Origin of the sequence: Staphylococcus sp. HMSC072H03, from assembly GCF_001809305.1 — a bacterium.
Classification (GTDB): Bacteria; Bacillota; Bacilli; order Staphylococcales; family Staphylococcaceae; genus Staphylococcus; species Staphylococcus hominis.
The window spans coordinates 1-57,671 of the sequence record NZ_KV796914.1 but is presented as its reverse complement, the minus strand read 5'-3'; the positions used below and the strand labels follow the sequence as shown (position 1 = coordinate 57,671).

At 31.2% G+C, this 57,671-nt stretch carries 48 protein-coding genes and 4 pseudogenes (1 of these 52 running past the window's edge); 36 read left to right on the top strand and 16 right to left on the bottom strand.

Annotated elements, in window-relative coordinates; genetic code table 11:
• From HMPREF2578_RS09090 to HMPREF2578_RS09070, 5 genes are all read right to left on the bottom strand, one after another.
• Nucleotides 1-422 carry the 5' portion of a C39 family peptidase gene (locus HMPREF2578_RS09090; protein ID WP_017174981.1) on the bottom strand. 190 nt of this gene lie to the left of the window's left edge, so the window shows 422 of its 612 coding nt (coding positions 1-422); its start codon is at nucleotides 420-422; the stop codon falls past the left edge of the window.
• A gap of 539 nt (nucleotides 423-961) precedes the next feature.
• Nucleotides 962-1,627, bottom strand: coding sequence for an iron-sulfur cluster repair di-iron protein ScdA (scdA, locus tag HMPREF2578_RS09085; RefSeq protein WP_019834815.1), 666 nt, complete (start codon nucleotides 1,625-1,627; stop codon nucleotides 962-964).
• 225 nt (nucleotides 1,628-1,852) lie between these two features.
• Nucleotides 1,853-3,049 carry a putative multidrug effflux MFS transporter TcaB gene (locus HMPREF2578_RS09080; protein WP_002488760.1) on the bottom strand — a complete coding sequence of 399 codons (1,197 nt, stop codon included), beginning with the start codon at nucleotides 3,047-3,049 and terminating at the stop codon, nucleotides 1,853-1,855.
• A 140-nt stretch (nucleotides 3,050-3,189) separates the two neighbouring features.
• The gene (locus HMPREF2578_RS09075) at nucleotides 3,190-3,912 is read right to left on the bottom strand and encodes a hypothetical protein (RefSeq protein ID WP_002488783.1); all 723 of its coding nucleotides are present in this window, start codon (nucleotides 3,910-3,912) and stop codon (nucleotides 3,190-3,192) included.
• A 15-nt stretch (nucleotides 3,913-3,927) separates the two neighbouring features.
• A complete protein-coding gene (locus tag HMPREF2578_RS09070; RefSeq protein ID WP_019834816.1) occupies nucleotides 3,928-5,073 on the bottom strand; it encodes a glycerate kinase in 1,146 nt (381 codons plus the stop codon).
• Between the two features lie 150 nt (nucleotides 5,074-5,223).
• Here HMPREF2578_RS09070 and HMPREF2578_RS09065 point away from each other — a divergent pair, with 150 nt between their 5' ends.
• From HMPREF2578_RS09065 to HMPREF2578_RS09055, 3 genes are all read left to right on the top strand, one after another.
• A complete protein-coding gene (locus HMPREF2578_RS09065; protein WP_019834817.1) occupies nucleotides 5,224-6,720 on the top strand; it encodes a hypothetical protein in 1,497 nt (498 codons plus the stop codon).
• A 2-nt stretch (nucleotides 6,721-6,722) separates the two neighbouring features.
• Complete coding sequence (locus tag HMPREF2578_RS09060) at nucleotides 6,723-7,103, top strand: GtrA family protein (RefSeq protein ID WP_019834818.1); 381 nt, start codon at nucleotides 6,723-6,725, stop codon at nucleotides 7,101-7,103.
• Between the two features lie 181 nt (nucleotides 7,104-7,284).
• Nucleotides 7,285-8,160, top strand: a complete 876-nt coding sequence (locus HMPREF2578_RS09055) for a cation diffusion facilitator family transporter (protein ID WP_017174976.1) — start codon at nucleotides 7,285-7,287, stop codon at nucleotides 8,158-8,160.
• 40 nt (nucleotides 8,161-8,200) lie between these two features.
• On the opposite strand, the gene HMPREF2578_RS09050 is transcribed toward HMPREF2578_RS09055, so the two are convergent.
• Nucleotides 8,201-8,644: an aggregation-promoting factor C-terminal-like domain-containing protein gene (locus tag HMPREF2578_RS09050; protein ID WP_017174975.1), complete on the bottom strand. Its 444-nt coding sequence runs from the start codon at nucleotides 8,642-8,644 to the stop codon at nucleotides 8,201-8,203.
• A 348-nt stretch (nucleotides 8,645-8,992) separates the two neighbouring features.
• On the opposite strand from HMPREF2578_RS09050, the gene HMPREF2578_RS09045 reads away from it, so the two are divergent.
• Entirely contained in the window at nucleotides 8,993-9,679 is a 687-nt protein-coding gene (locus tag HMPREF2578_RS09045; protein ID WP_017174974.1) for a 2,3-diphosphoglycerate-dependent phosphoglycerate mutase, read from the top strand.
• A 133-nt stretch (nucleotides 9,680-9,812) separates the two neighbouring features.
• Here the strand turns inward: HMPREF2578_RS09045 and HMPREF2578_RS11070 are convergent, their stop codons facing one another.
• A complete protein-coding gene (locus HMPREF2578_RS11070; protein WP_017174973.1) occupies nucleotides 9,813-9,911 on the bottom strand; it encodes a putative metal homeostasis protein in 99 nt (32 codons plus the stop codon).
• Nucleotides 9,912-10,006: 95 nt separating this feature from the next.
• Here HMPREF2578_RS11070 and HMPREF2578_RS09040 point away from each other — a divergent pair, with 95 nt between their 5' ends.
• The 4 genes from HMPREF2578_RS09040 to HMPREF2578_RS09025 all read left to right on the top strand — a co-directional run bounded on the left by HMPREF2578_RS09040 (nucleotide 10,007) and on the right by HMPREF2578_RS09025 (nucleotide 13,793).
• A complete protein-coding gene (locus HMPREF2578_RS09040) occupies nucleotides 10,007-11,446 on the top strand; it encodes an MDR family MFS transporter (protein WP_017174972.1) in 1,440 nt (479 codons plus the stop codon).
• Nucleotides 11,447-11,564: 118 nt separating this feature from the next.
• The gene (locus HMPREF2578_RS09035) at nucleotides 11,565-12,365 is read left to right on the top strand and encodes a transporter substrate-binding domain-containing protein (RefSeq protein WP_002448333.1); all 801 of its coding nucleotides are present in this window, start codon (nucleotides 11,565-11,567) and stop codon (nucleotides 12,363-12,365) included.
• A complete protein-coding gene (locus tag HMPREF2578_RS09030; RefSeq protein ID WP_002448600.1) occupies nucleotides 12,346-13,065 on the top strand; it encodes an amino acid ABC transporter permease in 720 nt (239 codons plus the stop codon). The genes HMPREF2578_RS09035 and HMPREF2578_RS09030 overlap by 20 nt, the downstream gene beginning before the upstream one ends.
• Nucleotides 13,062-13,793 (top strand): amino acid ABC transporter ATP-binding protein, encoded by a 732-nt coding sequence (locus HMPREF2578_RS09025; RefSeq protein ID WP_017174970.1) that lies wholly within the window; start codon nucleotides 13,062-13,064, stop codon nucleotides 13,791-13,793. Before HMPREF2578_RS09030 ends, HMPREF2578_RS09025 begins: the two co-directional genes overlap by 4 nt.
• A 102-nt stretch (nucleotides 13,794-13,895) precedes the next feature.
• Here the strand turns inward: HMPREF2578_RS09025 and HMPREF2578_RS09020 are convergent, their stop codons facing one another.
• Both HMPREF2578_RS09020 and HMPREF2578_RS09015 read right to left on the bottom strand, forming a co-directional pair.
• On the bottom strand, nucleotides 13,896-14,318 hold the full coding sequence (locus HMPREF2578_RS09020; protein WP_017174969.1) for a MaoC/PaaZ C-terminal domain-containing protein: 423 nt from the start codon (nucleotides 14,316-14,318) through the stop codon (nucleotides 13,896-13,898).
• 40 nt (nucleotides 14,319-14,358) lie between these two features.
• Nucleotides 14,359-15,606: an aminoacyltransferase gene (locus tag HMPREF2578_RS09015; RefSeq protein WP_070508401.1), complete on the bottom strand. Its 1,248-nt coding sequence runs from the start codon at nucleotides 15,604-15,606 to the stop codon at nucleotides 14,359-14,361.
• Between the two features lie 267 nt (nucleotides 15,607-15,873).
• Here HMPREF2578_RS09015 and HMPREF2578_RS09010 point away from each other — a divergent pair, with 267 nt between their 5' ends.
• The 18 genes and pseudogenes from HMPREF2578_RS09010 (at nucleotide 15,874) to HMPREF2578_RS08925 (ending at nucleotide 34,459) form a co-directional block, all read left to right on the top strand.
• A complete protein-coding gene (locus HMPREF2578_RS09010; RefSeq protein WP_017174967.1) occupies nucleotides 15,874-16,233 on the top strand; it encodes a DUF4467 domain-containing protein in 360 nt (119 codons plus the stop codon).
• Nucleotides 16,234-16,257: 24 nt separating this feature from the next.
• The gene (locus tag HMPREF2578_RS09005) at nucleotides 16,258-16,854 is read left to right on the top strand and encodes a thioredoxin domain-containing protein (protein ID WP_049382396.1); all 597 of its coding nucleotides are present in this window, start codon (nucleotides 16,258-16,260) and stop codon (nucleotides 16,852-16,854) included.
• 299 nt (nucleotides 16,855-17,153) lie between these two features.
• Nucleotides 17,154-17,669, top strand: coding sequence for a YceI family protein (locus HMPREF2578_RS09000; RefSeq protein ID WP_019834820.1), 516 nt, complete (start codon nucleotides 17,154-17,156; stop codon nucleotides 17,667-17,669).
• 111 nt (nucleotides 17,670-17,780) lie between these two features.
• Nucleotides 17,781-18,251 (top strand): SRPBCC family protein, encoded by a 471-nt coding sequence (locus HMPREF2578_RS08995; protein ID WP_070508400.1) that lies wholly within the window; start codon nucleotides 17,781-17,783, stop codon nucleotides 18,249-18,251.
• Between the two features lie 71 nt (nucleotides 18,252-18,322).
• On the top strand, nucleotides 18,323-18,505 hold the full coding sequence (locus tag HMPREF2578_RS08990; RefSeq protein ID WP_002448340.1) for a hypothetical protein: 183 nt from the start codon (nucleotides 18,323-18,325) through the stop codon (nucleotides 18,503-18,505).
• A 124-nt stretch (nucleotides 18,506-18,629) separates the two neighbouring features.
• The gene (locus HMPREF2578_RS08985) at nucleotides 18,630-19,448 is read left to right on the top strand and encodes a formate/nitrite transporter family protein (protein WP_002448547.1); all 819 of its coding nucleotides are present in this window, start codon (nucleotides 18,630-18,632) and stop codon (nucleotides 19,446-19,448) included.
• Between the two features lie 124 nt (nucleotides 19,449-19,572).
• On the top strand, nucleotides 19,573-20,286 hold the full coding sequence (locus tag HMPREF2578_RS08980) for a sirohydrochlorin chelatase (protein ID WP_070508399.1): 714 nt from the start codon (nucleotides 19,573-19,575) through the stop codon (nucleotides 20,284-20,286).
• Between the two features lie 210 nt (nucleotides 20,287-20,496).
• A complete protein-coding gene (gene nirB / locus HMPREF2578_RS08975) occupies nucleotides 20,497-22,902 on the top strand; it encodes a nitrite reductase large subunit NirB (RefSeq protein WP_070491918.1) in 2,406 nt (801 codons plus the stop codon).
• Between the two features lie 2 nt (nucleotides 22,903-22,904).
• Entirely contained in the window at nucleotides 22,905-23,219 is a 315-nt protein-coding gene (gene nirD / locus HMPREF2578_RS08970; RefSeq protein WP_049382393.1) for a nitrite reductase small subunit NirD, read from the top strand.
• A complete protein-coding gene (gene cobA / locus HMPREF2578_RS08965) occupies nucleotides 23,210-24,160 on the top strand; it encodes a uroporphyrinogen-III C-methyltransferase (protein WP_048762163.1) in 951 nt (316 codons plus the stop codon). The genes nirD and cobA overlap by 10 nt, the downstream gene beginning before the upstream one ends.
• Before the next feature lie 206 nt (nucleotides 24,161-24,366).
• Nucleotides 24,367-28,050: a nitrate reductase subunit alpha gene (locus tag HMPREF2578_RS08960; RefSeq protein ID WP_017174959.1), complete on the top strand. Its 3,684-nt coding sequence runs from the start codon at nucleotides 24,367-24,369 to the stop codon at nucleotides 28,048-28,050.
• Nucleotides 28,040-29,599, top strand: a complete 1,560-nt coding sequence (gene narH, locus HMPREF2578_RS08955; RefSeq protein ID WP_002488804.1) for a nitrate reductase subunit beta — start codon at nucleotides 28,040-28,042, stop codon at nucleotides 29,597-29,599. The genes HMPREF2578_RS08960 and narH overlap by 11 nt, the downstream gene beginning before the upstream one ends.
• Nucleotides 29,592-30,167: a nitrate reductase molybdenum cofactor assembly chaperone gene (narJ, locus tag HMPREF2578_RS08950; RefSeq protein ID WP_002448445.1), complete on the top strand. Its 576-nt coding sequence runs from the start codon at nucleotides 29,592-29,594 to the stop codon at nucleotides 30,165-30,167. Before narH ends, narJ begins: the two co-directional genes overlap by 8 nt.
• Complete coding sequence (narI, locus tag HMPREF2578_RS08945) at nucleotides 30,160-30,849, top strand: respiratory nitrate reductase subunit gamma (protein WP_017174958.1); 690 nt, start codon at nucleotides 30,160-30,162, stop codon at nucleotides 30,847-30,849. Before narJ ends, narI begins: the two co-directional genes overlap by 8 nt.
• Before the next feature lie 20 nt (nucleotides 30,850-30,869).
• Nucleotides 30,870-31,322, top strand: coding sequence for a nitrate respiration regulation accessory nitrate sensor NreA (nreA, locus tag HMPREF2578_RS08940; protein ID WP_017174957.1), 453 nt, complete (start codon nucleotides 30,870-30,872; stop codon nucleotides 31,320-31,322).
• 33 nt (nucleotides 31,323-31,355) lie between these two features.
• Nucleotides 31,356-32,366, top strand: coding sequence for a nitrate respiration regulation sensor histidine kinase NreB (gene nreB / locus HMPREF2578_RS08935; RefSeq protein ID WP_202596555.1), 1,011 nt, complete (start codon nucleotides 31,356-31,358; stop codon nucleotides 32,364-32,366).
• Nucleotides 32,367-32,391: 25 nt separating this feature from the next.
• Nucleotides 32,392-33,045 (top strand): annotated as a pseudogene (gene nreC, locus HMPREF2578_RS08930) (nitrate respiration regulation response regulator NreC).
• Nucleotides 33,046-33,301: 256 nt separating this feature from the next.
• Complete coding sequence (locus HMPREF2578_RS08925) at nucleotides 33,302-34,459, top strand: nitrate/nitrite transporter (protein WP_017174955.1); 1,158 nt, start codon at nucleotides 33,302-33,304, stop codon at nucleotides 34,457-34,459.
• 259 nt (nucleotides 34,460-34,718) lie between these two features.
• Here HMPREF2578_RS08925 and HMPREF2578_RS08920 read toward each other — a convergent pair whose 3' ends face one another.
• Nucleotides 34,719-35,135, bottom strand: coding sequence for an Hsp20 family protein (locus tag HMPREF2578_RS08920; protein WP_002488807.1), 417 nt, complete (start codon nucleotides 35,133-35,135; stop codon nucleotides 34,719-34,721).
• A gap of 233 nt (nucleotides 35,136-35,368) precedes the next feature.
• Nucleotides 35,369-35,812, bottom strand: a complete 444-nt coding sequence (locus HMPREF2578_RS08915; protein ID WP_002448339.1) for a MarR family winged helix-turn-helix transcriptional regulator — start codon at nucleotides 35,810-35,812, stop codon at nucleotides 35,369-35,371.
• Nucleotides 35,813-36,093: 281 nt separating this feature from the next.
• Between HMPREF2578_RS08915 and HMPREF2578_RS08910 the strand changes: the two genes are divergently transcribed.
• Together HMPREF2578_RS08910 and HMPREF2578_RS08905 are read left to right on the top strand one after the other, a co-directional pair.
• Entirely contained in the window at nucleotides 36,094-36,453 is a 360-nt protein-coding gene (locus HMPREF2578_RS08910) for a DUF3139 domain-containing protein (protein WP_049414187.1), read from the top strand.
• Nucleotides 36,454-36,819: 366 nt separating this feature from the next.
• Complete coding sequence (locus tag HMPREF2578_RS08905) at nucleotides 36,820-38,097, top strand: cation:dicarboxylate symporter family transporter (RefSeq protein ID WP_017174953.1); 1,278 nt, start codon at nucleotides 36,820-36,822, stop codon at nucleotides 38,095-38,097.
• Nucleotides 38,098-38,224: 127 nt separating this feature from the next.
• Here HMPREF2578_RS08905 and HMPREF2578_RS08900 read toward each other — a convergent pair whose 3' ends face one another.
• The 3 genes from HMPREF2578_RS08900 to rsp all read right to left on the bottom strand — a co-directional run bounded on the left by HMPREF2578_RS08900 (nucleotide 38,225) and on the right by rsp (nucleotide 41,326).
• Complete coding sequence (locus tag HMPREF2578_RS08900) at nucleotides 38,225-38,578, bottom strand: DUF4889 domain-containing protein (protein ID WP_070508398.1); 354 nt, start codon at nucleotides 38,576-38,578, stop codon at nucleotides 38,225-38,227.
• A gap of 175 nt (nucleotides 38,579-38,753) precedes the next feature.
• The gene (locus HMPREF2578_RS08895) at nucleotides 38,754-39,176 is read right to left on the bottom strand and encodes a pyridoxamine 5'-phosphate oxidase family protein (protein WP_017174951.1); all 423 of its coding nucleotides are present in this window, start codon (nucleotides 39,174-39,176) and stop codon (nucleotides 38,754-38,756) included.
• Between the two features lie 44 nt (nucleotides 39,177-39,220).
• A complete protein-coding gene (gene rsp, locus HMPREF2578_RS08890) occupies nucleotides 39,221-41,326 on the bottom strand; it encodes an AraC family transcriptional regulator Rsp (RefSeq protein ID WP_070508397.1) in 2,106 nt (701 codons plus the stop codon).
• A gap of 1,057 nt (nucleotides 41,327-42,383) precedes the next feature.
• Between rsp and HMPREF2578_RS08885 the strand changes: the two genes are divergently transcribed.
• Complete coding sequence (locus HMPREF2578_RS08885) at nucleotides 42,384-43,826, top strand: sucrose-specific PTS transporter subunit IIBC (RefSeq protein ID WP_017174949.1); 1,443 nt, start codon at nucleotides 42,384-42,386, stop codon at nucleotides 43,824-43,826.
• Nucleotides 43,827-43,867: 41 nt separating this feature from the next.
• On the opposite strand, the gene HMPREF2578_RS08880 is transcribed toward HMPREF2578_RS08885, so the two are convergent.
• Nucleotides 43,868-44,809, bottom strand: coding sequence for a magnesium transporter CorA family protein (locus HMPREF2578_RS08880; protein ID WP_017174948.1), 942 nt, complete (start codon nucleotides 44,807-44,809; stop codon nucleotides 43,868-43,870).
• A 24-nt stretch (nucleotides 44,810-44,833) separates the two neighbouring features.
• On the bottom strand, nucleotides 44,834-45,457 hold the full coding sequence (locus HMPREF2578_RS08875; protein ID WP_070508396.1) for a TetR/AcrR family transcriptional regulator: 624 nt from the start codon (nucleotides 45,455-45,457) through the stop codon (nucleotides 44,834-44,836).
• Between the two features lie 164 nt (nucleotides 45,458-45,621).
• Between HMPREF2578_RS08875 and HMPREF2578_RS08870 the strand changes: the two are divergent.
• From HMPREF2578_RS08870 to ebh, 7 genes and pseudogenes are all read left to right on the top strand, one after another.
• Nucleotides 45,622-45,969: pseudogene (locus HMPREF2578_RS08870) on the top strand (YhgE/Pip domain-containing protein); the annotation flags it as partial.
• A gap of 109 nt (nucleotides 45,970-46,078) precedes the next feature.
• Nucleotides 46,079-46,237, top strand: a pseudogene (locus tag HMPREF2578_RS11385) (MATE family efflux transporter); the annotation flags it as partial.
• A 154-nt stretch (nucleotides 46,238-46,391) separates the two neighbouring features.
• The gene (locus HMPREF2578_RS08865) at nucleotides 46,392-47,639 is read left to right on the top strand and encodes a copper resistance CopC/CopD family protein (protein WP_070508395.1); all 1,248 of its coding nucleotides are present in this window, start codon (nucleotides 46,392-46,394) and stop codon (nucleotides 47,637-47,639) included.
• A gap of 16 nt (nucleotides 47,640-47,655) precedes the next feature.
• Entirely contained in the window at nucleotides 47,656-48,267 is a 612-nt protein-coding gene (locus HMPREF2578_RS08860) for a YcnI family protein (RefSeq protein ID WP_048762147.1), read from the top strand.
• Between the two features lie 128 nt (nucleotides 48,268-48,395).
• A complete protein-coding gene (locus HMPREF2578_RS08855) occupies nucleotides 48,396-48,812 on the top strand; it encodes a DUF2871 domain-containing protein (protein ID WP_048762145.1) in 417 nt (138 codons plus the stop codon).
• 88 nt (nucleotides 48,813-48,900) lie between these two features.
• Nucleotides 48,901-49,302, top strand: a complete 402-nt coding sequence (locus HMPREF2578_RS08850) for a GNAT family N-acetyltransferase (protein ID WP_070508394.1) — start codon at nucleotides 48,901-48,903, stop codon at nucleotides 49,300-49,302.
• Nucleotides 49,303-49,703: 401 nt separating this feature from the next.
• Nucleotides 49,704-57,671, top strand: a pseudogene (ebh, locus tag HMPREF2578_RS08845) (hyperosmolarity resistance protein Ebh); the annotation flags it as partial.

The window sequence follows — 57,671 nt, the reverse complement described above, 5'->3', positions numbered from 1 at the left end:
TGAATGTTAGACACAAGCTGACGCGTGTGGTTATCAAATTTAAACGTTTTACGTGAAGGTTTTTGACCTAAGCTTGTATGATACATAAGAATCGGTTGTCCTTGATCAATCACAGTTTCTAATTCTTCTAAATTCGTACCAGTGCCATCTACGATACGTGAATCAAATGTTTGTAAATATGGAACATAAGCAGAAGGGAAAATCGTTTGGTGATGACCAAACTTAACAAGTAAATGATGACCAACATAGCCTTTATAGGGATTATTTGGATGCGTAGGCCAATGTTTCATAATATCAGTAGCTTTAATATTATGATGATTATATTGTAATAACATAGCTGCAGAAACGCCTTCACAACCCATAATCATAGGGATTGGAAAAAGTTGACTTTTAGGCGTAACTGATAATAATTTTTTATTCATTAACGTTCTCCTTTATGTCAGTAAAACATTGTTTTAAAGTAAATTTATTATATACCTTGATTAGAGTAGCGTATAATCATTTGAATTCTTTGTATTAACAAAATGTGGGTCAACATATTTAAGACAATAAGAAGAATGTTGATATAGTAATTGATGTTAAAAATTCAAACCCAAAAGTGATTAAAGATATCATGCTTAAAATGTATCTTATTCATATACTAATTTTTAATATGCAACAGAAAGATTGAACAGTTAATATAAAATAAAATTGGGAGTTATGCATTTAAAAATGAATATATGCAAACTCCCAAGTATTATTTTATTTTGCGGCATGAACAATATCATTTATGTTATGTTTATTGCGTCAAAAATTTTTATTGCACATTATACCGATAGATAACATTAAAGGACCTGCTTTCTTTTGATTCTGTAGATATGGGTTTAGTCCTTAAGATGTCATAGCTTCTTATTTAATCTGATTGTGTTAAAAAAGTAAGTCAATCTTATTTTTCTAGGATGCATGTTATCATTAATACAAATTAAAATTTATTAAATAATACGTGATTTTCAAGATGTACATGTTCATGTGTTTCACGTTCTAAATGTTCAAGACGTGTGTAGACTAAACGCCAAGTATTACATGCTTCACTAGGTGGCTGATACTGATTTGTTAAATCGCTCATTTCTTCTAATAGATGTCCAGTTTGAGTATGATCTTCAACTAAACTTTCAATAACTTGATGCGCATTCTTAACTTGTTCACCACGTGCAATTTTAATGAGTAATGGAAAATCATGATTATCTTCCTTATCCATATGTTCAAGCATACCATCACGATACTGGCGATATAACTCTTGTAATTGAAGTAAATATGGATGGTTTGGTCCATGAACTTTTGCAATTTTAGTGACATAAGGTGAAAGGTTTTTAAATTCTTCACGCATTGTTTCATGGTAACGTGATTGAATATATTGAATTAAGGAAGGGACATCTAAATATTTAACGTTGATATTTCCTGTTGAATGTACAGGTAAATGATTAATTTCTTCTATAATTGTATCGACATTTACTTTTTTATTTTTTACTGCATTTTTAATTGAGATATTTCCACCACAACAAAAATCTATTCCGTATTTTCTGAAAACATCCGAACTTAATGGAAAATCAGTAACGACATTAGCAACAATTGAATCTTTAGTGACCATAAATAAATCCTCCTTATTTAACTATAGTTTATTATAGTAAATAATAATCATTTTCAATTAGAGAAGAATAAGTTGTCATGTATTTGTTGAAAAGTCATTACAAATTTGTGAATGTTAAAAAATACTTGAGATATAATAATTGTCTCAAATATTTTTTAACATATTAGCAGTCGATGTTTATATTAAAAATGGATGCTAGATTACGTTTATTAATATAAGAATATATTAGATACGTTGATATTTTTTAAAATATAAAAATTGAAGTAAAACTATGAGAATTGCTGTGATAACAATTACTGTGAGATAAGGCATTACATTATACTGTCCTTTAAGACCAACTAAAGGAGACACTAGACCACCAAGGATAAATTGGAATAAACCTAGTAAACTAGAAGCATTTCCACTTCCACCAGTACGTTCTTCCATAGCCATTGAAAATCCTAAGGGGCCGATTGAAGTGACAGGACAAACATTTAAAAAGAAAGCGACTAATAAGAGCCACAATGGACCTTGTAATATCAAAGTAAATACAACGAGAAGTACACCAATAAGTTGAATGAAAGTCAAATAAATTAAGATTTTAAAACGATGTATACGTTCAACAAGCAAAGCAACGATTTGACTCACAACAATTAAACCAATGCCATTGATTGCAATCATTACGCTAAATTGTTGAGGCGTCATATGGTATATTTTCTGAGTGATAAACGGAGAAGCAGATGAAAAACTAAATAACATAACATAAGTTAATCCTTGTAAAAACATTGGAATAATAAATCTTGGTCGTTTAAGCAAACGTCCAAAGTCAGAAAATATATGTTTGAAATTGGCAGTAACATGCTCAGAATGATGTGTGGTCGGCATATTGAAAGTAACGCCACATAACATGATTATGCTAATAGCTGTTAAAATAACAAAGATAATTCTCCATGAGCCAAGAGAAAGCGATAAACCTCCAAGTAATGGCATTAAAATAGTTACTATACCATTTACAACCATAAGAGAAGCAAGAAATTTAGCTAGAGTATTTCCTTGGTAATAATCTCCTGCGAAAGCTTTAGCGATAACAATAATACCTCCGGCAGTTAATCCTTGTACCAAACGTATCAATAAAAATAGTGGAAATGTTGTAATAAATATCGCACCACATGAAGCTAAAACGAATACACTAAGAATTATTAGTGCAATTTTTTTTCGACCGAATACATCTGATAAAGGTCCGAATATAAACTGTCCAAGTGCTAGGCCAATCATTGCAAAGGATAGGGTAAGTTGTATGCTTGACGTTGATGTATTAAATTGTTGCTGAACTGCTGGTAAAGCGGGTAAATACATATCTATAATCATTGGACCAAATGCTGTCATTGTTCCTAGAACAATGAGTAATAGCATCGGCAATTTAGTATGTGTTGAGTTATGCATAATTGTACTCCTTGAAAAGATTTGCAATGTACATTATATAGGTTTTTGAGAAAATATGTAATTTCAAATATAAAAAGCTCTAAAAAGATTGATTTAATCAATCTTTTTAGAGCTGAAATTTGTCACAATACATAAGAATATTAATTATTATTACCAAGAATACTGTTTAGTTTTTTCTTGATATCATCTACTTTATTATTGACATCATCTAATAGCGCATTCACTTTGTTTTCATTTGCGTTGTTTTGTTGTGCATTATTTGCTTCTTTTAACTTATTAACTTGGTCTTGATAAAATTGAGTTAATTTAGAGTCTTCTTTAGTAATCTCATTATTTTTTAATTTATCAATTTGAGATTGTATTTGTCTAAGACGTGATTCAGTGTCTATTTTATCTTTAATATCATTTTTTGCATCTTCAACTTGTTTCTTGATATTATCGCTTTGATTTTGAACTTCTTGTTGATAATTTTTAGATACATCATTTGTTGCATTATACGTATGTTGTTTATTGTCCGATTCCTTTTTATGATCAATATAAGATTTAGTCGCAAAAATGCCAATAATTAAAAGAAGAATTGCAATAATAGCGATTAACCAACGTTTTGATTTTTTATTTTTTTCATTCTCTTCTTCTAGTAATTGTTCACGTCTAAAGTCACGATCGTTATAGTAACGGTTAGCATTTTCATCATAATCGCCCTGATTTTGATGATGATACTCTTGACGAGGTTCATTTCTTCTGTAATTTTCTTCACTTTGACGTCTCTGTTGACGTTGTTGATACTCGCGACTTTTTTGATTACGTTGTTGATATTGATCATCGTATTGATATGAATCTTTGTATTTTTCAGTACGTTTCATAGATTTCACCTCTTTTTAATCATTTAACTTAATTAATCGAGCAATATTTTCAGCAGTTTGTGTTAAGAATCGTTCTCCATTTTCTAATAAATAGGGGAGTTCTGATGGCGTTTCTATAATGCTAAACACAGTATCAATTCCATGTTGATATACGGCTTGATAATTTTTTCCTAAACTACCGCATATACCAATAACAGGTAAGTCGAATTGTTTGGCTGCTTTTGCCACTCCGATAGGTGTTTTACCATAAATCGTTTGTACATCTATTTTTCCTTCTCCTGTAATAACTAAATCGGCATCTTTAATGCTTTGAAGAAATTGCGTTTCTTTTAAGACAATATCGATGCCATTAGATAATGACGCATTGAAGAAAGTGAGAATACCAGCTCCTAATCCACCGGCAGCTCCAGCACCAGGTATATCTTTAACACTGATATGATATGCTTTCTCTATCATATCATGATAATTTGCGAGTGCGGAATCCAACTTTGGTATCATCTTTTCAGTTGCTCCCTTTTGTGGTCCGTAAATATATGTTGCACCATTAGAACCTAATAAAGGATTTGTAACATCACATGCCACTTCAAAGGTAACGTCGTTTAATCTATAATCTAATTTTGACGCATCTATATGAGTTAAATGAGCAAGAGCGCCACCACCAAGTTCAATTTCTTCATTATCAGAGTTTAGAAATTTTACGCCAAGAGCGGTCAGCATACCACTACCACCATCATTTGTTGCACTCCCCCCTATGCCTAATATAATTTTAGTCACATTATGGTTTAGAGCATCTTTAATTAATTCGCCAACGCCAAATGTTGTAGTAATTAAAGGATTACGTTCATCTGTACGAATTAAATCTAATCCTGAAGCTGCTGCCATTTCAATAATAGCCACATGATTATCTCTCGAACGAGCATAAGATGCAGTCACTTCTCTAAAAAGTGGATCATGTACTTTAATGCTATGAATTGTCGCATCTAATGCTTCTATTAAAGCTTCGGTTGTACCTTCGCCACCATCTGCCATAGGGATAACCTCTGTTTTAAGCGCATCACCGAATATATTTTTAAAACCCTGTTCTATAGCTAATCCAGCTTGTTTAGCAGACATACTCTCTTTAAATGAATCTGGCGCAATAACCATTTTGTTTATGTTCAACGAGATCACTTCTGATTAAAATTATAAATAAAAAACTAAATTAAAATGATTTAATGTTTAAAATATAAAAAAAGTATATAATGGTATTTAATTAAATAGAATTGATTAAACACTATAATGTAACATTATTGTAGTGGAGGAGTAGTGTAAATGTCTAACTTTAAACAACACGAATTTTACATCTGGGTCATAGGGTTATTATTATTTTACGGTTACTTAGGTTTAATTATTCCTTTACATGGAATCGATTGGTTTTTTGGAAGTCATCAAGGCATAAGTACCTTTTATCATCATTTTGATAATTTGAATGGACGTTATATTAGTAATTTAATTGAACTTGTAGCAGTGCGTTCGGTAATATTACGTATGATTATGTATTCAATAATATCAGTAAGCATTATTTTATTAATACTCAAATTGATACGCCAAACATTTTCAATCCGTCATCTCATGCTTGCAACTATGTTATTGCTTATTATACCTAATTCAGTTTTTTCAGAGAGTTATGGAAGCTTTGGCTACTTTTTTAGTTATGCTTTTGGAATGATATGTGTTCTCTATAATTTGTATTTTATAAGTCAAATTTTATTTATAAAAGATGAACTAAAAATGTACAATGTCATTTTATTTTGGATCAGTTGTTTCAGTGGGCAATTATTTGCTGAATCATTAACTTTTTTCGTTAATTTGGCTTTATTCACGACATTAATTGCTTATTTTGTGTTAAAACGTAAAATTAACTTTAATTTATTAATAGGGTTTCTATTATCATTATGTGGTACATTAATCATGTTGATTAACCAGACGTACATTAATTATCTAAGTGACATTCAAGCAATGAGAGCACACATTGATGGCTTAGGTTATGTTCATAAATTAAGAGTTACAATATTAAATGACCTTCCACGTTATATGTTTTTTAATCATATTATCATAGTGTCTATGATTGCGATTGTTATAATTGGGTTACTTATAAAAAATACTCGCTTTCAAACGTTTTCTAAAATCAGACAAATGATATTAATGATTGGTATACTTGTATTGCCTATATACAAGATATTTATTTTTGAACCCTTTAATTTTAATCAAACAACTTTGATTACAAGTTATGGTCTAATTAATTTCTTATTATGTTTTAGCTTTTTCGTCAGTATAAGTATGGCTAGTTTTATTATAGTTACAGATAGCTACTATCGTATTATTTTAATAGTTGCTTTTATTTCTATTATTTTAAGTGCTATACCTATCTTTTTCATTTCAGAGGTAACGTCTCAACAGTTCTTTATTGTATATATAATGTGGTGTGTGATATTGATTACTTTAGTTACTGAATTACATACTTTAAAACAAAGCTATGATAATATTCTTAAAATTTGTGTAGGATGTTTATTATTCGTATTTATTGCTATTTTTACGATTGTGCATTTTAAATATGAAGCTAGATTAAATAATATTCAAACTCAAATTCAACAACATAGAAATGAAATTATTGTAAAACATTTGCCATTTGAGACATATTTCTATGAAATGACTCCAACTGAAGAAATCGCAAAGGAAAATTTCAAAGAGTACTATCAAATTTCAAATAATAAACAACTTAAAATATTGCCGTTTGATATTAATGTAATAGAAGACAGAGGAGATTAACTATGAAGTTAAAACAAGCGCACTATGAAATAATCAAATTCGTCATAGTGGGTGGGATTAATACACTTGATTATTATTTAGTGTATCTCATTTTACTAAAATTATTACACATTCACTATATGGTGAGTCATATTATTGGATTTATAGTAAGTTTTATTATTTCTTATTATTTAAATTGTTATTTCGTTTATAGAGTTAAACCAACCCTTAAGAAATTTTTAAGTTTTCCATTAACACAAGTAGTAAATATGGGAATGCAATCTTTGTTTTTATATATCTTTGTAAGATGGTTTAATTTCCCTTCTGAAATTGCACCGTTTGTAGGACTTATCGTTACAATTCCGATTACTTTTATATTATCTAAATGGATTTTAAAAGACTAAAATTTAAAAAAGAGCTAGAATTGTGTACTTCTAGCTCTTTTTTTTATAAATAGGAAATTAGGTTTGACTAAAAAATTAATTAGCTTATTTTTATAAAAATGATAGAAATAAAAAAATATTGTAATTCAAATTTTGATAGTACATACTAGTAATACTAAGTGTTTAAGGTGGTTAACTAGATATGACCCAAAACGAAAATCTTAAATTGGCGCAAAGAGGCGCTTATTTAAGTTTAGTTGTTTATATCGTTTTATCTGTTGCAAAATATATTACTGGATATGTGTACGATTCGGCAGCTGTAAGAGCAGATGCATTGAACAATATGACTGATATTGTTGTATCTATCGCTGTTATTGTGGGGTTAAAGATTTCAATTAAGCCAGCTGATAAAAATCATCCTTATGGTCATTTGAAATCTGAAAATATTTCAACGCTTTTCGTATCATTCATTATTATGTTTGTAGGTATCCAAGTAGTGATTGAAAATGCACCTCGAATGTTGACAAATGAACACCATATTCCAAATTTTATTACGATTATTATTAGTATGATGAGTGGTGTCATTATGATTGGTGTTTATGCTATTAATCATAGACTTGCAAAACAAACTAAAAGTAGCTCATTAGACTCGGCCTCAAAAGATAATTTATCTGACGGTTTAGTCAGTATTGGTACTGCTATTGGATTATTATTTACACAATTTGGTCTACCTATTATTGATGTGATACTTGCTACTGTATTAGGATGTTTAATTATTTATACTGGGTTTGGGATATTTAAAGATTCAATTTTTGCATTGAGTGATGGATTTAAGGAACAAGATTTAGAAGAATATCGAAGTCTTGTTCAAGAAGTTACAGATGTAAGAGAAGTAAAAAATGTAAAAGGACGTTATCACGGCAGTAGCATTTTTTTAGATGTAACGATTGTAGTTGATGCAAATTTATCATTACAAGAAGCGCATGATATTTGCGATAGAGTAGAAACACATTTAGAACATAATGGTATATCGTCTGTATATGTTCATCCAGAACCAAATACATTAAATGAGAAATAAAAAAGAGCGGGAGTATACTCCTGCTCTTTTTTGATTCAATTTACCACCAACCATTTGATTCTCTAAAACGTATCGCTGCTCCAATTGATCCATAACGTTCTTTTGCATATTGAATCATGCCTTTAGTTTGGGTTTCCACTGATCCATACCCCCATGATTGGTTAGTTTGGCCTAATCCATGGTATTGACCATTTGATGCATTAGGGTTACCGCCGGATTCAGGAAGTACAATTTTCTCCCACATTTCTTCTGTGCCTCCAGCAGCTAAGAAACGTTGATATACTGATTGTGTACGACTTGAAGTACTAGAAGTTGTCGCGTTTGAACTTGATATATTTAAATTAGATGTATGACTTTGATGATATTGGTATTGATGTTGTTGAGAAGGGGATGTTGATACCTCTTCTGCGTGTGCCTGGCCACTTTCTAATCCAGCGGCACCTAATGAGAGCATGGTCATTAATGCAAAAATTGATTTTTTCATGATAAAAAACTCCTTTGTGATTTGGATATTAATGTTCGAATTAAAACATTGCATCCCAATAAATCTAGATGTTGACTACGGTATGTTCACTATAACAGTTAATTTAATGACATAGGTTACTGTCATATCAAGAATCATTATCAAATATGAACACGAAGTAACAAATATCTCAAACGTTTATCATATATTCCGAATTAAATTATAAGTAGTCCTATTATGAAAAAAAGTGAAATAGTTCTATAATAATGGTGTAAAGATAAATAGATATTAAATTAAATAATGAGGAAAGTATTTATAATTCAATCGTTATACTCATTAACTTTCTATTAACCTAAGGAGTGTTATATTATGCCAAAATTAATTTTATGTCGCCATGGACAAAGTGAATGGAATGCGAAAAATTTATTTACCGGTTGGGAAGATGTTCAACTGTCAGAACAAGGGAGAAATGAAGCCATCACTTCAGGTAAAAAATTAAAAGAAAACAAAATTGAAATTGATGTTGCTTATACTTCTTTATTAACAAGAGCATTGGAAACGACTCAATATTTATTAGCTGAATCTGACCAAGAATGGATTCCCGTTCATAAAAGTTGGCGCTTGAACGAACGACACTATGGAAAATTACAAGGGTTAAATAAAGATGATGCCCGTAAGGAATTTGGTGAAGAACAAGTTCATCAATGGAGACGTTCTTATGATGTATTACCGCCAGCACAAACTGAAGAACAACGTCAATCTTATTTAAATGATCGTCGTTATCGTCATTTAGATCATCGTATGATGCCTTACTCTGAAAGTTTAAAAACAACATTAGAGCGTGTCATTCCAATTTGGACTGATCATATTTCACAACATTTATTAGATGGGGATACTGTACTTGTAGCAGCACATGGTAACTCTATTCGAGCATTAATTAAATATTTAGAAAACGTATCAGATGAAGACATTATAGGCTATGAAATTAAAACTGGCGCACCGTTAATTTATGAATTAGATGATGATTTAAAAGTAACTAATCATTATTATTTATAAAAGTGTGAGCAAGAATTTTTATTTATTGTAATATAGTAGATACAATAAAAGGCTAAAGCATTAAAGAAGTGCTTTAGTCTTTTATTAATGTAGTGGAGTAAGATTGTTTGTAAAAATAGTTAAACGGTTTTAACTAACGTCGATATTGCTTAATCATCTTTAATGCACGTTTGCGTGTTTTAATATTAGAACTTTTTAAGTTGCGACGTGCAGTTTGTAAATCTTGTTTCATAAATAGTCCTCCTTTTTATAAAGAATAAAGGAAAAGATGGTTTATGTAAATAGTAATTATTACGATTTATAAAATAAAAATAAGGAGATGATACCATGTCGCATAGTAAAAAGTTAATTATGATTTTCACTATGCTATTAGGTGGCTTTTTTGGTTTATTAAATGAAACCTTGTTGACCACAGCATTACCGAGAATAATGAAAGATTTTCATATTGAATATTCTCAAGTACAATGGCTCACAACAGCCTTCTTACTAACAAATGGAGTAGTTATTCCATTATCTGCATTTATTATTCAACGTTATACAACAAGACAAGTCTTCTTAACTGGAATTATTATATTCTTTCTAGGCACTTTACTAGGAGGATTTAGCCCTAATTTCACTACTTTATTAATTGCAAGAATTATCCAAGCATTAGGTTCTGGTATTATGATGCCACTAATGATGACGACGATATTAGATATATTTGAACCGCACGAACGTGGAAAATATATGGGGATGTTTGGATTAGTGATTGGTTTAGCACCAGCGATTGGACCTACATTATCTGGATATTTGGTTGAATACATTAATTGGAGAGCATTGTTTTATGTTGTAGCTCCAATTTCAGCAGTGACCTTTATACTTGCTTTAATTTTTATTAAAAACGTTGGAGTAAAAGTAAAAGCGCCCATTGACATACTATCCATTATCTTATCTATTCTCGGATTCGGTGGTATGTTATATGGGGTAAGTTCTATTTCTCAGAAAGGTTGGAATGACCCAGTCGTTCTGAGCACTATTATTTTAGGCATTATTTTTGTAGTTTTATTTATTTGGAGACAAGAACGACTTGAAACCCCTCTATTAAGTTTTAAAGTATTTAAAAATAGTCAATTCACAGTAGGTATTGCTATTATGGCTGTAACGATGATTTCGATGATTGGATCTGAAACGGTATTACCTATGTTTGTACAAAATGTGTTGCAACGTACGCCTGTTGATTCCGGTTTGATATTGTTACCTGGAGCAATTGTAATGGCAATCATGTCTATCATATCTGGGCGTTTATACGAAACTTTTGGAGCACGAGTACTTTCAATGATAGGTATGCTTATTGTAACAATTACGACGTCCTACTTTGTAGTAATGGATGAACATACGTCAACAATTGTTTTAGCAACTATTTATGCGATTCGTATGATTGGTATTGCTTTAGGGTTAATGCCTGTAATGACGCATACAATGAACCAACTCACTCCAGAATTAAATGCTCATGGATCTTCAATGACAAATACGATTCAACAAGTAGCGGGTTCTATTGGTACAGCTGGTTTAGTAACAATTTTAAGTGTAGCAAGTCAGCATTTTAAACCGACACCAAGTGATTATCAAGGAATGGCTAAAACAGAGATGATGAAACACATTCAAACAGACGCAATGATACATGGATATCATTCTGGCTTTTTATTCGCAGTCATTATCACAGTTGTTAGTTTATTATTAACTTTTTTACTTAAACGAAAAAAGGATTTAAATGAAGAAAGTCATTAACCTCATATCTAAACCTTCTATTTTATTTAATAGTTTAAATAGTTATTGACTATTCATAGTGATGAGATTAGAATTAATTTATTCTGACTAATTTAATAGGAATATGGAGGAGTTATTAATGAAAAGACTTTTATTTGTAGCTTTGACACTTATTTTTGTATTAGCCGCATGTGGTAATAGTGGTTCATCTGACAAAAATAGTGATTCAAAATCAAGTAGCAGTAATAGTGATAAAAAAACCTTACGTGTAGGAACTGAAGGGACTTATGCACCTTTTACTTTCCACAACAAAAAAGATCAGTTAACTGGTTATGATATTGATGTAATTAAAGCTGTTGCGAAAGAAGAAGGATATAAACTTAAATTTAATGAAACATCTTGGGATTCAATGTTTGCTGGTTTAGATGCAAAACGTTTTGATGTCATTGCAAACCAAGTGGGTATTAATAAAGAAAGAAAAGAAAAATATAAATTCTCTAACCCTTACACTTATTCAAGTGGTGTCTTAGTTGTTCGTGATGATGAGAAGAATATTAAATCATTTGATGATGTGAAAGGTAAAAAATTAGCACAAACATTTACTTCTAACTACGGAAAACTTGCTAAAGATAAAGGTGCTAACATCACTAAAGTAGATGGTTTCAACCAGTCTATCGATTTATTATTATCTAAACGTGTGGATGGTACTTTTAATGATAGCTTATCTTATTTAGATTATAAAAAACAAAAACCTAATGCTAAAATTAAAGCAATCAAAGGTGATGCAGAACAAAATAAATCAGCATTTGCATTCTCTAAAAGTGTCGATGATAAAGTTGTTTCTGATTTCAACGATGGTTTGAAAAAACTTAAAGAGAATGGTGAACTAGCAAAAATTGGTGAGAAATGGTTCGGTGAAAATGTTTCTGAGCCTAAATAGTCAACAACAACACGCATTAGATGCAGCAACTCAAGCATTTGGACCCATGTTGGAAGGTTTAGTAAAATACTCTATTCCAATTACAATTGTGACATTTATTTTAGGTTTGATTATCGCTTTGTTTACGGCGTTAATGCGTATTTCGTCTAGTAAAGTATTAAGAGGAATTGCACGTGTATATGTATCTATTATTCGTGGGACACCAATGATTGTACAACTCTTTATTATCTTTTATGGTATTCCAGAACTTGGACGTCTAATTACTGGAAATGCAGACGAACAATGGACATTGTCTTCTGTTGTTTCAGCGATTATTGGATTGTCTTTAAATGTGGGTGCATATGCATCTGAAATTATCCGTGGCGGTATTATTTCTATTCCAAAAGGCCAGACAGAAGCGGCATACTCTATTGGAATGAATTATCGTCAAACGATTCAACGTATTATTTTACCTCAAGCGATTCGTGTTTCAGTTCCAGCTTTAGGTAACACATTCTTAGGATTAATTAAAGACACTTCATTATTAGGATTTATCTTAGTAGCTGAAATGTTCCGTAAAGCGCAAGAAGTTGCTTCTACAACATACGAGTACTTTACAATTTATATTCTCGTAGCTGTGATGTATTGGGTTGTTTGTTTTATTATTTCAGTCATCCAAGGCTTCTATGAATCATATATTGAAAGAGGGTATAAGGCATGATTGAGTTATCCAATATTCATAAATCTTTTAATGATAAAGAAGTAATTAAAGGTATTGATTTGAATGTAAAAAAAGGTGAAGTTGTCACATTAATTGGTCGTTCCGGTTCGGGTAAGACTACATTATTGCGTATGATTAATGCGTTAGAGATTCCGACTGAAGGCAACGTTACTGTGAATGATAAAACTTATACTGCTAAAGATAAGAAATCTCAAATTGAAGTACGTAAACAATCAGGTATGGTATTCCAAAGTTATAATCTTTTTCCACATAAAACGGCTTTAGAAAATGTGATGGAAGGTTTAGTAACTGTAAAGAAAATGAGTAAATCAGAAGCTAGAGATAGAGCATTAGACTTACTTGAAAAAGTAGGTTTGACACATGTTAAAGATCAACGTCCTCATGCACTCTCTGGTGGTCAACAACAACGTGTGGCGATTGCGAGAGCGTTAGCGATGAATCCTAAAGTGATGTTATTTGATGAACCTACATCTGCACTTGACCCTGAACTTGTAAATGATGTGTTGAAAGTTATTAAAGAATTAGCAAATGAAGGCATGACGATGGTGATAGTTACTCATGCAATGCGTTTTGCAAAAGAAGTATCTAATAAAGTTGTATTTATTCACGACGGAGAAATTGGTGAAGAAGGGTCTCCTGAAGAATTATTTAATCATCCTAAAACTGATGAATTAAGACGTTTTTTAAATGTAATTAATAAAAATTAAAAAAGAATCGTCGTTTGAGATATTTCATCTTGAACGACGATTCTTTTTATTGAATAATGCTTTCTTTCTTCACATAAATAGACTTTAGAAATGTTTATTATTTTAAACTGATAGTAAAACAGTAAGCTCAAATTGAAGTACTTTATTCTCATATTGATTAAATGTCATAACTTCAACGGTTAAACTACCAAATTGTTTTTTTAATTTTTTATCTAAAACTTTAACTTTTACATATAAGTTATCATTTGGATAAACAGGTTTAATAAAGGTTACATTATTTAAATGAGTCCTTGCTATGATGTCTTCTTCATATTTATTTTCTTCAATCCAAAGTTTAAAGGAGAGAGAAAGGGTATGCATACCTGATGCTATAATCCCTTTATACATTCCTTGACCTGCTTTTTTCTTATCTAGATGCATATATTGAGGGTCAAATTGATGAGCAAACTCTAATATTTCTTTCTCAGTTATTTTGTAATGTTTACTAATGAATGTATCTCCTATAGAAAACATACTGTATTTCATAGTTATATGCCTACCTTAAAGTATACTTATAATGCAATGATTATCTTCTATTTTTGATCCATTGTTGAGTATGATAAAGAACAGGTTTAATTGGCTTAATGAAGTCACCAATATATTCATAAACACCAGCATTAAAGCCTTTTTTGAACTGTTGGACACCATAATCTTCAGCATTTTCACTAAAGTCTCCAGTAATACCATAGAAGTTGTAACGGTCAATGTTATGCTCTTTAGCAAATTTAATCATTTCCCACTGTAAACGATAGGCCCCCATATATTCATTATATTTTGGATTAGAACCACTAGATAAATAATATACTTCATGTTCATTGTAGATATATAATGCAGCTGCTAGATTTAATACTTCACCTTCTGCTGCAATTTTATCTTTTGTTTGGTTTATTTTACGTTCATTGCTATCAAATTGTTGTTGAAGTTGATTGCGTTTATTTTTGTTCTTTTTAGAGTTAGGGCTTTCTTTTAAAGCTTCTTCAATTTCAGTAAGTTGTTTTGTTAAATCCTCATGTTTATGTTGTAGAGTAGACAAATAATCTTTTAAATCGATATAAGCTAATTTTAGCATGGCATGATCTTTATATGTTTTTTGCATTTCATAGAAATAAGGCTCATCTCTAAATTTAAAGCCATGTTTTTCTTCAGCCATTTGGAACAGTTCAAAGAAAGTATGTGTGTCTTCCATAGGTAATGTTTTAACTTTTACGCCCATCTCATATGTCTTTTTAATATTACGACGTGTTTGATAGTCCATTTCTTTTAGTAATTGTTCCTCAGTTTTATCTTTAAGATCAAGTACAGACAGCCAACGAATTTGACTCATTGTACTATAACCTACAGACCATCCTTGATGTTTATATCCTAAGTCTTCAAGTGTTTTAATCACTGCACGATTATCGTAGCTTTTTAAGATTTCTCCATCTGCATTACGTAGGTTTTCTAAAATATATGGATCTACTAAAACAAATAGACAATTTTGTTTTTTTAAATATTCTGTTAGTGATTTGAAAAAGAAGTGAACCAGTTTGATATTGCTATAATCCATTACTGGACCACGATGTGTGTAAAAATATTTATAAAATTTTAATGCGCGTGCTTCAGTCATTAATGTTGCTGCAATGACATCTCCACTATCATCTTTAACACCTACAACATGTACATCATGTTTCATCTCATTTCTATTATCCAAGTGTATTCGAGATTGTGTATAGTGAGAAAAATGTTCGGATATGAATTTTTCAAATTCTTCAGGTGTTAAACTTACGAATTTCATGATTATCTACTCCTCTGTATTTTTAAGAATTCTAAACTATTTTATCAAATTAGTTCTATTATTACACACATTTAGTAAATTAATTTACTCGTACTTTAGTATTAGATAATAATTATTTTTTAAAATATATAACTATAAAACTTAAAATATAATATTTTTTAATAGTCTAGTTTATATTGCAAAACCACTGTATGATAATCAGTATAAGCATAGTATAATAGTAAGAGTTATATTAGGTTAGATTAGAAAAAGTAGGAGTGAACATATTTGAAAAGATTGATTTTATCATTAAGTGTATGTGTCATATTGCTAGCGGGCTGCGGTAATGATGAATATGCTAATAAAATAGATAAAGCTGTAAAACTACAAGATAAAAAACAAGAACGACTTGCTAGGAATGAACAAGGCGATGTGGTAAAACACTTTGATAAAAAAGACGCTAATATATATGTGTATGAAAAAGGTAAATATGTTGTATTAGCATATAGACCATTAAGTAATAACGATGAAATGCATTATTATACATATCAATTTAAAGACAAGAAGGCAACTTATTTAGAGCACTTTGATACGAAACAATATATTAGTACACATGATTCGGATTATAAGGAAGAAAATCTTAACTAATTGAAACAATCTTAAGGAGTATATATGAAAAAATTGATTTTTATTGGAGCTGGGATCATATGTTTAATCATTATCGTTGTCGCTTGCTCTCGAAATAAAAAAGAAACAACCCCAGCTCATACGAAAAATGGAAAAATTTTAATTGTAGAATATGGAGACTATAAATGTCCTTATTGCAAGAAAATTGAAGATAACGTCATGCCTATCATAAAAAAAGATTATATTGATACAAATAGAGTGGAATATCAATTTATTAATGCAAGTTTTCTTGGAAAAGATTCATTAATGGGCTCTAGAGCAGGGAATGCTATTCAATCTATTGCACCAAAAGAATATCTTACATTCCAAAAAAATATATATGCTCATCAACAAGAAGAAAAAAAACATTGGATTACTGAAACATTACTAGATAAAGAAATTGACCAATTAAATATTTCTCAAAAACAAAAAGATCGCATAAAAAAAGAATATAAAACTAAAAATAGCGATGCTTGGAAGGAAGCAGAAAAACAGAAAAAGTTAACAAAAGAAAATCATATTCAATCTGTTCCAACAGTTTTTATCAATGGTAAAAAAGTAGAAGACCCTTATAAAGTTAAAGAATGGAAACAATATTTATAGCATAATACAAAAGACCTAACTTAGTGTTGTTTAAATATTAAATTAGGTCTTTTAATTATGTTTTTATATAGTTTATGAAATATTTAAAAATCTTACATTTAAAATCATTATTTTTATAAAAAAGGGAATAGAGATAAAAGAAATAAAGTTAGAACAATTAATTTACTTTAATTAAGTCGTTTAGTTTGTCATTTTCATTAGATTTATTTAATATACTGAGTATAATAATTATATTAAAGTAGAAGATAGATAAAATGAATACTATTAGTTTTATCATTTCACTATTGGAGGGAAAATAAATGGCTAACTTTAATTTAGATCCAGTTCATTCAGGTGTGAATTTCTCAATACAACACCTTGTAATTAGTAATGTAAAAGGACGTTTTAACGATTTTGATGCAGATATTACAGGTGACTTTCATGATTTAAGTTCTTTAAAAGGCACTTTTACTGTTCAAGCTAATTCTATTGATACTAAAGTAGAAGATCGTGATAATCATCTTAAAAGTGAAGATTTCTTAAACGTTGAACAATATCCTGAAATTAAATTTGAAATTATTAGTGTTGATGACCATTCAGTTACTGGTAATGTAACAATTAAAGATCAAACACAAAAAGAAACATTCGATTTAGATTATAAAGGTATTAGCTTAAACCCACTTAATAATAAAAATACAGCAGGTTTAGTTATTACTGGCGAACTTGATCGTGAAAAATATGGTGTTACATTTAACCAACCATTAGAAACTGGTGGTTTCTTATTAGGTAAAACATTAAATGTGGAATTCGATTTAGAATTTCCTATTGAAGAATAATAAAGTTAAAAAACAGGCAGAGTTCTAACTTTGCCTGTTTTTTTATTGTCTTAAAATATAATAGTTGTTAAATTATAGAAATCACCATTTTAGAAATTAGGAGAGATAACGATGTCAATCGATGTAAAAGAAAATAAAATAATTTTTAAAAGAACATTTAAAGCTCCTATCAATGATGTATTTGATGCCTATACAAATCCATCGTTATTTGAGCAATGGTTTCATCCTCAAGGCGCTAAGACAAAAGTATATCATTTTAATACTGAAGAAGGCGGGGAAGCCTTCTTTGCAATAGAAACCTCAGAACAGACAAGCTATACATTAACAGAATATCGAAAAGTGGATCGTCCGAAGTATCTTGAATACTTTGATTACTTTGCTACACCTGAGGGAAAAAAAGATACGCGTTTACCTGGTATGCATATTTCAATCAATTTTAACTCAGATAATAAACAAATGACTACTATTACGTCTACGTCAGTGTTTCCAACTAAAGAAGCAGCTCAACAAGCAGTAGGTATGGGAATAGAAGCAGGTATGAATTCAACATTAGATCAACTAGAAGTCTTACTTAATGAATAAATCGTCACGAGGATGTCAAAATTAAATTGAACTTTTAAGTTATAATAATATTGAAAAGAGGATGATATAGTATGAAAGAAAGATATTTAAAAGTGCTGGGATTATTTTCAATTAGTACTTTAATTCCAACATTATTAATTAATTCAAAGTGTTTAAATAATGGCGTCATAAAATATATTTTAAGAACGGCATTAGGCTATGGTATTTTTGCTTCAGGATTACGTTATTTTTCAAAATTAAAAAAAGCACATTAATATCATGACAAGAGCAAGATATGGAAAATAAACCTCCATATGTTGCTCTTTTTTAATCTTCTCTATTCAAAATGCACTTCACTATATATAATATAAAATTATAAATGAATTAAGGAGAGGGAATATGACAAGTAACCATACAACAATTGAAGATACATATACTACAAAAGATCTTATTAAAGCGGCTGTAAGACAGGTACAAATGAAAGAAGTTATGGCAACTCAAACACCTGGACGATATTTACTAAAGTCAATGATGTCAGGATTTTTATTAGCTATTGTTACAGTATTTATGTTAGCAATCAAAACACAGTTTGCAGGAACAAATGATGGACTTGTTAATTTATTAGGAGCAATCTCATTTAGTTTAGCTTTAGTTCTTATTGTTCTAACTAATTCAGAATTACTTACTAGTAATTTTATGTATTTAACTGTCGGATGGTACTACAAAGTCATTGCAGTTAAAAAAATGTTATACATATTCTTATTTTGTTTTATTGGAAATATTATAGGTGGGTTTATTTTATTCTTATTAATGAAGGGTACACATGTGATGACACCTGAAATGGTTGCAAGTCTAAGTAAAACAGTACATTTAAAAACGGTAGAATCAACTTGGTTAAATATTCTTATCAAAGGGATATTCTGTAACTTCTTTATTAATATTGGTATTTATGTTTCAATGCTTTTTAAAGAAGGTTTAGCGCGCGCATTTTTCATTGCTGTTGGTGTGATAGTATTTGTATTTATGGGATATGAACACGTTGTATTTAATGCTGGATTATATGCAGGAATGATTTTTTATAATAGTGATGCATTATCATGGATAGATGTGCTAAAAAATATCGTATTTGCTTTTGTAGGTAACTATATTGGTGGAGGTATTTTTGTAGGGCTTGTTTATGCCTATTTAAACGGAAAAAGAGACAGTATAAAAGCATAGTAAGACGATCAAAGAGCGGAAATATCGAGAGACATTTTCGCTCTTTTAATCCCCAACATATTGACTTAATATTCAGAAAATCTTATTATTTTAATCAACATTAAAATAATAAGGGGGAAACTATTTGGTTGCGAATATTCTAGTAGCTCATGGCATGAGAAAAGGAGATCAAAATAAAGCACTCGGTGAATTTATAGATAGTTTATTACAAGATGAAACTTACGCTTATGAGCTTGCTTTTATTGAAAGTGAAGAAAAAAGTGTTGAACATACGATTATTAATTTAATAGAAAAAGGAGAAACGCAATTTAAAGTTGTACCTTTACTTATATTTTCAGCCATGCATTACATTGTAGACATTCCAGAGATGTTAAGAAACATTAAACAAGCACATCCAAATATAACCTATGAAATTAGTGCGCCTCTTGGTACGCATCCATATATGGTGGATTTAGTAGAACAACGTATTAATGATGTGGATATGAATAAAGAGTCAGATGTGGCAGTTGTATTGATTGCACATGGTAGCTTTTCTTATACTAAAGCACATGATGAACTAAAAGAATTTAGTACTAAGTTAAAGCAAGACAAACCTATATATTGCCGTACGTTATATGGAGATATTACGTTTAAAAATGATTTAGATCAACTTTCAAGACAATATCATCATCTTATTGTGGTTCCAATGTTTTTATATGATGGACGTTTAGTTAATAAAGTAAAAGGTCTTATATCAGAGATGGATATTGCTAATGAATTGCACATGACTCCGTCTATTAATTTCGACCCTATTTTAAAATCGATTATTCGAGAGCGATTAAAAGAATTAACAGTATAGTAACTACATACATCTTTCATTATATGAGTGCTAAATCCTCACTCATGTAATGGAAGATGTTTTTTATTAGGGAAATCCCCGATTTTACATTTAAGTGTGAAAATAATCACAAATTCAAAAGAATATGGTATAAAATAGCCTTGTAAAGAATAGTGAGTGCAAAACTATTTGAATTTAATAATAATTAAATGTAATAAAAGGGGCATTGATATGGCTAAACAAAAACTCGTAATGATTGGTAATGGTATGGCTGGTTTAAGAACAATTGAAGAAATTTTAGAACGTTCAGATTCTCAATTTGACATTACAATTATTGGTAAAGAACCTTATCCTAATTATAATCGAATCATGTTATCCAACATTTTACAAAAGAAAATGACAGTTGAAGAAACGATTATGAATGATTATGACTGGTATAAAGAACATCATATTGAACTAATTGTAGATGATCCAGTTGAAAAAGTAGATAGACAATCCAAAACTGTCACTACATCTAAAGGTATCACTGTAGCTTATGATATCTGTATCTTTGCGACGGGTTCAAAGGCATTTGTTTTACCTATACCTGGATCAGAATTACCAAGTGTCATCGGTTGGCGCACAATTGAAGATACTGAGCGTATGATTGAAATTGCTAAAACAAAAAAACGTGCCATTGTTATTGGTGGAGGTCTTCTTGGATTAGAATGTGCAAGAGGATTAATGGATCAAGGTATGGATGTAACAGTTCTTCACTTAGCAGAATGGCTGATGGAAATGCAATTAGACCGTAAAGCTGGAGATATGTTAAAAGCTGATTTAGAACGTCAAGGCATGCATATTGAACTACAAGCAAATTCTAAAGAAATTATAGGAACAGATGATGTAGAAGCTATTAAGCTAGCTGATGGTAGAGTAATAGAAACGGATTTAGTCGTTATGGCTGTTGGTATACGTCCATTTACCGAAGTAGCTCGTGAAGCGGGATTAGAAGTGAATCGAGGTATCGTTGTTAATGATTACTTGCAAACATCTGATGAACATATCTATGCCGTGGGTGAATGCGCGGAACACAACGGTAAAGTATATGGTTTAGTTGCACCTCTTTATGAACAAGGTAAAGTGCTTGCTGATTATTTAACAGGTAAAGAGACTGAAGGATATAAAGGTTCTACAACATTTACGTCTTTAAAAGTATCAGGTTGTGATTTATATAGTGCAGGACAAATCGTTGAAGATGAAACTGTACACGGTATCGAAATCTTTAACAGTGTAGATAATATTTACAAAAAAGTCTACCTAAGTGATGGTCGAGTGGTAGGTGCCGTTTTATATGGCGATACAGATGATGGTTCAAGATTTTATAATATGATGAAAAAACATGAATCACTAGAGGACTACACACTAGTGTCACTTCTACATAAAGGCGGAGAAGAAAGTGGAACTTCAATAGCAGATATGCCTGATGATGAAACAATTTGTGGTTGTAATGGTGTAGATAAAGGTACGATTGTCAATGCAATTACAACAAATGGGTTGACTACTGTAGATGAGGTTACAAAAACAACCAAAGCAGGAAATTCTTGTGGTAAATGTAAAGGACAAATTGGAGAAATACTAAAATGTACATTAGGTGATGAATTTGTAGCTGCTAAACCAACGGGTATTTGTGCATGTACTGATTTAACACGTGATGAAATTGTTACCCAAATTAGAGCTAAAGGTTTAAAAACATCAAAAGAAGTTCGTCATGTACTTGATTTTAAAGATAAAAATGGTTGTCCAAAATGTCGCCCAGCTATTAACTATTATCTAAATATGGTATATCCTCATGAACACCAAGATGAAAAAGCATCAAGATTTGCGAACGAACGTTATCATGCAAATATTCAAAATGATGGTACTTTCTCAGTGATTCCACAAATGCGTGGTGGTGTCACAGATGCTGACCAATTAATTCGTTTAGGTGAAGTAGCGAAAAAATATAACGTGCCTCTTGTTAAAGTAACAGGGTCTCAGCGTGTAGGGTTATATGGTCTTAAAAAAGATGAGTTACCAAAAGTTTGGAAAGATTTAGGTATGCGCTCTGCCTCTGCATATGGTAAGAAAACGCGTTCTGTGAAAAGTTGTGTTGGTAAAGAATTCTGTCGATTTGGTACACAATATACTACACGTTTAGGTATTCGATTAGAAAAAACATTTGAATACATAGACACACCTCATAAATTTAAAATGGGTGTTTCTGGTTGTCCAAGAAGCTGTGTAGAATCAGGCGTTAAAGACTTTGGTGTCATTTCAGTAGAAAATGGCTATCAAATTTATATTGGCGGTAACGGTGGCACAGAGGTCACTGTAGGTCAATTACTTACTACTGTTGAAACAGAAGATCAAGTGGTACAACTTTGTGGTGCGCTTATGCAATATTACAGAGAGACTGGAATATATGCTGAACGAACAGCACCATGGCTTAAACGACTAGGATTTGATCATGTTAAAGAAGTGCTTTTAGATGAACAACGTCAAAAAGAACTTTTTGATAGAATTATGGATGCAAAACAAGCACTTGAAGAAGAACCTTGGGAAGCTATTGTTGAAAATAAAGAAGCACAAAAAATATTTGAAGTCGAGAAAGTGTGAGGATGAGTGTAATGGAAAAAGTTAAAGTAACAACTATGGATGAATTAACACCATTAATTGGTAAAAAGGTTATCGTTAAAGATAAACAAATCGGTATATTTTTAACAGAAAATGGACAAGTGCATGCTATTAATAATGTGTGTCCACATAAAGAAGGACCGTTATCTGAAGGTACTGTAAGTGGAGAATATGTTTATTGTCCACTCCACGATCAAAAAATTGATTTGAATACGGGTAAAGTGCAAGAACCTGATACAGGTTGTGTTGAAACATATCAAGTTGAAATTGAAGATGGAGACGTATTTATATGTCTCTAGTCACTAAAAGTGAATTTGGAAAAGTATATTTAATTGGGGCTGGTCCTGGCAATCCTAATTTGCTAACTAAACAAGCAGAACGATTAATTCGTCAAGCAGATGTTATTTTATATGATCGTCTTGTCAATCCATTGATATTACAATATGCAAAGCCAACTGCTGAAATCATAGATGTTGGAAAAAAACCTTATACTAAACATATTCAACAAGAAGATATTAATTTAAAAATAGTAGCAGCAGCGAAAAAGTATAAAGTTGTTGTACGTTTAAAAGGTGGAGACCCAGCAGTATTTGGCCGAGTAACTGAAGAAATAGACATTTTAAAAGAACATCAGATTGCCTACGATATTGTACCTGGGGTAACTTCTGCGAGTGCAGCGGTAGCTTCATTAGACTTAGGTTTAACGATGCGTTCAGTAGCACCAAGTGTTACATTTTCTACAGGTCATTTTAAAGATGATATTGATCAAGACATGGATATACGTAATTTAGCTAATGGTGGGACTTTGGCAATTTATATGGGAATTAAACGATTAAATGATATTATTAATCAAATTAGAAGATATACTAAAGAAGATTATGATATTGCTATCATTTTTAATGCTACGTGTTATAACGAAACCATAGTGGTTGGTAAACTAAGCACTATTGAATATCAATTATCTAAGCTTAATATGAAACATGATCCAGGAATTTGTATATTAGGCCATATCATTAACTATATGGATGACGAAAAGATTATACACTCAAAACAAACAATAGATGAAACATTGTACGTTATTAAAGGGAATAAAGACTTAGCCCTTTCAAAAGCAGAAGACTTATCTCAACAGTATTTAAAATGCTTAATTCAATATGATGAAACTTATCATTCTTCACAAAAGTATTTATATGAATCGATCATAACGCAGCACCAAAATATTAAATATATTGAAGTGTAGTTCTTTACGCTTCGAATGTCATAAGTGAGATAACACGATATTTAAAACGTGTGTTATCTCACTTTTTTTAGGGATTCTTTTATATGAAATAGGTAATTCCCTAATATAAAAACCATGTGAAAAAATGTACAATTTAAATGAAATTTCTTTAAATAACATTGGACATAAGTAACGTATTACCTTTGCAGGTAGGAGGATTTATATAAATGGGAAAATTCGGATTAAACTTTTTCAAACCAACTGAAACGTTTAATGGAAATTGGTCAGTTTTAGAAAGTAAAAGTAGAGAATGGGAAAAAATGTATCGTGAAAGATGGAGTCACGATAAAGTAGTAAGAACCACACATGGCGTAAACTGTACAGGATCATGTTCGTGGAAAGTTTTCGTTAAAAATGGTGTGATTACGTGGGAGAATCAACAAATTGACTATCCAAGTTGTGGTCCAGATATGCCTGAATTTGAACCTCGTGGATGTCCACGTGGCGCGTCATTTTCATGGTATGAATACAGCCCACTTCGTGTAAAATACCCTTACATTAGAGGTAAACTATTAGATCTATGGACAGAAGCACTTGAAGACAATAATGGAAATCGTATCGCCGCATGGGCATCTATCGTTGAAGATGAAAAGAAAGCTAAATTATATAAAGAAGCACGTGGTAAAGGTGGACATGTACGTGCAAGTTGGAAAGATGTAACAGATATTATCGCAGCACAAATTCTTTATACCATTAAAAAAGATGGTCCGGATAGAATCGCTGGTTTTACACCTATTCCAGCAATGTCGATGATTAGTTATGCATCTGGTGCGCGTTTTATTAATTTATTAGGCGGGGAAATGTTAAGTTTTTATGATTGGTATGCTGATTTACCACCTGCATCTCCTCAAATTTGGGGTGAACAAACTGATGTACCTGAATCAAGTGATTGGTACAATGCTTCTTACATCATTATGTGGGGCTCTAACGTTCCACTTACTCGTACGCCTGATGCCCATTTTATGACTGAAGTACGTTATAAAGGTGCAAAAGTGGTTTCTGTAGCACCAGATTATGCAGAAAATGTTAAATTTGCTGATAATTGGTTAGCACCTAATCCAGGAACAGATGCCGCAGTTGCTCAAGCTATGACACATGTCATCTTACAAGAATTTTATGAAGATAAACCAAGTGATATGTTTGTTAATTATGCAAAGCAATATACAGATATGCCATTTGTATTGATGCTGGATGAAGATGAGAATGGTTATAAGGCAGGACGATTTTTACGTGCAAGCGATTTAGGTATAAAAAGTGAAAATGGTGAGTGGAAACCAGTGATTCACGATGCGATTAGCCACAAACTTGTGGTTCCAAACGGTACAATGGGTCAACGTTGGGAAGAAGGCAAACAATGGAATTTAAAACTTGAAACAGAAGATGGAAGTAAAATTGATCCAGCTTTATCTGTTGCAGAAGAAGAATATGAGTTACAAACCATTCAATTCCCTTACTTTGATAGTCAAGGAGACGGTATTTTCGAACGACCTATCCCAACTAAAAAAGTTAAATTAGCAGATGGTAAAGAAGTACGTATTGCTACAGTATATGATTTAATGGCTAGTCAATATGGTATTAAACGATTTGGTCATGAGTTAGAAGCTAAATCTTATGAAGATAGTGAATCTAAATATACACCTGCATGGCAAGAAAACGTCACAGGTATTAAACAAGAATTAGTGACACAAGTAGCAAGAGAATTTGCACAAAATGCTATTGATACTAAAGGACGTTCGATGATTATTATGGGTGCGGGGATTAACCACTGGTTCAACTCTGACACCATTTACCGTGCTGTATTGAATTTAGTTCTATTATGTGGATGCCAAGGTGTTAATGGTGGAGGTTGGGCTCACTATGTTGGGCAAGAAAAATGTCGTCCAATTGAAGGATGGAATACTGTAGCTTTCGCTAAAGATTGGCAAGGTCCACCACGTTTACAAAATGGTACAAGTTGGTTCTATTTTGCAACTGATCAATGGAAATATGAAGAATCTAATGTAGATAAATTGAAATCACCACTTGCTAACAACATTAAACATCAGCATCCAGCAGATTATAATGTGACAGCAGCACGTTTAGGTTGGTTACCTTCATATCCACAATTTAATAAAAACAGTTTGTTATTTGGTGAAGAAGCAAAAGATGCGGGCGATGATTCAAATGAAGCTATTTTAAAACGTGCGATTGAATCAGTGAAAAATAAAGAAACAGAATTTGCTATTGAAGACCCAGATTTAAGAAAAAATCATCCTAAAACATTATTTGTTTGGAGATCTAACTTAATTTCAAGTTCAGCTAAAGGTCAAGAGTACTTTATGAAACATTTACTTGGTACACGTTCAGGATTAATGGCTGAACCGAATGAAGATGATAAACCAGAGGAAATTAAATGGAGAGAAGATACAGTAGGTAAATTAGATTTACTTGTATCATTAGATTTTAGAATGACTGCAACGCCTTTATATTCTGATATTGTGCTGCCAGCAGCAACTTGGTATGAAAAACATGACTTATCTTCAACCGACATGCATCCATTTATTCATCCATTTAATCCAGCAATTGATCCATTATGGGAGTCACGTTCTGACTGGGACATTTACAAAACATTGAGTAAAGCAATTTCAGAAATGGCTAAAGATTATTTACCAGGTACATTTAAAGATGTGGTAACTACACCACTTGCACATGACTCTAAACAAGAACTAGGTTCTGAATACGGTATCGTTAAAGATTGGTCTAAAGGTGAAGTAGAAGGTATTCCAGGTAAAACTATGCCTAACTTCTCTATTGTAGAACGTGACTATACTAAAATTTATGATAAATACGTTACATTAGGACCTTTACTTGAGAAAGGTAAAGTAGGGGCACACGGCGTTAGTTTTAGCGTTAAAGAAGAATACGAAGAGCTAAAAAGTATGATTGGTACGTGGAATGATGACGATGAACATTCTGTTAGAAACGATAGACCACGTATTGATACTGCACGTAAAGTAGCTGATGCAATTTTAAATATCTCTTCGGCAACGAATGGTAAATTATCTCAAAAATCATATGAAGATTTAGAAAATCAAACTGGAATGGAATTGAAGGATATTTCAAAAGAACGTGCATCTGAAAAAATTTCGTTCTTAAATATTACAGCTCAACCAAGAGAAGTTATCCCAACAGCAGTATTCCCAGGCTCTAATAAAAATAATCGTCGTTATTCTCCATTTACAACAAATATTGAAAGACTTGTACCTTTTAGAACGCTCACTGGAAGACAAAGTTACTATATCGATCACGAAGTATTCCAGCAATTTGGTGAAAGCTTACCAGTATATAAACCAACACTTCCACCAATGGTATTTGGCGCAAGAGATAAAAAGATAAAAGGTGGACAAGATGCACTTGTTCTACGTTATTTAACACCTCATGGAAAATGGAATATTCATTCAACATATCAAGATAATGAACGTATGTTGACTCTATTCAGAGGAGGTCCAGTGGTTTGGCTATCTAATGAAGATGCTGAGCAACATGGTATCAATGATAATGATTGGCTTGAAGTTTATAACAGAAATGGTGTTGTAACTGCAAGAGCGGTAACGTCACACCGCATGCCGAAAGGTACAATGTTTATGTATCACGCTCAAGATAAGCACATTGAAACACCAGGTTCTGAGATTACTGATACTCGTGGGGGATCACATAATGCACCTACAAGAATTCACCTAAAACCTACGCAATTAGTTGGAGGATATGCACAAATTAGTTATCACTTCAATTACTATGGACCAATTGGAAACCAACGTGATGTGTACGTCGCAGTTAGAAAAATGAAGGAGGTAAATTGGCTTGAAGATTAAAGCGCAAGTTGCAATGGTATTGAATTTAGATAAATGTATTGGGTGTCATACATGTAGTGTGACATGTAAAAATACTTGGACAAATAGACCGGGTGCAGAATACATGTGGTTTAATAATGTAGAAACCAAACCAGGTGTAGGTTATCCAAAACGTTGGGAAGATCAAGAGCACTATAAAGGTGGTTGGGTATTAAATAAAAAAGGTAAACTTGAGCTTAAATCAGGTAGTAAGTGGTCTAAAATTGCCTTAGGTAAAATCTTCTATAATCCAGATATGCCGTTAATCAAAGATTATTATGAACCATGGACTTATAATTATGAACATTTAACCACAGCTAAAGAAGGTAAACATTCACCAGTGGCAAAAGCACATTCATTGATTTCAGGAGATAGACTAAATCTTGAATGGGGACCAAACTGGGAAGATGATTTAGCTGGCGGACATGTAACAGGACCAGAAGATCCAAATATTCAAAGAATTGAAGAAGATATCAAATTCCAATTTGATGAAACATTTATGATGTATTTACCTCGTCTATGCGAGCATTGCTTAAATCCTAGTTGTGTTGCTTCATGTCCTTCAGGGGCTATGTATAAAAGAGATGAAGATGGTATTGTTTTAGTCGATCAGGATGCATGTCGTGGGTGGCGCTACTGTATGACAGGTTGTCCTTACAAAAAAGTATATTTCAACTGGAAAACAAATAAAGCTGAAAAATGTACATTCTGCTTCCCAAGAATTGAAGCAGGAATGCCAACTGTATGTTCAGAAACATGTACAGGAAGAATGAGATATTTAGGCGTTTTATTATATGACGCTGATCGTGTACACGAAGCGGCTTCAGCTGAAAATGAACAAGATTTATATGAAAAACAACTTGATATCTTCTTAAACCCATTTGATGAAGAAGTGATTGAACAAGCAGAAAAAGATGGTATCAGTTATGAATGGATCCAAGCTGCTCAAAATTCACCTGTGTATAAATTAGCGATTGAATATAAATTGGCATTTCCATTACATCCTGAATTTAGAACAATGCCAATGGTATGGTACTGCCCGCCTTTAAGTCCAATTATGAGTTATTTTGAAGGTAAAAATTCAGGTCAAAATCCAGATATGATTTTCCCGGCCATCGAAGAAATGCGTTTACCTATTGAATATTTAGCAAACTTATTTACAGCAGGTAAAGTAGAGCCAGTAAAAGAAGCGTTACAAAAAATGGCAATGATGAGAAGTTATATGCGTGCTCAAGTCACAAACAAACCATTTGATACTTCTAGATTAGAACGTTTAGGTTTATCAGAAATTCAAACAAAAGAAATGTATCGTCTATTAGGTTTAGCTAAATATGAAGATCGATTTGTTGTACCATCTTCACATAAAGAAACCTATTTAGATACGTATCACGCTCAAGGTAGCCAAGGATATGGCGGTGAATATTTCGGAGATAATTGTGAAGGCTGCGGTGTTCCAGTAGGTTCAACGTCAGGAAAATCTGGTCAAGAGATTTATAATGAGAATTTCTATGGAGGTATTTTCCGTGATTAATCTAACACAATTTAAATACTATCAAGAAAGTTTTGGATATCTTGCACAACAACTTAATTTTCCAGAAAAATTAACATTTCATCCTAATACATTTGAAGAAACGATTCATCCTTCGCATCCAGGATATGCAGATTTAATGAAATATCGTGAAATTATGTACCAATTTACTTTATCTGAAATTAAAGCAATTTATACGGATACATTTGATTTCAATAAAACATCACCACTTTATATGACTTACAATAAATTTGATACTCAAAAAGAAAGAGGTCAAATGCTCGCAAAACTAAAAGTACTTTATGAAATGTTTGGATTAAAAATGGTAGATAATGAATTATCAGATTATCTACCATTGATGTTGCAGTTTTTACATGTAGCAAGTTGGCATAATGATCCTCGTGCAGAAGGCAATATTGAGTTAGTGATTATGATTATTGAAGATGGTACATATGAAATGGCAAATCAATTAGCTAAGGAGAATAATCCTTACGCTTATGTGATTCGTGCATTACGAGAAACATTAAAAGCTTGTTTAGACATTCCAAAAGAGGTGACACATCATGCTTAATCAATTTCTTTGGATTATTTACCCATATTTATGTGTGGCAATTTTTATCGTTGGTCATATTGCTCGATATAAATATGATCAGTTTTCATGGACTGCAAAATCGAGTGAGTTTTTAGAAAAAAAACAACTTAAATGGGGCAGTCTGTTATTTCACTTAGGAATTATTCCAGTATTTTTTGGTCATGTGGTGGGGTTAGCTATTCCAGCAAAATGGATAGATGGACTTGGCATAAGCGAAAGTACATATCACTTTGGAGCTGTTTATATTGGTAGTATTTTTGGTATAATGACTCTAATTGGAATGTTACTTTTAACAGCAAGACGTTTAACGATTAGTAATGTGAGAAAGTTAAGTTCAGCTTCTGATATTTTCGTAAATTTCTTATTAATATTGATTATATTTATGGGATGTTTCTCAACTTTAGTTACTAATGCAATGGTAACTGACTTTGATTACCGTCAAACGATTTCTATATGGTTTAGACACTTATTTACATTCTCACCCAATGCAGCACTAATGACAGGCGTTCCATTATCATTTAAAATTCATATCTTATTAGGATTTACAATATTAGCTTGTTGGCCATTTACACGTCTTGTACATGTATGGAGTATTCCATTAGCATATACAAATAGACGTTATATTGTATATAGAAAACATAAAGCACCTCGTGCACATTAAATATAAAAGGAGTACGATATATGATTCCGGAACCTTTGTTTGAACCGGTACATTTTCAGCAGGAACTTGACACACTTAGAAAAAAAGTAAACTGTGATTTTGCTGCTGTTGCACTATATGAAAACCACGAACCTTCTGGACCTATTAAATGGCAATATGTTTCAGGTAATTTAAACAGTCGTTATAAATTGATTGTTTTGAGAAAAGGCAGAGGCTTAGCTGGGACAGTCATGAAAACAGGAAAGCGAATGGTTATAGAAAATGTTTCCAAAACAATAACACCAGAAGAAAAAATTAAGTACCCTATTTTGATGAGTGAAAACTTAAACGCGCTCGTTGCTATACCATTATGGCATGAACAGCATGTTGCAGGCGTGTTATTATTAGGACAAAGAGGTAGTAAAACATTGCCTAAAGTGATTAATCAATTAAATATTAAAGGCCGTTTGTGGGAATTTAATGAAGAAATCTAGGTGATATATGTGTTAGAGTTATATAATCTGCAAATGGAAGACTTACTAAAAAAATATTATGAAACTACAAATGAAAAAATTGTTTTTGTAAACAAAGAAGGAAAAATCATTGCAATGAATGACGCCGCTGAAGAAATTATTTCAAAAGATAATAATTATAGTGCGATGACAAATGCGATTTGTGATCGTTGTGAAGGGTATTCAAATGAATTTGAACTTCAAAGTTGCAAAAATTGTTATTTAGACACATCTAAACCAAACGATATCAATTTTCAAGTGTTTATGAAAACAGTAGATCATAAAGTTCGACCATTTACAGCTTCTTATCAAGCGATTGATGAAGATAATGAGATATATGCATTTACACTTCAAGATATTTCGCCGCAAATTGAAAGACAAGAAAAAATGTATCAACGTCAGATGATGAGAAAAACAATTTCCGCGCAAGAAAATGAAAGAAAACGTATTTCTAGAGAACTACACGATAGTGTTGTACAAGAAATGCTAAATATTGATGTTGAACTCAGATTGCTGAAATATCAAAAAGAATCCTCAGAACTTGTCCAACAATCGCAACGTATTGAGGGATTAATGTCTAAATTGATTGATGATATAAGACATTTATCAGTTGAATTAAGACCCTCATCTCTAGATGATTTAGGCTTGGAAGCGGCTTTTAAATCATATTTTAAACAATTTGAAAATAATTATGGTATGCAAATTGTATATCAATCTAACATTAAAGATAAAAGATATGATAGTGAAGTAGAAACGGTTGTTTACCGTGTGGTACAGGAAGCGGTATTTAATGCATTAAAATATGCAGGCGTAAGTTCGGTAGATGTCTTTGTCCAGGAGGTTGGACGTTTATTAATAGCTGAAGTGATTGATCATGGTCAAGGTTTTGATCCGAATTCTCAACCACAAGGTACAGGACTAGGATTGTATGGTATGAATGAAAGAGCAGAGCTTGTAAACGGAAAAGTGAATGTAGAAACACATTTAGGAAAAGGAACTATTATCACTTTAGAAGTACCACTCTAGAGAATGTAAAGGGACTGACTTATAATTGAAAATAGTAATTGCAGATGATCATGCAGTAGTAAGAACAGGTTTTTCTATGATATTAAACTTTCAAGAAGATATGGAAGTTGTAGCTACGGCTGCTGATGGAGTAGAAGCATATCAGAAAGTGATGGAATACAAACCGGATGTATTAATTATGGATTTAAGTATGCCACCTGGTGAGTCTGGCTTAATTGCTACTAGCAAAATTTCTGAAAGTTTTCCTGAAACAAAAATATTAATTTTAACAATGTATGATGATGAATAATATCTATTTCATGTTTTAAGAAATGGTGCTAAAGGATATATTTTAAAAAATTCACCAGATGAACAACTGATTTTAGCAGTACGAACAGTGTATAAAGGTGAAACGTATATTGATATGAAACTAACGACGTCATTAGTAAATGAATTTGTAAATGTTTCTAATCAAGATGAAAAAGCAACCAATGATCCTTTCAAAATACTTTCTAAAAGAGAATTAGAAATATTACCATTAATTGCAAAGGGATATGGAAATAAAGAAATTGCTGAAAAATTGTTTGTATCCGTTAAAACAGTTGAGGCACATAAAACGCATATTATGACTAAATTAAATTTAAAATCTAAACCAGAGCTTGTAGAATATGCGCTTAAAAAGAAACTTTTAGACTTTTAAATATATTGAATAACTTAAATAATGACACTTATATTATATTTCACCAACACATGATATTCATGTGTTGGTTTTTCTTTGTCTTATTATTTAAATATAGGGGGATTATTAGAGAGTATAAGGGAAACTCCTTATGTTCATATTTTCACAAAGTGATTAAAATTTAACTGTAATCAGTAATTAATCACACAAATTGGCTATATTGATATGTGATTTAATTATCGATAATAGAAAATAAAACATTGATGAAGGTGAAAAAATGAATAAAACTAAGGGTGGTTTTCAACTTACGTTACAAACTTTAAGTCTTGTAGTTGGATTCATGGCTTGGAGTATTATTTCTCCATTGATGCCATACATTTCACAAGATATTAAAATTAATCCAGGACAGTTATCAATTATTTTAGCGATACCAGTTATCCTAGGATCGATTCTTCGTGTACCATTTGGTTATTTAACAAATATTATTGGCGCTAAATGGGTATTCTTTTGTAGTTTTATTATATTATTATTTCCTATTTTCTTCTTAGGACAAGCCCAATCGCCTAGTATGTTAATGGCGTCTGGATTTTTTTTAGGAGTAGGAGGAGCCATTTTCTCTGTAGGTGTCACTTCAGTTCCTAAATATTTTTCAAAAGACAAAGTAGGATTAGCAAATGGTATTTATGGAATGGGGAACATTGGTACAGCAATTTCATCATTCTTAGCACCTCCTATTGCAGGTATTGTAGGATGGCAAACAACAGTAAGAAGTTATCTTATTATTATCGCTATTTTTGCAATATTAATGTTTTTCCTTGGAGATGCTAAAGAACCTAAAGTTAAAGTGCCTTTAGGCGCTCAAGTTAAAGATTTATCTTCAAACTACAAACTATATTATTTGAGTTTATGGTACTTTATTACATTTGGTGCTTTTGTAGCATTTGGTTTATTCTTACCTAACTATTTAGTTAATAATTTCGGAATAGATAAAGTAGATGCAGGTATTCGATCAGGAGTATTTATCGCATTGGCAACATTCTTACGACCTGTGGGTGGGATTTTAGGAGATAAATTCAACGCGGTTAAAGTCTTGATGATAGATTTTGTTGTGATGATTATCGGTGCAGTTATTTTAGGTATTTCAAGTCATATTGCCTTATTTACTATAGGTTGTTTAACAATTAGTATTTGTGCTGGATTAGGAAATGGACTTATCTTTAAACTTGTGCCATCTTACTTTGCTAAAGAATCTGGTACTGCAAATGGAATTGTTTCTATGATGGGAGGATTAGGTGGTTTCTTCCCACCACTTGTTATCACGTATGTTACTTCATTGACAGGTTCAAGTCATTTAGCATTTATTTTACTAGCTGTATTTGGAATACTTGCTTTTATTACAATGGGTCATCTTTACAAAAAAGAATACGCAAAATAAATAAACAACGTAGTGCACTAGCACTACGTTTGTTTATTAGCTTATGCTAAGTATCTATGTTTTCAATAATCTAATGTAAAATGAAATATGAATACAACGTACTTTGTTTGATGAGAGGTTGAAATAATAACACAAGCTGAAACTACCCTCTAAGAGAGTAAGGCAATAATACGAAGAATTATAAATAAGCCAGTAAATGAATGTCTCATCACTCATTTACTGGCTATTTTTCTGAAAGTTATATCTCAACTTCTTTTATTTATTCTACTGTAATTGTAGTACCTTCGTCTTCTTCAGTGACATTCTTAGGTAAAATCACCACTAAAACACCATCTTCATAACTTGCTTTGATTTGATTTTTATTAATATCTTCGAATTCAAAGCGTCTTACCAATTCTCCGCTTGAGCGTTCACTTAATTGAACACTACCTGTTTGCTCAGATACTTGTTTAATTACTTTAATCGTTAAAGTAGCATGTTCATATTTAAGATGAATGTCTTGTTTCTTTACGCCAGGTAATTCGGCTTCTAGAACATATTGATTTTTTTGACTGTAAACATTTGTTGGGAAGCTTTTAGTTGAAAATTGGTTAAATACTTGTTCACCTAGATCACGAAATACATCTCTTGGATTATTTTTAAAAATAGCTTGATCAAAAAATTCTCTATTATTCATATATGAAATCTCCTTTTCAGAGTAATATGTCATAAAATATATTGAAATTTTACAATATCATTATATAAATAGAGATACTACACGTAAAGTAAAAGCAATTTGAAAGTTTGAAGAATTAAAAAGTGAAAGATGTGGAATAAAGAAACATGACAAAAGACGTCGATATTATGTATTAGTTAGAAAATAAAAGAAAGAAGGAACAATAATTACTTAGCTTTTGTCATGTGTATTAACTATTCAGCATTAGAGCCGAAGTTCTCTGAAATAATATGTCTTAAGCTACTAGCAAGGCCATCCGCTTCATCGTCAGAAATATCAAAATCATTAAACACTTGATTAGAAATTTGCTCTAATACTGGTTTAATGTCTCTACCATTTTGAGTTAATGAAATTTGTAAATTACGTTCATCTTCTTTTTCTCGCATGCGTTGTACGTAACCTTTTTTCTCTAATTTTTTTAAGAGAGGCGTTAAAGTTCCAGAATCTAAGAAGACGCGTTGACCAAGGGACTTAATGTTTATTTTTTCGTCGTTTTCAATAGCCATAAGAACCATAAAACTTGTGTATGTTAAATCATACTCTTTTAGATAGTGAGTATATTTTTTAATTACCTCTTTTGAAGTAACATAAAGTAAAAAACATAATTGTTTACTTAAATAACTGTCCTTTACATACATATTCTTTCCCCCTCAACTTACTTAAAGATAGTATGAACAATAGCTATTGTCAAGACTATTGTTAGAGTAATATATAAGTTTTTTAATAAATTTAAAAGTAAATTTAAATAAGTCTACATATAATTTTAGATTGTTGATTTATTTCAAATTCTAAATTAAATTATTAGTATATTTTGTTACAAAAAAGATGTATCACTTTAAAAAAGTTACTATTTCATTCATAATTATTTAAATGATAAAAGAAGCTATTTTATTGAGTAATATGATGAAGGAGTGCTCTGATGAGTAAGAAGCAAAAGATTATTAGAATTATTATTATATTAGCTATTTCTCTTGTATTAGCTATTGCGTTCTTCTTTGGAACGAAAGCGTATCAAGGGCATAAAAATGTGCAACTTGTAGACAATTATATAGAACAAAAACATTTGAAAGATAAAATTAAATCAGAAAAAACATTATATAGTGCTAAAAGAGGCGTTTATTATAAACAAGTAGTGTTTAAAGACGAACCTAATTTAACATATATCATTCAGCCAATTGGTACACGTAAAGGTATTTTAGTTGAAGGATTTGATACGGAAACCAAGAAAAGTATTAAAGGTGCAAAACATAACTATTTCAACCAAAATTATAAGCCATAATATATAATCAATACGTAGAACCAGAGATATTAATGATGATTACTACTCAAAAAAACAATATCTATAGAAAAATAGATATTGTTTTTTTAAATGAAATTTTTTGTTAAATGGTAAAGGTAAACGAGTTAGTTAAAAAAGATTTTAGAGTAATGTAATTCATTTATAAACCGCTCTTACATTGAGAAGGTTAAAGATAGTGATTGAATTCCAACATCTATATTCTAAAAATATTCTCACTTTTCTGTTTTTAATTAATTATTTTTGCCAAATTAAATATGTATATTATTTAATAGTTTTTAATTTGTTATATCCGAATTTTGAATAATTTGATATAATTAAGCGATGTCAGAAGAAGGGGGTTTCAACGTGACTCTGTTCAAGAGAAAAGTTAGCCTACCTATGCAAGTATTAATTGCATTAGTGCTAGGTGTAGTAATTGGTTTATTATTATTTGGACAAACAGGTGTTGCAAATTATATTAAACCTTTCGGTGACGTTTTCTTAAATTTAATCAAAATGATCATCATCCCAATTGTATTCTGTTCACTTGCTTTATCTATTTCGAATTTAGGGGATTCGAAAAAAATAGGAAGCTATGGATGGAAATCAATTCTTTATTTCGAAATTATTACAACCATCGCCATCGGTTTAGGTTTAATTATTGGTAATATTTTTAAACCAGGAATTGGATTAGATCCTGATAAGTTACCTAAAGGCGATATTACTAAATATCAATCAACTGCGTCTGCCGCAGAACAATCTACATACGGTAACCACTTTATTGATACAATCGTAAATATTATACCAACTAATATTTTTGAAGCTTTAACTAAGGGTGAGTTATTGCCAATTATTTTCTTCGCAGTATTCTTTGGTTTGGGATTAGCTGCGATTGGAGAAAAAGCTGAACCAGTTAAAGGTTTCTTAAACGGTACATTAGAAGCCGTATTTTGGATGATTAATAAAATCTTAAAATTAGCACCAATTGGTGTATTTGCATTTATTTGTACAACTGTTATGACATTCGGTGCTTCAGCTTTAATTCCATTAGCTAAACTTGTTTTAGTAGTTGTGTTTGCGATGATTTTCTTCATTATTGTTGTTTTGGGTATTGTAGCAAGAATTTGTGGAATTAGTATTTTCTCAATCATTAAAATACTTAAAGATGAATTATTACTTGCATTCTCTACTTCAAGTTCTGAAGCAGTGTTACCAGTAATGATGAATAAAATGGAGAAATTTGGTTCACCAAAAGAAGTGACTTCTTTTGTTATACCAATTGGATATTCGTTTAATTTAGACGGATCAGCCTTATATCAATCTATCGCCGCTTTATTTGTTGCTCAAATGTATGGTATTCACTTATCATTATCTGAACAAATCATTTTAATGGTGACATTAATGGTTGCATCTAAAGGTATGGCAGGTGTGCCAGGAGTATCTATCGTAGTGTTATTAACAACATTGGGGGCAATGGGCTTACCAGCTCAAGGTCTTGCGTTAATTATCGGTGTAGATCGTTTGTTAGACATGGTTCGTACATGTGTGAACGTTATTGGTAATGCATTATCTACAGTAGTTATCTCTAAATGGGAACATGTTTATGATAAAGAAAAAGGTAAGAAATATCTAGAATCAATTTAAAAAAAGAAATCTGACATTTTTAGCGTCGCTTGGATAAGCGATGCTTTTTTATTCAAAAAGAAAAAGCGAGATAACTGATTTTAAATGAATGTTATCTCGCTCTTTATACTGCCTAATATATCAAAAGCTACATGCCTTTCATATCATGCATTTCATGAATTTTCATCATGAGACCATGTGGCACTTCATCATGATTTACTTTTGATACTTTAGAAAATGAATCAGAACCTTTTTCTTTTACTAAAAAGACAAAATCGCCTTTTTTTACTTTTACATTAGTGTTAGAAGGTAATTTAACATTTTTCTCTACTTTTTCAGTTTGTTCATTTATCATTTTATCAATAGTGTGACTATCTTTCATATAGCCATAGTAGGATTCTTTTTGCTGACCATTTAGCATTACAATGACTAAAATAATGCTAACAATTAACATAATTGCAATTAAAAAAATTCCTAACCCTAAACCTTTTTTGTTCTTCATTAAGACTCTCCTTAAATATATTAATTTATTTATACAAAAAATAGAATTAAATTGCAATAAAAGTTTCACAAAAATTCAATTGTACTTCAACTAATATAAATGAAGCATTATAAATAAGCAAAAAAGAGTAGATAGAATTCATGATACATTCTATCTACTCTTATTAACAATCAAATTAAAGATCAATTGTGATTGGTGTATCAATATCATCATCATTCATTAAAGTAATCGTTTTTGGATTTATTTTTAACACACATAAATTAGAATCCTCTTTAGAATCGAAGAATGTTTTGTCTTGTGTTTCCCACAACCAATCAATGACTTTCTGATCTTCTACAATGTCAATACTTGCTTCTATTTCAACAAAACTATTATTTGTTGTTTCATTATAGCCTAGTAAAATATATGCTTCTGGATTACTTTGAATTTCTTTTACTTTAGAACTTTTATTGCTTGTTTTTGTATATAAATTAAGACCATCGTTATAAAACACCATATATCTGCTATTCGGTTTATTATTATATGCAGTTGATAATACACCAATTTTAGAAGTATTTAAAACTTTCTCAATCGCTTGAGTCACTTTTTGTTTATCCAAACTAATCATCTCCTTATTATATTAATATCCCTTTAAAATTAAATTTAAACAGATTTGATATAAATATATTTCACTTCATCATGATGCAACGTCATATTAAATGGATGATTGGTTTCTTCTTGTATAAATAGTTCTGTTTTAGGTTGATTGCATCTATCTAATTGATGAATAATACTTTTTTCAATGTATACAGGTAAATTATCTTGAGACATTAATTGATGAATCGTCCCATGTTCTTTATTTAATGTATTTACGATGATTAAGCTATTTTCATTTAATTTATTTAGTATTTGATAATGTTGTTTACTGTCAGACAAGTAGCGATCATTAATTTTATTAAATAAGATAAAATGGTAATTTCCATCTTTTTGACTCATTAAATAATTATTTGCAATATGGATAGGCACATCGATAAATGCTGCAATAAATTGATAAAGATGCATAATTGGAAGTAAACTCCCATGTCGATTAAATAATGCAATAAACATTGGATCATCTTCAAAAAGGTGATAGCAAATACCACCTCCATATTTTAATAGCGCCGTTAAATGACAAACTAAATCTGCTAGTTGAAGTGGATGCCTACCGTCATTTGTATACTTAAAGCAACGTAATGATAAGCTACTATAGACAAATTGGGTCGAAGGTATATTAGAATTCTTTATAAAATGAACGTAGTTTTCGAAATGAGTATTTGCATGAGTAAATCCGCGTTGGTATTCAATTAATATATTTTTCGTATCAATATTTTCAATGTCAACAAAATAGTAATCAAAATTAAGACGCTTCATTGTATCATAGACTTCTTGTAACTTTTCGTACTGATGTAATAATCCTTCCACTAAAACACCATATTTAATCGAACGATTTTTGTTTCTAAGTTTTAAATATGATAGATGAATATCTTGGATAGTCATTGACTTGGTATCAAATACGAGCATAAATCGTACACTTTTTTTATTCCATTTATAATCTTGATTATTTTCTAGAAACGTCATAATTAAATCGTAAAAAGTAGTGAACTCAGATTTATTTTTGATAATGACAGCTAAACTGATATTTTTTTCAAATAATTTTTCGAAGCAGCGATTGAGTAAGTTTCCGTTAATTGAATGTTGATTCATATCACTCATATCATTAATCAAAATGGCTGGTTTAGGTAAATAAGATAAATCGATATCATAATGATCATTAAAAACAAACTGGAATAATTCATTAATATTTTTAAAATGAATAAATGCATTTGAAGATTGAGTATGTTGAAAGGCTTCTAATTGCTCAAGATCAATGATAGTTGTTTCGGTTGATAATTGTTCAGTTGTTTCAAACTGAGAGATTAATTCAAAATGCTTAGGTTCAATGTCACTCTTCAGTCGTATCGCAGATATAGGATCAGAATGATTCAGTTGAGAACGAAATTGTTTTGGACTTAAATTAAGATAATTTTTAAATTGATTAGTAAAATTGGTATGACTACTAAAACCGGATTGTTCAGAAATACTTGTAATAGAGTCATTTGTACAAATGAGTAATCTAATAGCATGATTAATTTTCAAACTTGTATAATAATCTTTAAAATTAATATTCAATATACGTACAAATAAATTTGAACAATATGACTCAGAAATAAGTACATGTGCTGCAATATCTTGTAGAGAAATATTGGAAGTGATGTGATCATGAATGAATGTAAGTATATTAATTAAGATGTGCTGTTCAACAGGAATCTTTGGAATATATATATGAGGATGTCTAATAACTGCTTCTTTATAAAAAGTTTGTATGATCTTTGGAATAACTTTGTCATCATGATGAGATGTGTTGTACATATGTTCTATATTATTTAAAATGATTGATTTGATAAAATGACTTGATTGTAAGAGATGTGCATCAAAGTGGCAATTAAAAAAAGCAGAGTCTTCAAGATAAAAGTAAGCCATTGGTATTTTGAGCTCAATCAGATTTCTTCCTTTATTAATTTGATATAAATCACCTTGATTAATGATTGCAATATGATTTGATAATGGGTGATGCTTTCCATTGATTGTCATTTCTAATTCATTAGTTAAAGAAAATAATATAAGCACATGGTTGATGTTTCTCCTAGGCATAGAAGTAATATTTTCATGTAAAAAAAGAGTACTGCTCATAAATAAGTCTCCTCATCTAGTATAGTATTTGTAAGCGGGGATTTAGGTCTGTTTGAATAATAAGAGTTATTATATATGAAAATAAAAGAGATATTAATAGTTAAAAATAAAAAAATTTCGTTTATTTTTAATTGAAAACGTTAACAATTTTATAGATGCACAATATTATTATTTTTTTTAGAATGTCGCATGAGACTATTGAAAATTTTTAGTAGGTCAATGAAACGAATTTAAATGCATAATAAATATAGATTTTGAGTGAAGAGATATAAGCTATTAAACAATGATTCACTTGAAATTAAAAATGACTAATTCTGTACATACATCACGATACAACATCATTTGAATATATAGCATCAAGAATGAATTTACTTATATATTTGATATGAGCCCCATATATTTAAAATCACTATTTAAATGTATATCAAGACACAACATCTTAGAGCATTAGCAACCGATATACAATAGTTTAATGAAACGAACGATTACGGTATTTTAAATAGAGAAAATGACATCACTCCGTAGAGTAAGCAACTTAGAATAAAAGATGCATGCAAATATAAAAGGTATTAACAGTAGCTAACTATTATATTTAGAATCATTATAACTCCCCAAAAATTTCTATTTAATGTGTAACAATTTTACATCATAACATCTAAATATACTTTTACTTAATTAAACATCACGAAACATATTCAAAGTTAAGAATGTCAGAATTAGTATTAAAAAAACCTGGGACAACATGCGTTGTCCCAGGTTTTTTGATGTATTAGCAAGTAGTAATTAAATTGAAAATACAGTAGATCAAGTTTTAAACTCTAGTAGAGGCGCTCTAGTACAAAGATGTTCATAAAGAAACTAATATCCAACACAAAGTGAGGTTAAATTGTAGAAGTGAGACATTGAATTTTATTTTACTTTCACCTTTTCATTAAATTAAAATATAAATTAAAATTAATTATATAAAATATTTATAAGATATTGCTTTGTTTTTTAGAACCGATTACAATTATATAATGAATATTAAAATGAGTTTCATATATAGGAGGTTAGTAGAATGAGCTATAAGAAATCGGCTGAAGATATATTAGAAGCGATAGGCGGAGAAGATAACTTAGATGCTATGGCCCATTGTGCCACAAGATTAAGACTTGTATTAAAAGATGAAAGTATTATAGATGAAAAAAAGTTATCTGAAATGGATGTAGTTAAAGGAACCTTTTCTACAGGAGGACAATATCAAATTATTATCGGCTCAGGAACAGTCAATAAAGTATTTGCAGAGTTAGAAAAAATAACAGGAAAAGAGCCATCAACAACTGCTGATGTAAAAGACAAATCGTCGAAGCATATGAATCCTTTACAACGTTTTGTTAAGATGTTGTCAGATATATTCGTACCAATTATACCAGCCATCGTTGCCGGTGGATTATTAATGGGTATTAATAATCTACTTACAGCGCCAGATTTATTCTATCATCATAAATCATTTATAGATGTTCATAGTCAATTCGCTGGATTAGCAGATATGATTAATGTTTTTGCTAATGCACCGTTTACACTATTACCTATTTTAATTGGCTTTAGTGCAGCGAAACGATTCGGCGGCAATCCATTTTTAGGTGCAGCGTTAGGAATGATTTTAGTACATCCTTCATTAATGAGTGCATATGATTTTCCTAAAGCAGTTGAAGCGGGTAAGGCTATTCCACATTGGGATTTATTTGGATTACATATTAATCAAGTTGGATATCAAGGACAAGTGTTACCTATGCTTGTGGCAGCCTATATCTTAGCAACTATTGAAAAAGGATTACGTAAAATCATTCCTACTGTATTGGATAATTTATTAACGCCTTTACTTGCAATATTGAGTACAGCATTCTTAACTTTCTTATTTGTAGGACCTATCACTAGACAGCTTGGTTATTGGTTATCAGATGGTTTAACATGGTTATATGAATTTGGAGGTGCAATTGGTGGATTTATCTTTGGATTATTTTATGCTCCAATTGTGATTACTGGTATGCACCATAGTTTTATTGCAGTAGAAACAACTTTAATTGCAGATCAAGCAAAAACAGGTGGATCATTTATTTTCCCAATCGCTACAATGTCAAATGTAGCACAAGGTGGGGCAGCGCTTGCTGCTTTCTTAATTATTAAAAATAATAAGAAACTTAAAGGTGTGGCTTCAGCAGCTGGTATCTCAGCTCTTTTAGGTATTACTGAACCCGCTTTATTTGGAGTTAACTTAAAATTAAGATATCCATTTATTGGTGCAATAACAGGTTCAGCTATAGGCTCAGCCTACATTTCGTTTTTCAAAGTTAAAGCCATTGCTTTAGGTACTGCAGGATTACCTGGATTTATTTCAATTAACCCAGCTCATGCTGGTTGGCTTCATTATTTCATAGGTATGTTTATTGCGTTTATAATTGCAGTGATTGTCACTTTAATTTTATCACGAAGAAAAGCTTACAAAGCTGCAGCAGAATAAAAAAGTAACCCTTGCGATACATTGCAAGGGTTACTTTTTTATTAAAGTTTTTGCTTACGCCATAAGAAAATACTTACAATAGTGACTAATATTAAAGAGATTCCTACGATAACCAGCCACGAAACGTAACTCTTATCATCAATAGGTAATGGAACGTTCATACCAAAGAAACTAAAGACAAGGGTAGGTAGTGTCAGTAATACCGTGAAAAGCGTTAATGTCTTCATAATATTGTTCATTTCATTTGAAAGTAATGAAGAATACGAAGACGTGATACTTTCTAAAATACCTGTGTATAATTCAGTTGTTTCAATCGCTTGGTTATTTTCAATGACTAAGTCCTCTAACAAATCTTCATCTTCTTCAAAACGTTTAATTGCAGGCAAACGGAATAATTTTTTAATAATCGTATCATTCCCTTTTAAAGCTGCTAAAAAGTAAACCAAACTTTTTTCTACTTCCATTAAACGATAAAGTTGTTTATTCGTAATACTATTTTTCAAATCTCTTTCAATACGGATTCTTGATTTATTTAAAAGACGCAAGTTTCTGTTATAGTGATTTGAAATAGTAAGTAAAATATCTAAAGCAAAGCGACTATGAAATTTTAAATTTACGTTATCTTGTCTTGAATAATTTTCAAGAAATTCATTTTCAGCATCACAAATTGTAAAAATCACACCATTTCCAATCACAATACCTAGAGGAATGGTAACAAATGAGAGAACATGACGATTCGTAGAACTTACAATAGGCAAGTCGACAATAATAAGAGAATAGCCAGTATCTTCGTCATATTCAATACGTGCACTTTCATCTGCATCAAGAGGGTCACGAATAAAATCTTCTGGCAGATTGTACTGTTCAATTAAATGCTCAATTTCTTCTCTATCAGGTTCGACAACATTTATCCATGATGCAGATTGGTTTATATTTGTTTCAACTATTTCGTTAGTAGTTGAGTGTTTATATGCAGTCAACATAATTGATAGTTCCTTTCTTAGTCTTTATTTCGCTGTGTCAATATTTAAAGCTTTATATTGATGCTGAACCATGATTCTTAAAGGTCCATTATAAATAATTTTAAAAATATGATTGGTTAAATCTTCAACTGAAAGACGGTGGGGATCATTCACCCAAAATTTAACAGTAGATATTGTTGCACCAGCAACATAACTATGAAAATATTTTTCTGGTATACCTTCAATCTCATGATTTGTACTAATATATTTTTGCATATTTTCCCCGATTAAGGAATAAATTTTTTCTTCAAGTTTTGACTTCCTATTTAATTGTAAGATCGTTTGATAAAAAATAATATTATCCGAAATATGTTGAAGCATATTTTTTAAAATAATATTAATAAAATTTTTAGCAGTATCTTCTGGATCTTTTCCCATAATATTATGAAGATGATTTAAGAATGTCATTTGAGAAATAAATTCATCTTCCATATCTGATAATAATAAATATTTATCTTCATAATGTAAATAAAAGGTACCTCTATTAATATCTGCACGATCTGCAATATCTTGAATTGTAATTTTTTCTAATTCCTTTTCATTTAATAATTCGATAAATGAAGACTTAATTGCTGACCTCGTCTTACGAACTCTCCGATCTTCTTTCATTCTGCATCAATCCTTTATAATTAATTAACAATATTAGGCATAATGTTCATTAATTAACGATATGATCATTATTGATTATTGTATTGAAGTGATAACCTCATTATAATTTACAAGATATTAAATATTCAACACATTGTTCAATAAATATAGAGAGGTAAGTAGAAATGAATATTTTTAAAAGTAAGTTACTATGGTTCGCACCAATTGCAGCTATTTTATTATTAGTGATATTCTCTTTAGCGTTTTATCCTGCATTTAACCCAAAACCAAAACAAATACCGATTGCAGTGGTAAATAATGATAAAGGTATAGATATCCAAGGTAATAAAGTAAATATTGGTAAAACAATTGAAGATAAATTAATGGATAGTGATTCTGATACTGTTAAATGGATTAAAGTAAAAAAAGAATCAGATATTAAAAAAGGACTTAATGATAATAAATATTACGGCGCAGCTATTTTTAATAAAAATTTTTCAAAAAATGCAATGAGTAAAACGCAGTTGATTATTTGAAAAAAGGTGTATTATATTATTTAGATATCTAACTAAATGAGATATGCAAAAATGGAATATAATTATTAATATTGGATTAGTGTGTTAGCATATAAAATGAAACACTATTCTGATACTATTTATATTAAATGCGTTGTTTGGTTTAACAGGGGCTGTATGGTCATTATTAATCGCTAAAACAATTTGTTCACTATTAGCAATGTTTATTGCATGTGTTTTAAGGAATGAGTTAACCTTGGACACACAAGCGTTAGTAGAAGAATAAAATAATTTGATATTAAAGCGAGCTATAAGGGAGAAGATCTCTTATTTAGCTCGCTTTAAATTTATATAAACGATGATATATTACAATAATTATTGTTAAATAAGTTATATTACTTTATTATTGTTAAATGAGTATTTTTTATAGGAGGACGTCAATGGTCATTTTAAAGCGAAGTTCTAAAGTAGCTATAGCGTTATTGATGATGTTCCTATTTTTATTCGTGCCGAGTATGACAAAAATAGCTTCTGCGCACGCTACTTTAGAAAAAACAACCCCAGCACAAAACGGTCTCGTATCAAAACAACCAGATACAATCAAATTAACATTTAATGAGCCGGTAAATGCCGAATATTCAGGGATAACGATATATAATGATAAAGGAAAGAAAATTGCTGATATTAAACCAAATACATCAGGACATTCAGATACTTTATCTTTCTCAGGCAAGCAATTAAAAGAAGGTACACAACAAATTAAATGGCACACTGTATCTGCTGATGGTCATGAAATTAGTGATCAATTTGAATTTTCAGTTGGTAAAAAAACAGCCAATGGTGTAGATACTACTCCTGTTGCATATGAAACGCCTGCATTTTGGTTTGGTGTGTTTAGATATATCGCTGAAGGCGCAACAATTATTTTAGTTGGTTTGTATTGGTTAAACGGTATTGCACGTAGAAATAATTTATCAACATTTGATATTTTCCCTAGACATGTCGCTGTATCATTAATCATGATGATGGCATATATTATGTCACTTGTACTCTATCTGATGACTCTATCATCTGATATTTTGGATTCAGTTTTAACATTTAATCCAAGTGTCTTAATTCAATTCCCATATATACTGAGCGCAATTGCTTTAATTATTCTAAGTGGATTGTTTGTATTAAGAAATATGGAACGAACATGGTATTGGGCTATTTCGATTATTATGATTTTAGCTTTAAGTATGTCAGGACATGCTTGGTCTCAAAGTGTTCCTGTTTGGTCAATTATACTTAGAACATTACATTTAGCTGGTATCAGTTTATGGCTAGGCGCATTAATTTATTTGTTTTCTTCAGTATTTACTAAAAAACGAGATGCAGTTGATTTATTACGCGAAATCTTATTTAAAGTGAATGGAGCTGCTGTTGCAGTTATCATAGTTACTGGTATATTAATGTCGATGGATGAAACTAAAATTCTATCAATATGGTCTAATATGCAAACATGGACAATATTATTAATAATTAAAATCGTAGGAACATTAATGATGATGGCTTTAGGCTTTATGCAAACAACGCGCGCCTTAAACAAACGTTATAGAATTAATAAAGTCTCTTTAATTATCGAAGTTTCTATTGGTATTATTTTAATACTTGTTGGTGTTATTATGAGTCAAATTAATATTCCATAAAAGGAGATTGTAAAATATGTTTAAAAAATTATTTGCTTCAGGTTTAGTGTTCTTCTTTTCACTAGGTTTATTTAAATATGCTGATGCACATGTGACGATAAATCCAAAAGTAGTTGAACCTGGATCTTATGAAAAAGTGGATGTTCGAGTACCTGTTGAACAAAAAGATCATACTGAAAAAGTCGAATTAGATATTCCAAAAGAAGTACAAGTGTCAAATATTCAACCCGTAGAAGGGTATAAATATAGTTTAGATAAAGACAAAAAAGGTAATATCACAAAAATCACCTGGAAAGCGAAAGATAAAGGCATTGGTCCTAATGAATTTATCGAATTCCCACTTCTTGTAGCAAGTCCTAAAGAAGAAGGCACATATTCATTTAAAGCTGTGCAGACATACGATAATAAAGATAAGGTAAAATGGACGGGTAAAGCGAATAGTGAACATCCTGCTCCAACATTGGAAGTGGAAAAAAATGCAAATGCTGTAACTGTTAAAGAAGACAACGCTAAAAAAGATGAAAAAAGTCACTCATCTTCAGGTGGTTCTATCGCATTATGGATTATTTCACTTGTTGCCATTATTTTATCTTTAGTTGCATTATTTAAACATGCAAGAAATAAATAAGACATATAATAAAGTGACTTCTAGTACTTGCTAGAGGTCATTTTTTATAACCTGATTTGATTACAAAATTTTGTCACTTTAAAGATAGAGATAATCGATTATAATAATTGAAGTAAGGGAGGATTTTTATGCGCAGATTATTATACGCTTTTTTAGTCTATATGATTATTGGACTTGTAAGTGGATTTTACTACAGAGAGTTAACGAAAGCACATGATTTTACGGGCGATACGCAACTAGCGCTTGTTCACACACATACGTTAATATTAGGTATGTTTATGTTTTTAATTTTACTTCCGCTTGAAAAAGTATTTAAGTTAAGTAGTTATTATTTATTTAATTGGTTCTTCATTGTATACAATATTGGTGTCATTATTACTGTAGGAATGATGCTAACAAAAGGCACTTACCAAGTCACTGGAAAAAGTTTTTCACCAGAAGCATTTGCTGGATTTGCAGGTATCGGTCATACAGGAATGCTTGCTGGATTATTATTACTTTTCTTTTTACTAAGACAAGCAATTTTAAAAGAATCGAGAGATTAAAATAATAATTTGAGACACAATAGATTCAAACCTATTGTGTCTTTTTTTATAATTAAGAATAAAGAGACAAAAAGAGGAGGACGTCTTAATGATTCATTATTCAAATTATCCACCAAATGTTAAAGATTATTGTGAATTAAGAGCAAAAGCAGGTATGAGTCCTAAATCTGAAGCAGCAGCACAAAAAGGACTACCTCATGCATGTTTTAATATTACTATTTATGAAGAATCAACATTGATTGGGATGGGTAGAGTGATTGGGGATGGAGGAACTGCATTTCAGATTATAGATATTGCTGTCCATCCATCTTATCAAGGGCAAGTTTTTGGGAAAGAAATCTTAAAACAAGTAATGGCATTTATTGAAAATCATGCAGAAAAAGGGACATATGTCAGTCTGATTGCAGATTATCCAGCTGATCAATTATATAAGAAGTTTGGATTTCAATCTACCGAACCAAAATCTGGTGGAATGTTTAAAAAATATTAAAGAAAAAAGATGAGATTAAATTAAATTTCTTTTAAGTTCGTTATTTTATGTCTAGATTACGCTTTACGTAAATATTCTAAATAAAAATCTCTAGGTAATGGCTTCAAGATTAAAAAAGATAAGCGAATTTTTAATAAGCTAAATAAATTCTGAAACAATTATTTGAAGTGCGTCTAGTATATAAATTAAATAAATTATTTAATAAAATATTCATAAAATAATATACACATATAAAATGAATGATGATAATATATAAATGAACAAATACACCTATTGTTCAGTACAATATAGTAAATGATTGTGAAACATTGAGTCGTAATATAGTTTTTAAATAAAAATGTTTCATCATTTGCATCTATACAGCTAAGAATAAACATCAAGAATAGGAGTGAATAATCACTGTGAATTATCGAGAAAAATTACAGAAGTTTAGTATACGCAAATATACAGTCGGTGCTTTTTCAACTGTTATTGCGACATTAATTTTCTTAGGTTCACCTCAAGCACACGCCAGTGAACAACTACAAAAAGATGGGCAAGTGATTCAAGCAAAAGCTAGAGGCCAAGAACAAACTTCAAATGAGACAAGTAACAAGCAAGTTCAATCTAGCACAGAACCCAAAGCTTCACCTGTATCTGAGAGTCAAAAAGCAAACAATGAAACTTTAAATAAAGTTCAGACGACAGATACATTAACAAATAGTTTAACATCATTTTCATCTCAAAACGAAAACAAAGATACATCTCACACAACAACAGATTTAAAAGAAAATAATGAAGTTCAACCTCAAAAAAATAAATCAGATGATAATAGTCTAGCCGAGGTGAATGAAGGGCATAGTCCTCGTGACAACCGTACTCGTTACGAAGATAGAGAAGCATCAGATGATACCCTAGTATCTTCAACTTTAACAACAATTGATGCTGATAAACTTCAAGCAGCTTATGACCGTTCTTACGCTGAATATCGAAAAATTGATAGAGAACAATCTGATAATAAAAAAGTTGCTAAAATTAAAGCAACATTTGACAAAGTTAATGACTTTTTTAGTACTAATGATAATACAAACCAAGCATTAATAAATGAATTATATAAAGAAATAGAACAAGCTAACGCTTTAATCGGTTCATTACCACAACGACAAGTAAGTACAATCAGTACAAGAGCAAATAGAGAAGCACGTGCTGTAAGATCAAGTAGACGTCCTGTACGTGGACAAGGTGGGACGAGACCCCCTAGCAATACTGCTAATACTTATACACCACCAGTAGTTCATAACTCTAGACCAAAACCTGGCTCAAAAGTAAAAAAGAATTCAGATTTGTATAATAATGCTAAAAAAGAATGGTATGTAGAAAATGAAAATGATGGTTCCGGTTATTGGTCAGGAACGTTTTTACATGCAACGAATAAAAGTGCACCATATTACGCTACACGTTCTCATTATCGAAATATGAGTCCATCTAGTGTTAGAGGTATTGCAGAAATTTCATCAATTAGACAAAATGATGGATATTTATGGACGATTAATTTTAATAAGTATCATATTAAACGTAATGGCATGGTATTTTGGTTTGGTTTACCTAAAGGTCAAACGCCAACGGGACCAGTACGTTTTACTACCACAGATGTAAATGGTCATGAAACATCATCATCTGGTACTGGAGACGGTAGAGATCAAGCATTATCAAGAATGTGGGATTCTGCTGGTGGTATTACTTCTAGTGCATATAATTTCAGATAAGGAAATCCTTTGAATAGAAGTGAGTTCTATAACGATTCAGTTAATCATATTTATAATTTAGGGGATTTTGCACGTGGTAATGAAAATCAACCATTTACATTCTTTGAAAGAGAAGGTGTTCCAAATAAAATTAAAGTAGCTGGAGACGATATTTATCGTTATTTAACTGGGCAAGTAGATCATAATCAAGGTATTGATCATATCTATGCATTTCAAGCTAGAGGAACAGATAGTTATACCATTCAATTTAAAACGTCTGGTAGCTCACAAGATAGATTATATTATGCAGCAGGTGGTAGAGGGATTGAATTTAATGAAATCAACAACTATAACCAATTATATTTAGAGCCGCTAGAACAGTATAATGATCGTAAAACTAAAATTGTAGATGTTATCGATCGCGTACTGCATATTGACCATGTTGAATCAGCTTATGATGTGCCAGAGCGTAGAATAATGAAAAAACATTACTTAGATGGCGATTTCGCTACACACGAATATGCTGAAGATGTTTCAAGTTATCTAAGTAACCCTAGTGATCATGTAATGGGTTTATTCCCTAGAGTGCCTACTGATCGTTATAGAGGTAATTTTGGTGTAAATCCGCTTAACTCTTATGAAATTCATGAAATGTTTTCTGAAGAAAAATTAAAAGAGGCTGCGAGAACAGGAAGACCAATTGAAATTTTTGTTGGGTTTAATGTAAGTGATGCATACCATAATGGTGAAACAATCAAAAAAGTAAATTTATTTGTCAAACCAAAGTTAGAACAATCTATTGGATTCTATTCAGATAATGCACCCGATAATAAAGAGAATTCACCTGAATCACAAGCTGCACATCATGCTGTCTTTTTACAACAAGAAGGTCAAATGCTTAATACAGTGACTAATGGTAATAGTAAGGATTATCATCAAAATATTCGGATTCAATTTAAAAGTAACGAGTCTGCAAATGTATGGGAAATCTCTGGATATCCACCCTCTCTACGAATTGAAGATGCAGTAGATAGACCCAATACAGAACTTGAGAAAAATAAAGTATTGGTTGGTCAATTGCCACCAGGACGCCATGTGATGACAGCGAGAATTGGTAATGAAACTAAAATCTTTGAAGTCATTGCCAAACCCAATCCGCCAGTTATTTCAACACTTGCGGCACAATTAGGACAAAAAGGTGGTAAAAAACCAACTATTACAGTGACACATGTACCACAAGATGAGAGAGCAAAAGTACGTTTAGTTTCAGGTGGTACAGATGGTGCAGGTCCTGGCACATCACCTTTAGGCTATACTGTACTCGCAGAAAAGATGGCAAACTTAGATGGCACGGTGACATTTGAAGAAAGTGATTATACTAATCCTTTACCTAATAATGGGGTTATTAGAGCAATTACATACTATGAAGATCCAGTGCAATCCAACTTTAGTAATTCGATTAATGTAGGACTAGATACTACACCGCCAACTTTTGGTGACGTAAGAGGCCTTCAAGATAAATATTATCGTGGAGATAACGTTAATATTTCAATTCCTGTTTCTGACAATGCATATGGTTCAGGTGTGGAAGATGCATCTATCACTGAAAATAGTGGTTTACAAGCAGTATTTAATAGAGATACTTCTGGAGACGCAGGTACTTTAGTGATTACTGGAACGATTTCTAATAATGCAACATGGAACAGTGATATTCTTGTTCAACCTGTAACACATGATAGAGCAGGTAATAATACTAATGTAAGTCCATATCATCTTCATATTGGAAAGTTATCAGATGATAAACCAGTTCAGTTATTTAGCCAGCAAGAATTGAAAACAGTGGGTAATCCTAATAGTATTTCGCAAAGCGAAAGAAATGATATCATTAACTCGCTTAAAGCTAAAAATAGTAGTTTGACATCATTTTTAAGTACACTTAACCCGTATATGGTTGGTAATGATGGTAGAGTAGTCTTGACATTTAAAGATGGTTCGACTCGTATCATTGATCCGACTCAAGTGATTACATATAGACCACAACGTAAATCAATATATACTGAGCCAGGTAGTTCAAATACAAAAGAAGCATTTATTACAATTGCTAAAGGTCAAGAGTATACAATTGGACCTGATTTAAGAAAATATTTCTCATTAAGTAATGGACAAGATATTCCTAATAATGCATTTACAACTATTAATGGTAGTTCAATACCATCAGCTCAAGCAATGAGTCGTCTAAATGCAGGTGTTTATACTTATAACGTAGATGCATTAAATGCTTACAACCATAGTTCAGAACGTTTGACAATTAAAGTTAACGTAGTTGATGTCAATACATTAGCAGAAAATCAACGTGTTTACCGTTCAACAACTAAAAATTTAAGTAATGATGAAATTACACAAGTTAGAAATGCCTTTAAAGCTGCTAATCCGCAATTAAATCTAAATGATAGTGATATCAGAATTGAAAACGATGAACCTTTAAGTAATCATCCAAGTCGTGTAAGAGTGACGATTACTAAAGGTGAATTAACAAAACAATTCATTTCAACATTTGATCATATGGATTTCTTAAAATGGATAAATTTACGTAATGATTATACTGTGACTTGGACAAGTCAAAAACTTAATGGAAGAAGCACAGATGGTGGATTTGAGTGGTCTCCAGATGGTAAAACAATAATTTATCGTTATGATGCAACGATTGGAAGAAGAATAACAGGCAATGACGTATTATCACTTTTAAGAGCAACGCCTAAACATGCAGGGTTGAGAAACCATATAGAAGGTCAAGAGAAAATATTAGCAGAATCAGGCTCAGCTCGTGGATTTAAACCTGTAGGATATTCTAAAGGGAATAGTATATATTCGGATGGAGAACATCCATTTACATATGATGGTCAACCTATTCAAGTATTAGACATAGTTGACAGCAATACTGGATATAGCAACTCTGCCGTTGCACGCAGTGACTATAGACATACAAGCAGCAATTCAACAGTGATGAGTGGTGATATTCCAGCCATGAATGGCGCTGCTGGTTTCCATTTAGATAAAGTGCTTAAACAAAATGGTACTGATAATGGAATTATGGGTGCGGTAGATAAACAACAATTGTATTTAACGCCTTATGGTGCAAAAAGCTATATTGAACGCCTTGGACAATCAATGTCATCAACAGACAATGTGATTAATATCGTATTTGTACCAACTGATAAAGTAACGCCAAATATTGTATTAGATAATTATAATGATCATGTTGTATTTTCAGGAGAAACTTTCAGAAATACACTTACATTAACTGATAACTTTGGTATTAAAAATGTTACTGTACCTAATGACAGTCAAATACCTATGAATGTATTAAATCATTCAACATTAAGTGGTGTTGCCCCTAATGTATCTACCCCAATGTCTAAACAAGTGAAAGTTAAAGTAACAGATGGTAGTGATAACGAAACAACGGCTGTATTTAATGTATTAATCAAACCATTAAAAGATAAATATAGTGTCATGACAACTGCTGATGAGTCACATCCAATACGTATAGCAAATATTAGTAACAATGCAAGTTTATCTGAGACAGATAGACAAGCTATTTTTAACAGTTTAGATATTTCGAAATCAATTACCAATAGAAATTACGTTACAGAGGGCAGTAATGAAATAAGAAGTAGAGAAATTAGTAATGTTCATCGTTCAGGTAATAATGCAAATGTTGAAGTGACTATCACTTATGCAGATAATTCAAGAACATCCATTACTGTACCAGTAAAACATGTCATTCCTAATATCAGAGGAATAGAATTATTTACAGTACAAGGTCAGCCATTCCCAAGTGGTAAAGGAACAAATAATAATGACTTCTTCGTTATAAACAATGATCAACCTTTGACAGATGCTACTGTGACTTGGATTGGTAATGGACCAGATATTAACTCTACAACAGTAGGTGTCCCACAAATTTTAAGAGCAAACATCTTATTTGATGGTGAAACAACACCCATTGAAAAAGAAGCACACTATAGAGTAGTTAAAGCGAAACCAAAAAGAGTATATCAAACAACAATAAATGGTAATTTCTTATCTGCAAATGAAGGCTCGTCATCTAATGTAGGAGCATTTGTAGAAGGTATTGCAAATTATTTACCATCGGGTACGAACTTCGATTGGGCACCTGGTTCTGGACGACCTTTATCAAATAGTCCAGGTGTTTTCACAGAAACAATTAATGTGATATATCCTAACGGTCAAGTAGACCCAGTTAATGTATTGTTTAAAGTGAAACCAACTACGCCTTCAATTGATGCTTTAAGTACAAAATATAAAGCTGATTTATCTGGACAATCTATTAAAGTAAATAATGTTCCACATAATGCACAGGTTAAACTATATACTGAAGATGGTAGAGAAATGAGTAATACAACTATGACTAGAAATCGTGATGGTTCAGTGTCTATTACAATTCCAGGAGTATTACCACTTGGTAATATTAAAGCTAAATCAATTATCACGGTTGATCATGTAACGATTACTGAACAAAATAATAGTGGTTCTGTTGTGAACTCAACACGTTCAGAATCAATAGAATCAGATTTAAGTGCATCTTCACCTGTAACAAAACAACTTGAAGCGGTAGACGGCGGATTAAAATTTGTTAAAGGGGACAACATTGATTTAAATAATCCTAGAACTTACATTAAATCTAATTCAGATATCATACGAGTAGAATGGGAACAGAATGCTAATCAATGGAAAAACACAATTGGTACTACAACTAAACGCGCCATTGTCACATTGAGTAATGGAGAAACGAGAACAGTTTCTATTCCAGTAACCATTTATGCACCAGCCACTGCTAAAGCACCACAACGTGATGTGGTCGGTCACGCGTTAACTTATGGCGATGACGCAGCAAATTATGTGACATTTGAAAATAATTATATGAATGGGGCTACAGTGACTTGGAAAAATAATAATGCTCCAAGTAATAATATTGCTGGCGTTCAAAGCTTAACTGCTGAAGTAAGGTATAACGGTATTAATAACGTATATAATGTGCCAGTAAAAGTGTATGAATATCAATATAAATTTAAAAAATCAGAGTATAGTACGATTGTAGGAACAAGTTTTGAAGGAAATGGAAATATTAATAATTATATCGTATTAGAAAATGCGAATGGTTTACCTACAGATGGTTTCCATCTTGTTTGGACTCAAAATACCACAGCTTCTCATAACGAACAATGGTCAAATTTAGCACATCCAAATCAAGCTTTCAAAAAAGAAGCGAGCTTTGAAGTATTAGATAACCAAAATCATGTATTTTTTACTTCTGATACAGCAATATTTAAAGTGACAAATGCAGTTCCAAATCCAGCAACTGTTACACAAAATGATGTTGGTGATGTAGTCATTTCACCAGGAACAGGTAAAAACTTAGGAGCTAATGCTGGAAATACAATTGTAAATCCAGATAGAATTACTGTTAAAAAAGGAAATCAAGTTATTGGCACATTTGTCAAAAATAATACAGGCAAATGGACAAAAGCTAGTGATTCTATAAACACACCTGGTTTATCAGTTTCTCCAGATGGTAGTAAAATTATTTATGACAAAATGTCAGTTCCAAATGATACATTGATTAACACTGAATCAACGACAGGTAATGGAGAATTGACAAGTGAAGCTGCTATAAGTGCGACTTACAAAGTTAAGCCAGCAACACCATCTAACACAACATTTGTATTTAAACAAAATGGTGAGTTCGAAGTTATTCCAAACAATGCTAATGCATCAACAACAAAAAATCCTACAGATAAAGTTAAAATTAGCTATGTAGAAAAAATTGGTAATAGTACAGAACAATCTAGAGAATTAATTGTAACTAAAAATAATCAAAATCAATGGTCGATGAATAATCAGCTAGATTATGTAACACTTGATTCTAGAACAGGTAAAGTGACATTTAAAGCTAATTCTTTAAAACCGCATGTACTGATTAATACAGAATCTATTGCTGGAAGTGACGATAATTTCAGTCATAATACAGTTGGAATTGTGGGACCAGAACATCATGATGTTATCATTCATGAGATAGTCAAAGAACCTGGTGAAAGAGTTAGTAATGAGGAACTTAATAATGCGATTAATGTAGATAATAAAGATCATGCTAATGTAAACGAAGGAGTAAGTTTACCTACAAATTTACAGAGTGATACAACGCAAACAGTACCAACACGTATTACTTATAGAGATGGAAGTATAGAAATTGTAAATGTACCAATTAGAACCCATGCAGATAAATCGAGCATTAGAAATGCTTTACCTAAACTTAACGCACAAGGAGACACTAATGGTAAAACACCATCAAGTGTGAATGCATATAATAATGAAATGCAGCATTTGCATGATGAAATTGAAGCAGTTCGAAGAAAAGCTAATGAAGTGTTATCAAATGATAGAGCAACAAATACTGATGTTGCAAATGCGACAAATAATATTAATGATGTCTCATTGAAAATTCAACATGCAATTTCATTACTACAAAATAAAGCAGATAATAGTGCTTTAGTTGAAGCAAAACGTCAACTTGATGTAGCAACAGCAGAACAAGATCCAACGCCAGGAATGACGCCAGCAACA

Coding starts and splice junctions, on each gene's coding strand:
- scdA (WP_019834815.1), bottom strand. CDS start 1,627: ATGGTCACTAAAGATTCAATTGTTGCTAATGTCGTTACTGATTTTCCA.
- HMPREF2578_RS09080 (WP_002488760.1), bottom strand. CDS start 3,049: ATGCATAACTCAACACATACTAAATTGCCGATGCTATTACTCATTGTT.
- HMPREF2578_RS09075 (WP_002488783.1), bottom strand. CDS start 3,912: ATGAAACGTACTGAAAAATACAAAGATTCATATCAATACGATGATCAA.
- HMPREF2578_RS09065 (WP_019834817.1), top strand. CDS start 5,224: ATGTCTAACTTTAAACAACACGAATTTTACATCTGGGTCATAGGGTTA.
- HMPREF2578_RS09060 (WP_019834818.1), top strand. CDS start 6,723: ATGAAGTTAAAACAAGCGCACTATGAAATAATCAAATTCGTCATAGTG.
- HMPREF2578_RS09055 (WP_017174976.1), top strand. CDS start 7,285: ATGACCCAAAACGAAAATCTTAAATTGGCGCAAAGAGGCGCTTATTTA.
- HMPREF2578_RS09050 (WP_017174975.1), bottom strand. CDS start 8,644: ATGAAAAAATCAATTTTTGCATTAATGACCATGCTCTCATTAGGTGCC.
- HMPREF2578_RS09045 (WP_017174974.1), top strand. CDS start 8,993: ATGCCAAAATTAATTTTATGTCGCCATGGACAAAGTGAATGGAATGCG.
- HMPREF2578_RS11070 (WP_017174973.1), bottom strand. CDS start 9,911: ATGAAACAAGATTTACAAACTGCACGTCGCAACTTAAAAAGTTCTAAT.
- HMPREF2578_RS09040 (WP_017174972.1), top strand. CDS start 10,007: ATGTCGCATAGTAAAAAGTTAATTATGATTTTCACTATGCTATTAGGT.
- HMPREF2578_RS09035 (WP_002448333.1), top strand. CDS start 11,565: ATGAAAAGACTTTTATTTGTAGCTTTGACACTTATTTTTGTATTAGCC.
- HMPREF2578_RS09030 (WP_002448600.1), top strand. CDS start 12,346: ATGTTTCTGAGCCTAAATAGTCAACAACAACACGCATTAGATGCAGCA.
- HMPREF2578_RS09025 (WP_017174970.1), top strand. CDS start 13,062: ATGATTGAGTTATCCAATATTCATAAATCTTTTAATGATAAAGAAGTA.
- HMPREF2578_RS09020 (WP_017174969.1), bottom strand. CDS start 14,318: ATGAAATACAGTATGTTTTCTATAGGAGATACATTCATTAGTAAACAT.
- HMPREF2578_RS09015 (WP_070508401.1), bottom strand. CDS start 15,606: ATGAAATTCGTAAGTTTAACACCTGAAGAATTTGAAAAATTCATATCC.
- HMPREF2578_RS09005 (WP_049382396.1), top strand. CDS start 16,258: ATGAAAAAATTGATTTTTATTGGAGCTGGGATCATATGTTTAATCATT.
- HMPREF2578_RS09000 (WP_019834820.1), top strand. CDS start 17,154: ATGGCTAACTTTAATTTAGATCCAGTTCATTCAGGTGTGAATTTCTCA.
- HMPREF2578_RS08995 (WP_070508400.1), top strand. CDS start 17,781: ATGTCAATCGATGTAAAAGAAAATAAAATAATTTTTAAAAGAACATTT.
- HMPREF2578_RS08990 (WP_002448340.1), top strand. CDS start 18,323: ATGAAAGAAAGATATTTAAAAGTGCTGGGATTATTTTCAATTAGTACT.
- HMPREF2578_RS08985 (WP_002448547.1), top strand. CDS start 18,630: ATGACAAGTAACCATACAACAATTGAAGATACATATACTACAAAAGAT.
- nirB (WP_070491918.1), top strand. CDS start 20,497: ATGGCTAAACAAAAACTCGTAATGATTGGTAATGGTATGGCTGGTTTA.
- nirD (WP_049382393.1), top strand. CDS start 22,905: ATGAGTGTAATGGAAAAAGTTAAAGTAACAACTATGGATGAATTAACA.
- cobA (WP_048762163.1), top strand. CDS start 23,210: ATGTCTCTAGTCACTAAAAGTGAATTTGGAAAAGTATATTTAATTGGG.
- HMPREF2578_RS08960 (WP_017174959.1), top strand. CDS start 24,367: ATGGGAAAATTCGGATTAAACTTTTTCAAACCAACTGAAACGTTTAAT.
- narI (WP_017174958.1), top strand. CDS start 30,160: ATGCTTAATCAATTTCTTTGGATTATTTACCCATATTTATGTGTGGCA.
- nreA (WP_017174957.1), top strand. CDS start 30,870: ATGATTCCGGAACCTTTGTTTGAACCGGTACATTTTCAGCAGGAACTT.
- nreB (WP_202596555.1), top strand. CDS start 31,356: ATGGAAGACTTACTAAAAAAATATTATGAAACTACAAATGAAAAAATT.
- HMPREF2578_RS08925 (WP_017174955.1), top strand. CDS start 33,302: ATGAATAAAACTAAGGGTGGTTTTCAACTTACGTTACAAACTTTAAGT.
- HMPREF2578_RS08920 (WP_002488807.1), bottom strand. CDS start 35,135: ATGAATAATAGAGAATTTTTTGATCAAGCTATTTTTAAAAATAATCCA.
- HMPREF2578_RS08915 (WP_002448339.1), bottom strand. CDS start 35,812: ATGTATGTAAAGGACAGTTATTTAAGTAAACAATTATGTTTTTTACTT.
- HMPREF2578_RS08910 (WP_049414187.1), top strand. CDS start 36,094: ATGAGTAAGAAGCAAAAGATTATTAGAATTATTATTATATTAGCTATT.
- HMPREF2578_RS08900 (WP_070508398.1), bottom strand. CDS start 38,578: ATGAAGAACAAAAAAGGTTTAGGGTTAGGAATTTTTTTAATTGCAATT.
- rsp (WP_070508397.1), bottom strand. CDS start 41,326: ATGAGCAGTACTCTTTTTTTACATGAAAATATTACTTCTATGCCTAGG.
- HMPREF2578_RS08885 (WP_017174949.1), top strand. CDS start 42,384: ATGAGCTATAAGAAATCGGCTGAAGATATATTAGAAGCGATAGGCGGA.
- HMPREF2578_RS08880 (WP_017174948.1), bottom strand. CDS start 44,809: ATGTTGACTGCATATAAACACTCAACTACTAACGAAATAGTTGAAACA.
- HMPREF2578_RS08875 (WP_070508396.1), bottom strand. CDS start 45,457: ATGAAAGAAGATCGGAGAGTTCGTAAGACGAGGTCAGCAATTAAGTCT.
- HMPREF2578_RS08865 (WP_070508395.1), top strand. CDS start 46,392: ATGGTCATTTTAAAGCGAAGTTCTAAAGTAGCTATAGCGTTATTGATG.
- HMPREF2578_RS08860 (WP_048762147.1), top strand. CDS start 47,656: ATGTTTAAAAAATTATTTGCTTCAGGTTTAGTGTTCTTCTTTTCACTA.
- HMPREF2578_RS08855 (WP_048762145.1), top strand. CDS start 48,396: ATGCGCAGATTATTATACGCTTTTTTAGTCTATATGATTATTGGACTT.
- HMPREF2578_RS08850 (WP_070508394.1), top strand. CDS start 48,901: ATGATTCATTATTCAAATTATCCACCAAATGTTAAAGATTATTGTGAA.